The organism is Collinsella aerofaciens (assembly GCF_005844325.1).
Classification (GTDB): Bacteria; Actinomycetota; Coriobacteriia; order Coriobacteriales; family Coriobacteriaceae; genus Collinsella; species Collinsella aerofaciens_G.
The window spans coordinates 1-57,671 of record NZ_SPFY01000003.1 but is presented as its reverse complement, the minus strand read 5'-3'; the positions used below and the strand labels follow the sequence as shown (position 1 = coordinate 57,671).

The window sequence follows — 57,671 nt, the reverse complement described above, 5'->3', positions numbered from 1 at the left end:
ATCGAACCACACGTCGTAGCCGAACATGCGCATGTTAAACAGGTAGTCCAGATCCTCGCCGCGGGTGATAAACGGGTCGAAGGCCACGCGTGTAAAGGCGCGGGCGTGCAGGGCCATCAGGCCGCCGCATACGTAATTGGAGCGCGAGATGCGGGTGCCCGAGAGCGCCTTTTTCATCCAGCGATTGAACTCGATACGCTTGGTCCACCAGCGATGGCAAATGCCCGCTTTGTCCGTGGGAGCCAGCGGCGACCCGTCGCGATCGTAAAAGTATCCGCTCTTGACTAAAATCGGCAGGCCCTGACGTGTCTGTTGACCCAGTGCATAGGTCGCACGCTTCATAAAGTCGGCATCGATGACGGTCTCGTCGTCATCCAAAAACACAACCGCGTCGTGCCCCAGCACCGCCGCGCAGGCAAGACCCATGTTGCGGATGGCGCCGTAGCCGCGCAGGCTCACGCACTCGCCCGAACCTTTGGGCGCAATCTGTGCCACGCGGTCGGCAACACGCGAAGCCTGAGTATTGGTAACGATGGTGACCTTAAGTGAGGGATGCGCATTAACGATTTCGTGCACGCGATGGGATACGTCGGACGTGGCAGAAACCGGACAGACCACCAAGAGAATGATGCGCGGAATGTCGCGCACCTGTTCGAGCGAAGTCAGGCAGCGATCGAGTTCCGGGTTGGCGGCATTGAGCGACGTCGAGTGATCGTAGGTGCCGGGAGCGTTTGCTTGGGTATCATCGCCTGCCCAATATGTTGGGATCACAACCGTGGCGTTCATACCTTTGCCCTCCTTGCAACACAAAAACGGGGCGCCGCCAAACACAGGCGACGCCCCGCGACCTAGCTGTTTCCATCATACCCACTTGGGCTAAACATTGTTCGGAAGTCAGAATGATTTATGCGGCTACTTCCAAAAGAGTACTGCAGATAGGCACAATTGCAGTACTGAGCCCGGTTGCCTTACGCCGCCGCCTGAGCCATGCGGGACAGACGGACCAGCAGCACAAAGCCAACAACCAGCAGAACACCAATAGAAAGGACGCCCAACGACGGGTTGCCGGTCAGCGAGGTGACAACCGACACCAGGAAGGTGCCCATCACGCTTGCGTAGCGGCCAAAGATATCAAAGAAGCCGTAGTACTCGTTGGACTTTTCCTTGGGGATGATGCGGCCAAAATAGCTGCGGCTCAGCGCCTGCACGCCGCCTTGGAACAGGCCAACCAAAATAGCGAGCACCCAAAACTCAAAGGCGGTCTTGAGGAAAAACGCGGCAAAGAGCACGATGCCCATGTAGGCGGCGACGGCCACCATGATCATGTTGAGCGTGCCCACGCGACCGGCGAGCTTGCCGTAGATGATGGCGGACGGGAAAGCGACGAACTGCGTAACGAGCAGCGCCAGCACCAGCTGGGTCGAATCGATGCCCAAAGCCGAGCCGTAGCTGGTTGCCATGGAGATGACCGTATGGACACCATCGATGTAGAAGAAGAACGCGATCATGTAGACCAGCACGGTCTTGTTGTGGGCGATCTCGCGCATGGTGTGTCCGACCTCGGAGAACACGCCGCCCACGATGTGGCCGATGGTGTCCTCGGGACCGCGCTCGCGACCGTACTTTTGCTTATAGGTGCGAATGAGCGGCAGGGTAAAGATGAGCCACCAGGCACCGGTGATGACAAACGACAGACGCGTTGCCAGCATGGTGGGGACGCCAAGAGCGGGGCCACCCATGATAAGCGCCAGGCAGATGATGAACGGCACGGTGGAACCGATGTAGCCCCAGGCATAGCCCGAGCTGGACACGGCATCCATGCGCTCGTCGGTGGTAATGTCGGGCAGCATAGCGTCGTAGAACGTCATAGAAGAGTTAAGGCCGATGGTGCACAGCACGTACACGGTCAAAAATGCCATGGCGGACATGGGGATAGCCTGCGCCAGGCAAAGAACCAGGCCCGTGAGGAAGAAGCCCAAGAAGAACTTGATCTTGTTGCCGGCGTAATCGGCAAGCGCGCCCAGAATGGGCATGAGCATGGCAATGACCAGCGAGGCAATCGTCTGCGCGTTGCCCCAAGCGACCACCAGGTCTGCCGAGGAAGCACCGGTATTGATGGCGTTAAAGTAGATGGGCACCACCGAGGTATTGAGCAGCACGAGGGCCGAGTTGCCCACATCGTACATAACCCAGTTACGCTCGAGCTTGGTGTATTTCATGGACAGGGCCCCTTCGTATTCGCCCGATATGCAGTTAGTTCATCGTACCCCAATTGCCCAGAGGCGCCGGTAAGGATTCGGCAAAGGGGCACGCACGAGCCCTACTCCTCGCGGTCGAACTCTTCGTCGGCGCCGAGCACGCGACCGCTGTAATTGACGTGGTTGGTCACGGCTTCCATATCGCCGGTCTCGATAAAGCGGGCGACGGTGAGCTCGTAATCGAGCAGTGCGCGGTCAAAGACCTCGGGGAAGCTCTCGGTCGAGATTTCATCGGTAAAGGGGCTTTTCCATGCCAAGTGGCCCAGGTTGCCGGTACGCTCGGGCAGCTCGGTCGTCACGCGGTGCGCAAGGCCGTCGAGCAGCGAATAATCGTGCACCAAGCCCTCGAGCAGGGCAATCGCGCGCGTCTTGGCCGAACCGGCCGGCTCGATAGTGCGGTAGAGCAGCTGCATGTCGTCTACGGCGCCGCCGTACTCCCCCACCGGGATATCGATGCCGTACACGCGTCCGGCAACATAGCTCATCAGCACGCCGGCAACGCGATTGATGCGGTCGGTAGTGACGATCTCGCCCGCCGGCGGATAATCCTCGACCGTTGCCCCATCGCGCTTGAGCTGCAGCATCAGCACGTCCAGGTCGCTTTCGAGCACGGCATGAACTTGACTGCCCGAAGCCTCGAGCTCGGGATCGGACTCGACAATGCCAAACTGCTGCTCGTAGACAAAGGGATGGGCATTGCGATCGAGCACATAGTGCGACAGCAGGCCCAGCGCAAAGGCGCGACCCAGATTGGCATCGCGCGGCTGCAGGTGTGACACGCCGTCGCGCAGGCACGAGAACTGGCGCGACATGCGCGAGCGGTGCATGACCTGAGCAAGCGACATGCAGTCGGAAATGCGCGGCGTGAGCATGTGAAAGAAGAACGGGTCGGGACCTTGGTTTCCCAGGATAAAGGCGATGCGCTCCTCGTCGGACGTGATAACGCCTCGCGGAAGACGGTCGATGCTTTCCTCGCCAAACAGATGATGCGTAATGAGCGCGGGCATAATAATCCTTTCGATTTCATTCGATGCAATCCATTATGCCCACCGCACAGTCATGCCAAACCTGTAACGGCAAACGATGGCACACCGACCCTTACGCAAGCCCCAAGTGCGATTTGACCTCGGCAGCGCGACGGCGGGACACGGGCACCGTCGAGGTTACGCGATCGAGCCTGAGCTCCATCAGGCCCGTGGAGCCGATCTCGACATTATGTACGTCTTCCAAATTAACCAGATAGCTGCGATGGACGCGGATAAAGCCCTCGGAGGCCAGGCGACGCTCGAGCGAGGAAATCGACTCATTGATCAGATACGTCCCCTCGGCGCAGACGGCGTTGCAAAAATCGGCGCGCGCCTCAAAGTAGCAGACATCCGCCACGGGAATGAACACCTTTTTGCCCCCGCGATCCACCGTCAGGCGCAAAGGCTGGCGCGGAGCATGGACGACACGGCGAGCGCCCAGGGCAGTCTCGATCTTGTCGAGCGCCTTTGACAGGCGGGCATCCTCGACCGGTTTGACGATGTAATCGACCGCATCGAGGTTATAGGCATCGGCCGCATACTCGGCAAATGCCGTCACAAACACCACGACCGGCGGCGTCTTTAGGTTCTGCAGCGTCTCGGCAAGCTCAATTCCCGAGCGACCGGGCATGGTAATGTCTAAAAACAGCACGTCGGGCTTGTTCGACAGAATCGACTCCACGGCTTCGGTGACATTGCCCGCCTCGGCAATCTGACCTACACGCGTATCCTTTTCCAACAGATAGCGTAGCTCAGCCCTAATGGGAGGCTCGTCATCAACCACCAGGATGTTCCAGCCTTCGGACATATGCGCTTCCCCTCTTTTTCTCTCAATCCAACCGCGTGCTACACCGTTAGCGGCGCTGGCTCATGCGGCTCGCCGTTCAGCTCGACGATGACCTGCGTTCCCACGCCCTCCTGGGACTTCACGCGCATGCCAGAATCTTCTCCGTAAAAGAAATGGATGCGCTGAAGCACGTTGAAGAGCGCCAGGCCGCAACCTCGCTTGATGGAGCCGTCGGCGGTAATGCTCTCGGGCTCCTCTCGGCGATGCTGCTCAAACAGATGCGCGCAGACTTCTTCGCTCATACCGATGCCGTCATCTTCGACGATGATCTCCAAGCCGTCATCGGTCTCAAAAGCCCTAACACGAATAGAAAGCGGCTCGGTCTCGCGCTGCGCATGCTTGATGCAGTTTTCGAGCAGCGGCTGCAAGATAAACGGCGGTACCAGGCTGTCGCGCACCTCAAAGTCGATGTCGACCGAAACGCGCAGACGGCCGTCGCCATACCGGGCCTGCATAAGATTGATATAACGAGTGCCCTGTTCCACCTCGTGCTCGAGCGTGGTGAGCGTATCGGAATCAGAAAGCGTCTGACGATAGTAGTTGGAAAAGTCGATCAACAGCGATCGCGCCTTGTCGGGCTCGGTTCGAACGAGCGACACGATCGTGCTAATGGTATTGAATAGAAAATGAGGATCGACCTGTGATTGCAAGGCACGCAGCTCCACGCGGGCCGTAAGCTCGTCCTGGCGCTCGAGCTCAAAGCTGGCGAGCTGCGTGGAAATGAGATCGGCAAAGCCCGAGGCCAACGCCGTCTGGCGCATATCGATGCTGCTCAGGCGGGGATAGTACAGCTCGAGTGTGCCCACGCAATGCCCGCGCACGGTAAGCGGCGCGACAATGCCGGCGCGCAGACGGGGAAAATAACCGCCCGTCTCATTGGAGGTGTCACGCGAAAACACACTCTGCTCGCCCGTCTCAATCACACTGAGCGTGGTCTTGAGCACGACCGGGGTGCCGGCAGGGCACTTTGCCGAGTCCTCGCCCCAGCTTGCCAACACCTGTTTGCCATCGGTAAAGCAGATGGCAGAGGCGATGGTCTCGGACAGGATGATTTTAGAGGCGCCCAAGGCCGCTTCGGGCGTAAGGCCGCGCGACGTGTAGGCGAATATTTTTGATGCGATGGCGAGCGTACGGTCGGTTGCACTCGATGTGAGGTCGTCGGGGACCACAAAGACATACGAGAAAAAGAAGCACAGCATGACCATGCCGGCAATAACGACAACGCCCGGAACGGGATTGGGGTTATCGGTTAAATCCCAGATAAGCAGCAGGATAAGCGCCGGAACGACAACACCGAGCAGGATGGCCTGGACCACATGCTGGGCCGTACGAAAGACCTTGGTAGAGTTGTAGCTCTTGCCCAGAATCAGCCTGTTTAAATCCACCGTCATCCCCTTTTATCTATCGCACCCATAGCAATAAAGAGGGCCGCAAGCGACCCTCTCCATTGCATTATGCAATCAAATACTGTGTTTTACATCCAGTCGTCGATGAACGGTAGTTTAGGCGCTGTATTTGTTGGCCTCGCCAAAGGTGCCCGCCTCGACGATCCAGCCGTCCTTCATGATGACGTCCATGTTGTCGGTGTTGAGCACGTGGATGTCGGCGGCGACGTCACCGTTGACGACCAGCAGGTCGGCGCACTTGCCGGCCTCGATGGAACCGGTCTCGTCCTCGATGTGGCACATCTTGGCACCGTTGAGGGTGGCGCAGGTGATGGTCTCGACCGGGGTGAAGCCGATCTTGTCGACGAACTCGTACATCTCCTCGATGGAGCAGGTGCCGTACGGGGTGACGAAGGAGAAGGAGTCGGAGCCGATCGTCATGACGACGCCGCGCTTCTTGGCCTCGCGCAGGCAGTCGTAGTTGCGCTGCAGCTCCTTCTCGACCAGGGTGCCCTCGTACTTGTCGTGCAGCTCGGGGACGTAGACGGGCGGATAGGTGGCGTACCAGGTGGGCAGGAAGGCGATCGTCGGGGTGAAGAAGGTGCCCTGCTCGGCCATGAGGTCCATGGTGCGCTCATCGATATCGAAGCCGTGAATCAGCTGCTCGCAGCCAAAGCGAACGGAATCGTAGGCAGCGGCGTGGTTGTTGTAGCAGTGGCTCCACACGGGGATGCCGACCATCTTTGCCTCTTCGACTACGGCCTGGATCTCCTCGGAGCAATAGTGCTGGTCGCGACCGGAGTCCCAGCGCCAGATGCCGCCACCGGTAGCCCAGATCTTGATGGCATCGGGGTTCTCGCGCAGGCGACGACGGACGGCCTTGCGCAGATCCCAAGGACCGTCGACCTGGTCGCCCCAGGGATGGGATTCCTTGTTGAGCTCCTGGGTGCAGTGGTGGGAGTCACCGTGGCCGGCAACGCGGCAGAAGCCGAGGCCGGTGGCCAGAACGCGCGGGCCCTTAAAGACGCCCTTGTCGATGCAGTCACGGATCTGGATACCAAAGCGGCCGATCTCGCAGACAGTGGTGAGGCCGTGAGTGAGGCAGTCGTAGGCCTGCTTGACGGCGACGGCCTGCTTCTCGAGGAGCGGCTGCATGACCCAATCGGTATCATCGTCGGTCAGGTTGCCCGAGAAGTGCAGATGGGTGTCGATCAGGCCGGGAAGGACGGTCTTGCCGGCGGCGTCGATGACCTCAACGCCCTCGGGAAGGTCCTGCATAGTGCCGGCGTACTCGATCTTGCCGTTGTCGTCGACGAGAACGAGGGAGTTCTCGACCGGCTCGGCACCGGTACCGTCGATGAGCTTGCCGCCAACGATTGCATACTTAGTGGACATGGTTCCTCCTTATGGATCCATATAGTGGGCGAGGCCGTGTTGGGTTAAGGCCTCACAAAGCTACCCAAGTGGTGCCGGGTTCGGTGCGCGGGAGAGAGGGCCCCACGCACCCGATCCGCCCCGGCTAGGCGTTACTTTTTGCGGGAATTGGTGAAAGCCATGAGGGCCAGGCCAATAGCCAACCAGCCGATCACGATGCTCCACTCCACCATGTTGAGGGAGGCGGGAGAGAACGGAATCACGAGCAGGCCGATGATGATGGCGCAGGCAGCGATAGCGAGGCCGATGCCAAACTTGCCGCCGGGCACCTCGTAGGGACGAGGCAGGTCGGGCTCGGTGAAGCGCATGCGCAGGCAGGCGAGGGCGACCATACCGCAGGAGAAAATGAAGGCGAGAGCCGACACGTTGGTCAGAGGGATGAGCATGTTCTTGCCCAGGAACGGACCGATGACGGTGATAACGCCCAGAACGACGCAGGCGAGCTTGGGAGCGCCGGACTTGGGGTCGACCTCGGCGAACTTCTCGGGCAGTTGGCCCTTGCGGCCCATGGCGAGCATGATGCGGCTCGTGGCGCCGTAGAAGGAGTTCATCGGGCCCATGGGTCCAAGCGTGGCGATGACGAGCATGGCCAGGTACAGAAGCATGTTGATGCCCTTGAGGCAGGCAAGCGCGGGAACCGGGCTCTTAACAAACTCATGCCAGTCGAGGATGGTGCCGAACGAGTAGATGCAGACCATGTAGAAGCCGCCGGCGGCCAGCAGGGCCAGGGAGATGATCTTGCCGAACTTGTTCCAGTTGAGGCCCTCGGCTGCTTCCTCAGCCTGCTGAGGAATGGTGTCGAAACCGGCATAGAAGAACGGAGTCAGAACCAGGACCGACACGATGCCGGCGAACAGGCTGGCGCCCTCGGTAGCGGCCTTGCCGCCGCCAGCGCCGGTGACCCGGGAGAACACGGGCATGGCGTTGTCCGGCGAGCCGGTGAACAGCGAGACGCCCATGGCGAGCAGCATGCCGCAGAGCAGGGCCTTGGTCAGGAAGGCCTGGAGCTTGGCGGCCGAGCTGGCACCGCGGAAGTTGAGGAAGATGACGTAGGCTGCAAAGCCGAGCGCGATCAGCGTCGGGAACAGGTAAACGTCGGCGCCCAGGATGGTGTAGAGCTTGACGGCGCGCAGCCACTCAAGACCAGGCAGGCTGCCGAACATCTCGGACACGAGGGTCGAAATGGCGATGGCCTCCCACGGGCACAGGATACCGTTGCCCAGAGCCAAAAGCCATCCGGTGATGTAGCTCAGCGTACGGCCAAAGCTACGATCGACATACTCGACGATGCCGCCCGAGATGGGGATAGCAGCCGTGAGCTCACCGAAAACAGCTCCGACGGGCACGAGGAAGATTGCACCCAAGAGGAATGCGATCATAGCGGGAACGGGACCGCCGCCCACGACCATCCAGTCGCCGACCTGCAGAACCCAACCGGTACCGATAATGGCACCGAAACCGATGGTGAAGAAGTTCCAGAGCGAAAGCGTTTTCTTCATATCGCCGTTATCCTCGACTGCAACTTCTGCATTCTTGTCCGCCATTGTTCCCCTCCTTTCCTTTTTGACGCCCCTTGACGTCACCCCTTGCGCGGTCTGTTTTGCCGCGCGCTTTTATTCCATGGCTTTAAGATACGGCCTTGGCGCAGCAGCTCCGCTCGCAGCTCGACCGAAGGCAGAACTGCAAAACGAGCGGCACCGTTTTTGGGACGAACGGCGGGAGACGTCATTCGTCTTGGACGCTTTCATCTTGTCTGCTTTTGAAGACCTGTTGCCGTGACGCTTGGCGCGCGGCGCGGCAACGTTCATACCATTTGTCAGGCTTTTGGCGCACATACCCATGTGTCGTGCATCTTTTTATGTAGGATAGACAAGTTACACATGAGGCAAGGTGATTCGAATGGCATACGGATACAATGACGGCGACCAACGGCCACAAAGCGTGCGCCTTGCCGGCCGCACCACGCCAACGCCCAGAAGCACCTCCGACAACGACAACCCGCAGCGCCCCCAAGAGCAGCCCGGGGCTTCTTCGCGGCAGCAAAGCCGTACCGTGCAGCAGTCAGACCGCGTGAGTACGAGCACACGCCAACGTCAGACCGACACATCGCAGCCACGCCGCTACGATCGCCGTAAGACCGACTACTACGTCAAGCGTTCCTTTTCGCGACCTCAACGCGATCGCGGCAATTCCTCCCCTCACCCCGCGTCGCACACCACAAGCCACGCGCTTCCGGCCCGCCGCCTACGCCTTGCGCTTTGCTCCATCGCCGCCTGCCTCGTCTTTGTGTTTTTGGGATCCTGTATCTCCCACGGATCAGCCGGTCTTGAGCCCACTGCCGAGGACAAGCTGCTTAAAGCTCCCGTCGCGCCCGGTTACTCCTTTGCGTTCTCGACCCCACGCTCGCAATGGGAGGCCGGCACCATGCCCCACATCTACCAAATTGACCCCGCATGGTCGGAGCTGCCCTATGCCGGTGGCACTATTCGCGAAAACGCTTGCGGTCCTACCTGCCTCACCATGGTCTATATCTTTAAGACCGGCCATACCGATAAGACGCCGGTCGATATATGCGCGCTGGCCGAAGCCGGCAACTACGCCCCCACTGGTGCCACCGAGTGGTCGTTTATGACAGGCGGTGCGTGGCAGCTGGGGCTCAACGGAACACAGCTCTATAACGATCGCGAATCGATTACTCAAGCACTTCGCTCGGGTGCGCCCGTCATCGCCGCAGTGCGCCCCGGTACGTTTACCAACGTAGGCCACTACATCGTGCTCTACGGCATCGACGATGCCGACCAGATTGGCGTCTACGACCCCAACTCGGCCAGCCGCAGCGCCCGTCGCTGGGGCGTCGTAGAGGTCCTCAACGAAGTCGAAGCCATGTGGGCCTACTACTAGTCATTGGGGACAGACTTAAATGAGTGGTCATTGGGGACGCTCTTGTTTGACTAGTCATTTAAGAACGTCCCCAATGACTAGGTGAATAGCAAAAGCCCCGCAGTCGGAGCGGACTGCGGGGCTCATGAAGAGAGGCTAGTTTGCGGGCGCTTTGCCTGGCGCCCACGAGAGAGGCAACAGAGTAGAGACTACTCGTGGATGCGGGTACCGGAGAGGCCAGCCATGGTCTCGGCGGCCTTGTCCAGAGCGCCGATGATGCAGGTGCGGCCCTTGCGGGAACGGGCGAACTTGATGGCAGCGCGGACCTTGGGCTCCATGGAACCCTTGCCGAACTGGCCCTCGTCGGCCAGGCGCTCGGCCTCGTCGGCGGTAATGTCCTCGAGCTCCTCCTGGTTGGGCTTGCCAAAGTTGATGGCGACATGCTCAACGGCGGTCAGCAGGAACAGAACGTCGGCGTCGCAGTCCTCGGCCAGCAGCTCGCCGCCCAGGTCCTTGTCGATGACGGCGGGAACGCCCTTGTAGCAGCCCTTGTTCTCGTAGTCGCGGACGACGGGGATGCCGCCGCCACCGCAGGCGATGACGATGAACTCGTTGTCGAGCAGGTTGAGGATGGAGTCGGCCTCGACGATCTTCTTGGGATCGGGGGAAGCGACGACGCGACGCCAGCCGCGGCCGGAATCCTCGACGAAGACCTTGGAGGGGTCCTCGGCCATGAACTCCTTGGCCTGCTCCTCGGTGTAGAAGGGACCGATCGGCTTGGTCGGGTTCTTGAACGCGGGATCGTCCGGGTCGCACTCGATCTGGGTGACGACGGTTGCGGCGTGCCAACGCTTATAGCGCTTGTGCATCTCGCGGCCGATGCCCTGCTGCAGGTGATAACCAATGTAGCCCTGGGACATAGCGCCGCACTCGGGCAGCGGCATCTCGGGGGTACCGATGGCATCGTGGGCAGCGGCGAAGGCGTTCTGGATCATGCCGACCTGCGGGCCGTTGCCGTGGGTGATGATGATCTCATTGCCTTGCTCGATGAGACCGAGGAGAGCGTGGGCGGTGTTGCTCACGGCCTCGATCTGCTCGACGGGGTTGTTGCCGAGGGCGTTGCCGCCAAGGGCGACGACAATACGATCGGGCTTGCCAAGAGGCTTAGACATTGCTGGAATCCTTTCTGTAAAAGGCCTACAACCCATTAATAACCCGCGTCCGTGCGATACGCGAGTTTATTAAGGTTTATATTCTCTTTATCGCTCATTTTATTCATTTTGAAAATAGCGGAACGGTGAACGGTCGTTTTTGTCCGCTCAGCGTACAGAACTCCAGCTCAGACATATCTACGTAATTTACGTGCGACTTTATTTAAATGAAGCGAGGATTATGTCGGATTATGCAAACTACATCTCTGCTAAACACAAAACGGACAGCGCAATATCTTACTCGCGCTATACGAGATTCTATGCACTTATAAGTCGAGTATGCACCCCTGCAAAAACAAGGGGCTTTTCATCCAGCAAAAGGAATAAAGAAGCGCTCCGAAAAGGCGGCAACAGCCAAGTCCCCCATCCATCCCCAAAGTGGCGCGAGGTTTCGCGGCAAAGCCGCGAAACAGCGAAAGGGACGGAATACCCGGCCAACTACGTCCTTCATCCGCCCACACAATCTGAGGACGTAGTCGTAGCAGGATCTGAGGGCTGACCTTCGCGGACACTCCGCAGGACGAAAGAACCCCCGCCGCACATAATGCGCAGCGGGGGTTCTTTCATGTCCGAGGACGTCCGCGAAGGTCAGCCCTCAGATCCTGCGGTGGGAGACCTAGGCCTCGTTATACACCGTTTTGAGCTTCAGCAGGTGCTGATAGCGGTCCATAGCAGCCTGCTCATTCTCCTTGAAGAGCTCCTCGGCGCGCTCGGGGAAGGAACGCGTCAGCGAAGCGTAACGGGCCTCGTTCATCAGGAACTCCTGATAACCGCCCGCGGGCTCCTTGGAATCGAGCGAGAACTTCTTGCCGGCAGCAGCCTCGGGGTTGAAGCGGAAGAGGTTCCAGTAACCGCACTCGACAGCCTTCTTCATCTCGGCCTGGCAGTTCTGCATGCCACCCTTCTTGATGGAGTGCATCTCGCAGGGGCTGTAGCCGATGATGAGGGACGGGCCGTCGTAGGCCTCGGCCTCGTGAATGGCCTTGAGGGTCTGAGCCGGGTTGGCGCCCATGGCGACCTGCGCCACGTAGACGTAGCCGTAGCTCATGGCGATCTCGGCCAGGGACTTCTTCTTGGTCACCTTACCGGCAGCGGCGAACTGAGCGACCTGGCCCAGGTTCGAGGCCTTGGAGGCCTGACCGCCGGTGTTGGAGTAGACCTCGGTGTCGAAGACGAAGACGTTGACGTTGTGGCCGGAAGCCAAGACGTGGTCCAGGCCACCGAAGCCGATGTCGTAGGCCCAGCCGTCGCCGCCGAAGATCCAGAAGGACTTCTTGGTGAGGTAAGCCTTGTCAGCGAGGATCGCCTTGGAAGCGTCGCAGCCGCACTTCTCGAGCTCGGCAACGTAGGCAGCAGCAGCGGTCTTGGAGGCCTCGGCGTCGTTGACGGAGTCGATCCAAGCCTGGCCGGCGGCCTTGAGCTCATCGGACGGACCATCGGCAGCGATGATGTCCTGGGTAGCGGCGATCAGCTTCTTCTGGACGGCCTCGTAACCGACGGCCATGCCCAGACCGTGCTCGGCATTGTCCTCGAACAGGGAGTTGTTCCACGCCGGGCCGTGACCGTCCTTGTCCTTGCAGTAAGGAGCGGTGGCAGCGGGGTTGCCCCAAATGGAGGAGCAGCCGGTGGCGTTGGAGATGAACATGCGGTCGCCGGCAACCTGGGTCACCAGACGTGCATAGGCGGTCTCGGCGCAGCCGGCGCAGGAGCCGGAGAACTCCAGGTAGGGCTGCTTAAACTGGCTGCCCTTGACGTTGGCCGCGATGAGCTCCTTCTTCTCGGAGACGTTCTCGACCATGTAGTCCCAAACGGGCTGCTGGTCCATCTCCTGCTCGGTGGGAACCATCTCGAGGGCGCCCTTGGGGCAGACCTTGACGCAGTTGGTGCAACCCATGCAGTCGAGCGGGGACACGGCCATGGTGAACTTCATGCCCTTGGCCTTGGGGCCCATGGCGTCGAGCGTGCGGGTAGCCTCGGGCGCGGCGGCGGCCTCGTCCTCGGTCATCGCGAACGGACGGATGGTGGCATGCGGGCACACATAGGCGCACTGGTTGCACTGGATGCACTTGGTCTCGTCCCAGTGGGGAACGACCACGGCGACGCCGCGCTTCTCGTATGCGGAGGCGCCCAGCTCAAACTGGCCGTCAGCGCAATCGACGAAGGCGGAAACAGGCAGGCTGTCGCCATCCATGCGATCGATGGGCTCGAGCAGGTTCTTGACCTGCTGGGCGATGGCGGACTTGGTCTCCTCGGAGAGCTCGACGGGAGCGGCATCCTCGGCGGTAGCCCAGTCGGCCGGAACCTCGAACTTACGGAAGGCGGTAGCGCCGGCATCGATGGCCTTATGGTTGGCGTCGACGATGGCCTGGCCCTTCTTCATGTAGGACTTGGTAGCCGCGTCCTTCATGTACTGCAGGGCGTCCTCGGCGGGCAGGACCTTGGCCAGCGCGAAGAAGGCGGACTGGAGCACCGTGTTGGTGCGCTTGCCCATGCCGACCTTGGCGGCCAGGTCGATAGCGTCGATCAGGTAGACGTTGACGTTGTTGTTCGCGATGTAGCGCTTGGCCACGGCGGGCATGTGCTCGGCGAACTCCTCGTCGCTCCACTGGCAGTTGACCAGGAAGGTGCCGCCCGGCTTGACGTCGCGGACCATCTTGAAGCCCTTAACGATGTAGCTGGGGTTATGGCAGGCGACAAAGTCGGCCTTGGTCACGTAGTACGGCGAGCGAATCGGGGAATCACCAAAGCGCAGGTGCGAGACGGTGACGCCGCCGGTCTTCTTGGAGTCGTACTGGAAGTAGGCCTGGACGTACTTGTCGGTGTGGTCGCCGATGATCTTAATCGAGTTCTTGTTGGCGCCGACGGTACCGTCGCCACCCAGACCCCAGAACTTGCACTCGATGGTGCCGGGGGCTGCGGTGTTGGGCGCATCCTCGGCCTCGGGCAGGCTCAGGTTGGTCACGTCATCGACAATGCCGATGGTGAACTCGCGCTTGGGCTCGTCCTTCTTGAGCTCCTCGAAGACAGCGAACGCGGACGCGGGAGGCGTATCCTTGCTGCCCAGGCCATAACGGCCGCCGACGACCTTGATGCCCGTCTTGCCGGCCTCGTAGAGAGCGGAGACGACGTCCTGGTAGAGCGGCTCGCCGATGGAACCCGGCTCCTTGGTGCGGTCCATGACGGCAATCTTCTTGACGGTCTCGGGGAGAACGTCGACAAAGTGCTTGATGGAGAACGGACGGAACAGGCGAACCTTGACCAGGCCGACCTTCTCGCCGTGAGCGTTAAGGTAGTCGATGACTTCCTCGAGCACGTCGCAGAAGGAGCCCATGCACACGACGACGCGATCGGCATCGGGAGCGCCGTAGTAGTTGAACAGGCCGTAATCGGTGCCGAGCTTCTCGTTGATCTTCTTCATGTAGCCCTCGACGACGGCGGGAAGCTCGTCGTAGACCTTGTTGCAGGCCTCGCGGTTCTGGAAGAAGATGTCGCCGTTCTCGTGGCTACCGCGGGTGTGCGGGTGCTCAGGGTTGAGCGCGTGGTCGCGGAAAGCCTGGACAGCGTCCATGTCGCACATCTCGGCCAGATCCTTGTAGTCCCACATGGCGACCTTCTGGATCTCGTGGCTGGTGCGGAAGCCGTCGAAGAAGTTAAGGAACGGAGTCTTGCCCTCGATGGCGGCAAGGTGGGCCACCGGCGAGAGGTCCATGACCTCCTGGACGTTGCCCTCGGCGAGCATGGCGAAGCCGGTCTGACGGCAGGCCATGACGTCGGAGTGATCGCCAAAAATGTTCAGGGCGTGGGAAGCGACGCAACGCGCGGAGACGTGGAAGACGCCCGGGAGCTGCTCGCCCGCGATCTTGTACATGTTCGGGATCATCAGGAGCAGACCCTGAGAAGCCGTGTAGGTGGTGGTCAGAGCACCGGCGCCCAGCGAACCGTGAACGGTACCGGCTGCACCTGCCTCGGACTCCATCTCGACGACCTTGACCGGGGTGCCGAAGATATTCTTGCGACCCTGGGCCGCCCACTGGTCGACATGGTCGGCCATCGGGCTGGACGGCGTAATGGGATAGATTCCCGCTACCTCGGTGTACGCATACGAAACATATGCGGCCGCCTCGTTGCCGTCCATAGACTTAAACTTACGCGCCATATACCCCTCTCCTCTCATATAGGTATACAGGCCCCGGCGATCGCCGGGATGTTGGCGTGATGGGATTTACGCTGTTGCTTCCAATCATCTGGCAGGCAGGCTCAGCAGCAGGTACGTGGCGTGGAGAGAAGACATGCCGAGGCGAGGGCCAGCTGATGCGCCCCACAGACCCGACCGCCCGTCTTGCACATGACCGAGCGCCGCAAAGGCCGCATGCCGGATGCTCCCGGGCACGCCCCGGCGATGGGAAGCGCCCGCAACGGAAATCCGCATGCGGGTTTATTGTACCCCGCCGTCAAGTGTAATTTCGGCAAATATAGGCGGGCGGTAAAGGTTTACCTCAGGTGACTGCCGGGAGCAAAATGATCCCTTGGGGACGGAGGGACCATTTGGCAGGACTGGCTAGAGGGCACCGAAGAGAATGGCGTAGGTAGTGGATTCGCCGAGCTTGAGCTCGTCGCCGGGATTGAGTTGGGCGGAACGGCCGGGCTCGACCTGAATGCAGACGCGCGTGGCCCCGTTTACCACCACGGTTCCGTTGGTGGACGACAAGTCCTCGACGTGCCAGATATTTTGAGCATCGCACCAGATATGGGCATGGCGGGCCGAGACATCGTCGCCGACGTCGGTAATATCGCCCTCACCAGTGGCCAGCGCGCCAATCTCAACACCCTGCTCGCTCGGCTGAATCCAGCGCGGGGCGCTCACGACAAAACTGTTTTGCACGCGCAGCAAGCCCAAGGGGTGCGCCGGGGCGGGTTCGCGTTCGCCCGCGGTCATCGACATGCCAAGCGAACGCGGCGTGGATGTTCCTCCGCCACAGGTCGCGTGCGCGTAGTCGATGGCATAGTTCACCGAGGACCGCACATCCGCCGAACAACCGACAGCGACAAACAGCACCAGCACGGCCTCGGCGCGCTCGGCGGGCATGAGTTCCGCCGCCTGGGACAGGCGATCGAGCGCGTTGCGATAGAGATTCGTGTCCTGGTGGCACTCTTCGAGCGCGCGTACCATCGGTTCACCTGCAGGACCGCACGCCATATTGATCACAGCCGTGGAGTCCATGGGATTTCGCTGGCGCAGGGCCAGTTGCGACATAATACGCGCAGCCGAGGTACCGTATTCGGCAAAGTAGCGCTGCTGAAGCGTGCCGACCGGCGCGCGAACGATAAAGCGGGAAACCCAAGAGCGATCGGCGGCTCGGCTCTGCGGGCTGCGGCCGTCGGCGAGCGGACGGGACGAAAGCACCAGGCCGCACAGCTCGATATGGCTCAGATGCGCCGCGCGCTTAAAGATGTCAAACATGGCCCCGCATGGGGTGAGCTCAACTTGAGATGCCATGACCTAGGCCTCCTTGGTCGTAGAAATAGAATCGGACGATACTTCGACAGGTCCGCCAAAAGTACGGGCAGCTGCGGCTCCACCGGCAAGCGGAGTCGCCATCTGGGCTTTTGTGCGTCGCGGTGCCGAAACGGGAAGTTCAAAGGCAAAGCCCATCGCAAGCAAAAACCACGTAAGCGTATAGGTTGCAACCAGAGCGGCAACAAGGCCGCCCATCACGGCGCGTTGGGAAAATACGCTACATGCAGCCACAACCAGCACCGGAACCTCGCAGGCAGAAAGCGCAAGCACACCCTGCAGGAAGCCCGAGCGCCGATCGCGCGCAAGTGCCCCCGCGGCAACGCCGGCTATGCCTGGCAGCGCCAACGCCAGTGCGGCAATAATACCCGGTAGCGACCCAGACCACACGAGCGATCCCAAAGTCGCCGTCACGCGAGCGCCCGACGCCAGCAGCGCGGCCGAAACCACGACCACAGCCCAAACCACGCCACAGACGACCGTCGCGCCGACCATCAGCGCGCGACGCACCGCGCGGCCAGACGCATCCATGGGGCACGGCGTGAGCGGCTCGCCGCGGAGCGAACGACCGACATTTTGCGCATAGTGGTCACAAAACGCCGAGAGCGCCGCCTCGACCGCCGCCGGCTCGGGACGATCTTTTTGATGGCTGGACAGACAGGCCATCACCACGTCGAACAGCTGGGCATCGACAAACGCCAGCGCATCGCGTAGCTCTTCGGAATCCGGCTCAAGCCCTAGCTGCTGGGCCTGCTCGGCCGCGGCGAGCGCCACATCGGGCTCACGACGAAGCAGCTGAGTCAAATCACAACCGGGCGCATGGGCACCAATGGGATAGTCGGGCCGCGTGTCCATTTTGAGACGGTAGGGGCTCGCGATGTCGCGCGTCCTTTTGCGCGAACCCGAGGCGCCCGAAGTGCTCGGCGCGGCTTCGTATGGCGCGACGCCGGCAATGAGCTCGTAAACCGTGCTTGCCGCGGCATAGACGTCGATCGCCGGCGACATACGCAAAGCGCGCAGGTCGGGAATATCGTCGGTGAGCATCTCGGGCGGAGCGTAGGCCACCGTCGCGCGACGCAGCGTCGCATAACGCTCCGTAAACGACGCCTTGCCGCCGGTACCGGCCACGGCCGACGCAGGCTCAAGCGCCAGCGACGAGCCAAAGTCGATCAGGCACAGGTCAAAGGTGCCCTCGGCAAGCTGCCGGTCAAGCGGTAGACGCGCCGTGCGCACCATAATATTAGCGGGCGAGATATCGCGATGGACAAAGCCCTCGCCCACCAGGCTCATACGGCAGAGCAGATCGAACAGGTCGCGACCCAGACGCGCCGCCACAAGCGGCGACAGGCGTCCGGCATCGTCCACGGCGAGTCGCGAACGCAAGCGGGCAAGCGTCTCGCCCTCGACCCATTCCATGACAATTGCAGGCACACCGTCGACCTCGCCCCAGCCATAGAGGCGGGGAAAGCCCTTAAGGCCCGAAAGGGCGCGATGGCATTCGTATTCCTCGCGAAACGCCGCCTTGAACTTGGCGACCAGCGCCTCGTGAGCGGCATCGTCGTCAAACTCATCGCGCGTCGGCAAGATGAGCTGCTTGAGTGCCACGGCCTCGCCTTGGGCGTTGACGGCACGCGTCACGCGGCCGATACCGCCACGGCGCATGGTGGCATCGTCGGCAAACAGCATCGTAAAACGACGCAGATAGGCAGGCAGTTCGTCCTGACCGAGCGCAATGGCCGGCTCAAACCCGTCGACACGCGCCAGGCGCAGGCCGACCATGGGATCGCGACCGAGTGATTGTGGTGTGGTGGATGCAAGATCGGTCATCATAGGGCAAGCGCCGCCACGTTATTGTTGAAGTTACCGAGCGCGACGTCATCATCGCCGTAATGGCCAACCCATTGACATAGGTTGGTGTAACAGCCCCACAGATTGGCATACTGCTGATACCACTTTGACCGGGGCGAGAATGTCTGACGACCGAACTCGGCTCGAATGACAAACATCTCCCCGACCAGGCTGTCGCACGGCCTGGGATCTCCCGTAGAGTTATAGGTCGAGACCACGTCATTGGCACGAGAAACGTAACTGTCGAGCATGTTGTACTTGGTCACAAGCCAACTGTGAATGCCCTCTTCCTCAGCAGCGGAAAGGCCGCCGGAGTTTGCATCGTTGTCAGTGTTGCCGCCCGTCGAGCCGCCGTTTCCAGGCCCTCCGGTAGAGGAACCCGACCCAGAGCCGCCGCCCGAACTCGATGAATCCGAGCCGGAGCCAGAAGTATCCGAGCTACCGGGCTTTCCGGACTGCTGGGCGTCCTGCTCCTTTTGCTGCTCGACCTTATTCACCGTTGCCGCCACGCTATTGTTGGACAATCGATCGATGATCTTGGTGTTGGTGAGCACGATGGTTTTGCCATTGGCAAGCGTGACTTCGTTGTCCGGGGCCTCGGCGCCGTCCGCATCGTCGGTGCCAAACACAATATGCGCGACCACACTTGCCCAAGCATATCCAGTCGTGGTACCCAGATCACTTTTGACCTCATGCCCCACGCGCGGTTCGCGTGCGGCATGCGCCTGCATCATGGACGGCACGGTCATGCCATAGGCAGAAACGCCAGCCATGACCAGCACCAGCGAGCACGATAGCAGTGCGTACGCCCGCGGCGCCAAGCCCAGTCGGCGTCGTATGCGCACCGCGGCGCCGCGCTTTGTCTGAGTGCCACCGGGCCGCATGCGTTCTCCTCCAACAAAAACACGCCGCTCGGGAGCGGCGCATTCATTCGAATCCATATTTGAGTGTATCAGCGAACCAAAAAGGTTGCGCAACGAATGGACAAATTAAGGATGCGAGCGGAAGCATCCATGCGATAAGCGGATACGAAGCATCTTTGTTGCACAACAAACTCACAGTCGCACGGGGAAATTATGACTACCCCGTGCGTCGCGAGGAAAACATACGGCAGGAGCAGGCTCGCCACCTAAATCGCGCGGCGGGCCTCGATGGCGCGGCCAAGCGTAAGCTCGTCGGCATACTCCAAGTCGCCGCCCACGGGAAGGCCGCTTGCCAGACGCGACACCTCGACGCCCAACGGCTTGATGGTACGGGCCAGATAGCTCGCCGTGGTCTCGCCCTCAATATTGGGGTTGGTGGCGATGATGACCTCGTGGATGTCCTCGTGGCCCAAGCGTGCCAGCAGCTCTCGAATGTGCAGCTGCTCGGGGCCAATCTTGTCCATGGGACTGATCACGCCGCCCAATACGTGGTAGAGGCCGTGGTAGCTGCCCGTGCGCTCGATCGCCTGGACATCGCGCGGCTCGCCCACCACGCAAATGCGAGTGGTATCGCGCATCGGGTCCTGGCAGATGGAGCACTCGTCGGCCGTGGCGTAGTTAAAGCAGCGGCTGCAAAAGTGGACCTCCTGCTTGACCTCCAGGATGGCCTCGGCCAGGCGGCGCGCCTCCTCGGCGTCGGCCTCCAACAGGTAATAGGCGATGCGCTGGGCCGACTTGGGACCAATGCCCGGCAGACGGCCCAGCTCATCGAGCAGTTTTTGCAGACTGTGGTTGGCACTCATATATATGCGTGTCTTAGAACGGCATGCCCGGGATGTTGAGGCCGCCGGTGATGGCGCCCATCTGCTTGTTGGCGAGCTCGTTGACGCCGCGAACGGCCTCGTTGACGGCAGCCATGATCATATCCTGCAGCATATCGACGTCCTCGGGATCGAGCGCATCGGGATCGATGGTGAGGTTGACGAGCTCCATCTCGCCGTTAACGGTCACCTTGACCATGCCGCCGCCGGCAGAGGCGTCGACGGTCTGGGACTTGAGGTTCTCCTGCGCGGCGGCAAGCTGCTCCTGCATCTTGCGAGCCTGCTTCATCATCTGCTGCATGTTCATACCGGCCATGATGGCTCCTTTACGTGCGGCCGCACGCCGAGCTGCAAGGGCAGCCGGAGCACGGCGGGACTTTCAAACTCAAAAATCGTACCACGGCGCGCGGCGAGAGAGCGGGGCGGACGTGTTACCTCAGTCGATATACATGTCCTCCAATACAAACCGCACTCAAAGATTATGCAAGGTCGAATTATGCAAGGTTGCATAATATCGCACACTCAATCTAGTAGAGCCGAATCCGGCATTTCATGTGCGCCACTAAATAGCTAAATGCCGAACCGCTGCTCGAGGCGGCGCACATGGCGGCAGGGTATAATTTGATTGCCATAGATAGTAATTTGGAGGTGCCCCATGAATGCCCCCAACGCGCTCCAAAACATCCGCTCAAAACACCCCGTTGCATATGTGGTTCTCTATCTCTTTGTCGGCTGGGCATTGCTGGTTGTCATCACCCATGCCATAGCTTTTGGAGCAGAACTGCTGATAGCCAGCTCGGACCAGCCCGTCGTCAAATGGGAGACGACCGATGAGTGCACCGACGGAACCCGAACCGTCTACTACAACAGCCCGTCCCTCTATCAAGAGTTCAAGGTCAAGATAAAGGACTTCAAGATTGTCGATGCCGAGCTAGGCGTTTATTTGGCAATCGGAGCAACCATTAACGCCGAGCAAGTCGAGTACACGGACAGCCATGCGACGTATCGTATCGACCTCAGCATCCTAGGCCGACCGTCACGCACCTGTCTGCTCAAATGCGACATACGCGGCACCACACTACACATGTCCGAAATACAGATGCGCCCGGACAAGGGGTCCTCTTCTTGAGCAGTATACCCGCCTACGCAGCTACTCCACCGGCTTGAAGATGGTGGCCTGGCCAAAGACGCTGCGGATGAGGGCCTTGGCCTCGTCCTCGGTCTGCGGGATGCTCGGGGCTGCGCCCTGATGGCCGAAGGGGCTGCCAGCACCGGGATTGGATTCCCAGGGAGCGGCGGGGACGTCGTCGTTTGCAGAGGCTGCGGGTGCCACAGCAGCGGCCTTGGTCGCGGACGCCGCACCCGGCACGTCGAACGGGGGCAGATCGTCCCCGCCGGCATCGGCAGCAAAACCACCGACCATAGCATCGTCGTAGGGCACCTGCTCGGATTCCCATGGCGCAGCCTGCGCAGGCGGCTGAGCCATGGGGACGGACGCGCGCTCGGGCGCTCGGGGCGCGGGCTCGGTCGGGAGCTTGCCCGTGGCAGGAGCACCGGCAGGGTTGTCGGAGCGCAGCCAAGGGGCCTTGGCCAGGTCGGATGACTTGGGCGCAGGCGCGGCAGCGGACTTGGGCGCGGGGATCGGAGCAGCCGGTTTGGGCGCAGCGGGTTCAGGCGCCGACGGGGTCGGTGCCGCTACCGGCGCCGCTTTTGGCTGCGTCGCGCTGGCGCTCGAGGATGCAGGGGGCACCGAGGACACGGGTTGCGGGTCCGCAGATACCGCAGCCCGTGCAGATGGAGAATGCTCCTCATGTTGAGGAGCCGGCGTGCCACCCCCATCCAGGACATAGTCGACGGTACGACGACCGAAGACCGCGCAGACCGTCGGCAGGACCACCGACTGCGTATCGGCGCGACCGAGCATCTTGATGGCAAAAGTCGAACCCGCGGGGAACGAGACCGTGAGCTTGGAGCCGTCGTCGGCCGTGGCGCGGGCGTTGAGCAAAAGCCCTGCGTAGGAAGCCTGACGCGCCTTGACACGCTCGACAACCTCGGCCCATTTGCGCTGCAGCTCTCCGGCATCCTCGACCGCGGGCGTCTCGGCGGCACCGGCGGCGGCAACCTGGGCGGCGTTGTTGGACTGGGGCTTAGGTGCCGGAGCGGTGGCAGGCGCGGGGGCCGCAACGGGCTGAGGCGTCGGAGCCGGCGCAGGCTGAGGTGCAGGCGCTGCAGGCTTGGAAGCTGACACGGACGCAGAACGGGGCGCAGGCTGAGCCGTCGGAGCGGCAGCACCACGGTCCCAAGGCATACCGCCCTGGCGCGCGGACGTAGCAGCGGGGGCAGCGGATGCCGCCGGGGCGGCAGCGCGGGCGCCCGAAATGAGCGTCGGCTGTTGGGCAGCAGCGGGTACGGATGCTGCAGGCGCGGCGGCCTGAGCAGCAGCCACGCTCGCCGGCACGGCGGCGTTGGCAACCATGGCCTCCAGGCGTGCCACGCGCTCGGCCAATGCCTCAATCGTTAAATCAGCCTCGGGACGCGCCAGACGCGTGCAGGCAATCTCGAGCACCAGGCGCACGTCGCTCGCGCCCCTCATCTCCAGTGCGGCATCGTCGAGCACTGTCAGCACACGAGCCAGGCGGTCGGCAGGATGCTCGCCAAAGGCAGCGGCCTCGGCAGCAAGCGCCTCGGCCTGCTCGGAGCCGCCCTCAAACAACTCGGCACGGGCACGGGCAACGCAGGCAACATACACGTCGCGCACGTGCGCCACCAGGTCGCGCGTCAGTTCCAGCAGATCGTTACCTTCCTCGACCTGCGCGCGAATCAGCCCATAGAGCTCGGCGACATCACGATCGGCAATGGCGCGCGCAAACTCGCCCAGGATCTGGTCCGAAACCTCGCCCAAAAGCGAGCGGGCATCGTCCGCATGCACGGCTCCGTTGCCAAAAACGCTCAGCTGCTCCAGCGTGGAAAGCGCGTCGCGCATGCCGCCCTTGGCATGGCGCGCCACGATGGCGAGCGCCTCGTCGTCGTAATCGAAGCCCTCCTGCTCGCACACGTAGGACAGGCGATGCTCGATATCCTCGTTACCGATGCGGTGGAAATCGAAGCGCTGGCAGCGCGAGAGGATGGTCTCCAGAATCTTTTGCGGGTCGGTGGTGCACAGCACAAAGATCACGTGCGCCGGCGGCTCCTCGAGCGTCTTGAGCAGCGCGTTAAACGCCGCCGTCGTGAGCATGTGGACCTCGTCGATGATATAGATCTTGTACTTGCCACGCACCGGGGCAAAGTTGACGGAGTTGATGATCTCCTCGCGCACGTTGTCTACGCCGGTGCGGCTTGCGGCATCGAGCTCGTAGACGTCTGGGTGGTTGCCCTCGGCGATGAGCTCGCATTCCTCACAGGTGCCGTCGGGCATGCAGCCGCTCGCACCCTCGGCGCGCGCCGCCTCGGCATTGCGGCAGAGCAGCGCCTTGGCAAGAATACGCGCCATGGTGGTCTTGCCCGTGCCGCGCGGACCGCAAAACAGGTACGCGTGGGACAGGCGCCCCTCGGTGATGGCGTGCTCGAGCGTCGAGACGATATGCTGCTGGCCCACCACGGAGTCGAAGGTGAGCGGGCGATACTTTCGGTACAACGATTCCATGGGTGCTCCCCCGGGTATACTGAGTCTTGTTGCCGCGGCGGCCATGCGGTCGCACGGCATACTGCATCCATAATAACCCGTACGGCGAGCCCGCCGCGATAGGAGTCCAAAGAGCATGGCAGACGCAGAGAGCAACCTCGTTCCCTCCGAAGCAGCCGACCAGGTCGAGGTCGCGCTCGAGAAGCAGGCCGCAGCCGACGACGGCATCCTGTACCTCAACGAGTATCAGTACGAAAACGACCTCGTCACCGATTTCGCCCGCTTGGTTGCCTCGCCCAGGCGCCGTGGCTCCCTGTACGTCGCCGCCGCGATTGCCGCGCTCATCGGCATCGGCATGCTGGTGGCCGGCGGCAGCTGGATCAAGTTCGGCGTCGTGCTGATCGTGTTCGGCGCCTTTTTGGCCTGGTGGAGCAAAAATCTGCACCATACGCTCGCGCGCGACTTTATCGAAGCCGTCGAGGCCGACGAGTCCATGGGCGGCCGCTACCGCCGCGTCGCCGCCAACGAGGACGGCCTGATGGTCTGGGGCAAGAGCGGCAAGTCGCAGTTCTTCCCGTTTGAGAAGCTCGACCACGTGCTCGACGGCGAGCGCATCTTTGTGGCCATGTTCGCCGAGCAGGGCGTGACGATCCCCAAGGACACCTTTGTACGTGGTGATGCCGAGCAGTTTGGCTCCTTCCTCAAGGCGCGCATCAACAAAAAGCTGCGCATCGAGACCAAACGCAAGAAGATGAAGGCCGAAAAGGCCGCTGCCAAGGCCAAGCAGGAAAGCGAGCCCAAGAACGCAAAGGCCAAACAGCGCAAGCAGAAGAAGAACAAGAAGAAGCGCTAAGGCCAAGTCAGATAGGCCACCTCGCCCCGCTACCTTCACCATGCGCCCGAGCGTGCTAAACTAGCAGCATCTATGCCACCGCGAACGGCTTGACCCTGGCCCGCCGCTCGCAAACGAACTTTAAACGCACGAGGGTTGGCCATGCCGCTTTTCTCGCAACATACCGCCCGGTTCTCGCCGGACGTTCCCTTGGAGGGCACCAGCTCTCGCGAGCTGCTCAAGCGGTTCCAGCCGCTCGAGACGCTTGCAACCGGCGGTTTTGGCTCCATCGAGATTTGCCGCGACACGCACCTGCGCCGTCGCGTCGCCATTAAGCGTATCCCCCTCACAAGCGGTGCCGGCATGCCCGCCAGCGACATCATGGATGTCCTGCGCGAGGCACACACCGCCGCCATGCTTCAACATCCCAATATCGTGCAGGTTATCGACTTTACGCACGATACCGCCTATGCCTACCTGGTCATGGAGTATGTCGACGGCATGTCCCTAGCCGAGTTTTTGCATCGTGTGGACGGCCATTCGCTCACCTTTGACGAGGCCGCGGCAATTGCCGACACGCTGGGCCAGGCACTCACTTTCGCCCATAGCAACGGCGTGCTCCACCTGGACATTAAGCCCGCCAACGTGCTCATCGACCACTCGGGCAATGTAAAGCTCACCGACTTTGGCATGGCGCGGCTGTCGTCTGCCGGCGGCTTTGGCGGCTCGCGCGGCGGCACCATCGGCTACATGCCACCCGAGCAGCTCGACATCGAAACTGGCACGGTTGACGAGCGCGCCGATGTCTTTGCCCTCGCCTGTGTGATCTACGAGGGCCTGTGCGGCAGCGCTCCCTTTATGGCCGCCACGCCCGGCGACTCGCTCGGCCGTATCATCGGCGGTGCCACCTATCCCAGCGAGCTCATCCCGCACTTTCCCCCGGGAGCCGAGGCTGCGCTCATGAGCGCCCTCTCCCCCATGCCGCAAGACCGCCCCAACAGCATTGAGGCATTTTGCGACCAGCTGCTCGACGACTTGGGCAGCGTGCGCGAGGGCCGTCGCAGCCTGGAGCAGATGGTGGGCGAGCTGTCGGATGACGAGCGCGCGGCAGACGATATCGAATCGCTACCCTATGAGGACGACACCATCGAGGTCGACCCCGCACTCGGCTGGGCCGGCACGCGCTGGAGCCACGCACGCGATTACACCATGCGCGCCATCTCGGCGCTAACGTGTGGTGCCTTTAGCTTTTTGATCATGCAGACGGCTGGCGTCGCGGCGCTTCCCGGACTTATTGCCGCGGCCATCGCGATTGGGGCGGCCGCCGGCCTGGCCCCGCAGATTGGCTCGGCCATCTCGGCCGTGGGCTTTTTGGTACTTATGGCCAACGCCACCATGCAGACGCAGGGCATCCTGTCGATGCTACCCGTCGCGGTGCTCTTTGCCGCCACCATGTCCGGTTGGTGGATCGCCTGGGGACGCACCGAGGCGGCCGCGAGCGCGGCGCTCACCTGCGCGGTGGCACTTGGCTGTCTAACGGGCGACGTCCTCCTTGCCGCCGGGGTCGCCGCCGGCATCGCGGCCTTTTGGCTCGGCCCGGCAAGCGCCGCGGCCGCCACGGGGATGGGCGCGCTTTTTGGCCGCCTGGCTACGGTTGCGCTTTCCGCCGGAGGCGCGCTGGGGCTCGGCAATGTTGCCGCGGCGCTGGGAGACATGCTCTTCTGGGCTGCCGTTGTGCTTGTCGCGGCGACAGCTGCACTGACATCTCTGCTGCTCAACGCCCATGCCAAGCGTGCCGAGCAGGGCTCGAACCTGGCTGCAATCGCTGCCATCGCCGGCTGCGGAATAGGCACCGCGACGTCGCTCTGTCTTGCACACCATATGGAAATTGCCAGCCTTGCGGGCGCGGTCGTCGTCAAGGCGGCGGTTGCGGGAACCCTATCCTCTATAATCGTTGGGATATGCCTATATTTGCTCGGATACCAAAGAACCTATACGGAGAGTGATCTTTCGTGAACTTCCTGAACATCTTCGAGGACCACGTGGCCGGCATCTTCGGTGCCACCCGTGCCCCGTTCTCCTTTAAGAAGCTTGCCAAGCAGGCCGCTCGCGACATGGAGGATCAGACTCTGGTGATCAACGGCGTCAACACCGCGCCGGCACTCTATACCATCCTGATCGCCGCCGACGACGATCCCATGCTCGCCCCGTTCTACCCCGAGCTTTCGCGCGAAGTCCGCGAGTTTGTGAAGGCACAGGCCGAAAAGCGCCGCTATGTGTTTGTCGGCGAACCCCTCGTTCGCTTTATGATCGACCCGCAGCTGCGTGCCGGTAAGTTCTCGGTCTTTGCCGAGAACGTCGACGCCCCCACGCTCGGTCGTTTGTACGAGGAAGAACGCGCTTACCAGAATGGCCTGGGCCAGAACAACTCGGCCGCAAGCCGCGCCGCCAGCGCTCCCCGCGCCGGCAAGCAGCAATTCGCCGCTCCGCAGCAACAGCACCCCGCCGCCATGCCCCAGCAGCCGTCGCCCCGTGCCGCCGCTCCCGACCCGCTCGCCGTGGCCGATCCCTTTGCGCCCAGCGTCCCCGACCCCGCCGCCGCGCCCATCCCCGTGCCGCAGACCGTCTCTCGTGACGCCCTCGCCGGCATGGGCGGAGCCGCCGCGACCGGCGCCGCCGTGGGCCTTGGCGCCGCGGCCGGTATTGCCTCCAACATGGCGAGCACCCGCGCCCCGCAGCGCCCGCTCGCCCAGCTCGTCGACGTCGTGAGCGGCGAGAGCCACAGCATCACTTCCGCGCAGGTGACCATCGGTCGCGAGCGTTCGGTTTCGGACATCGCCCTGCGCGACCCCAACGTGTCGCGTCGTCACGCCCAACTCACCTTTACCGGTTCGGACTGGTCGATCGAGGACCTCAATTCCACCAACGGCACGCTCGTCAACAACCGCCGCATCACGCGCTGCCCGCTGCGCAACGGCGACCTGCTGACGTTTGGCCTGAGCACCTTTGAATTTAGGGGATAGTCGCTTATGAACATCGATATCGTCCTTTTTGCAGGCCGCATCGTCCTGGTCGCCCTGCTCTACATCTTCCTGTTCGCCGTCATGAAAACCGGCGTGGGACTCGTACGCGGCCAGCGCCGCGACTCCGCTATCTGGACGATCGATGTGGACAAGGGTCCGCGCGGCATCCGTGGCATCCATGTAGACATGCTCGGCCCCGTCATCGTGGGCCGCTCGCCGTCCTCGGACATCTGCATCAACGAACCGTTTGTCTCGGCCTCGCACGCACGCTTTTCGCTGCAGGGCCCGGCACTCATCATCGAAGACCTCAACTCGCTGAACGGCACGCTCGTTAACGGGCGTCAGCTGGTGGAGCCCGCAACGCTGCGCGAGGGTGATGAGGTCCAGATTGGCGACGTGGTCATGAAGGTGAACCGTCGATGATCGACGAGGAGAACAAGTCCGCAACCATGCCCGAGACGCCGACTGCCCCCGCAGCTGCGCCGGCTCATGCCGCTCCGGCGCGCCCTGCGACCGTGGAGCCCGAGGACACCGTGTTCTCCCTGCCTCTTTCGCATGTAACTCAAGAATATCCGGCACTCGTCGATGACGAGGACGCCGACACCGAGCAGCTCGATGCCCCCATCGGCGCGCACGCTGCCGAGCAGTCCGCGGAACCGGAGGCAACGCCCGCACCGGCTCACTTTGCCGAGCCCGTCGCCGAGGCGATTAACGAGAGCGCTGCCGTGTTTGCAGCCCCCGAGCCTGCCGCGCCGGTATTCCCCGTCGCCCCGGCAAGCGAGGCGGCACCCGCATCCGCAACGCCTGCCGAAGTCGAGCAGCCCGTTGCCGCGCCCGCCACAGCTCCCGAGCCCTCCGCTCAACCCCAGAGCACGCCCGCGCCGTCGCACTTTGCGACGCCCGAGCCGACGGCTGTCGAGCCGCAGCAGGACGGCAATCCCGCCGACCGCGTAACCGAAGATCTCAACCTTCCGGACGTCTCCGACGTCGAGTCGGGCAACGATGCTGACACCGTCTCCCCCGGCGACACCGCCGAGATCGATGTCGCGGCCGTGGAGGCAAAGCTCAAAGATCCCGGCTCGACCATGAGCTTTGAGCCGCTGACCGACGAGCGCATCGAGACCGACTCGACCTACGACGCCGGCACCACCACGCAGCTTATGTGGGGCGCCCGCTCCGACGTCGGATGCGTACGCCCGCACAATGAGGACTCCTATCTGGTGCAGTCGCCGCTCTTTTGCGTGTGCGACGGCATGGGAGGACACGCCGCCGGCGAGGTGGCATCCTCCATCGCCGTCGAGACCATCGCCAAGACGGCGCCGCAGTCCGCCGACGCCGCGCGCCTGGCCGCAGCCGTTGAGGCCGCCAACGCCGCCGTGATCGAGGCCGCCCTCAACGGCCTGGGCAAACCCGGCATGGGGTGCACGGCCACCTGTGCCTACATCGAAAACGACACGCTCGCCATCGCCCACGTGGGCGACTCGCGCGCCTACCTGCTCCACGAGGGTACGCTCATCCGCGTGACCCGCGACCACTCCTACGTGGAGGAGCTCGTGGATGCCGGCGAGATTACGGCCGACGAGGCCCGCGTCCACCCCAACCGCTCGGTCATCACCCGCGCGCTGGGCTCGGATCCCGCCATGTATGCCGACCACTTTACCCTGCACATCGAGGAAGGCGACCGCCTGATTCTGTGCTCCGACGGTCTTTCGAGCATGATTCCCGATAGCGATATCGAGAACATCGCCACGCAGTCTTCGAGCGCACAGATCTGTGTCGACAACTTGGTGGACGCGGCGCTCGCCGCCGGCGGCCACGACAACGTGACCGTGGTGGTCGTCGATCTGGTCGACGACGGCGTCATGCGCGAGGCAAAACGCGTCCGACGCCGCAATGTCACCATCGCCTCCATCTTGGCCCTTGTCTTTGTGCTGGTAGCAGGCATCTGGGCATACACGGGCGTCACCGGCTCCTATTACTTGGGAACCTACCACGGCAATGTCGCCGTCTGGCGCGGCCTACCCGGCAAGACGCTCGGGGTCGAGCTCCACTGGCTCGAGAGCGAAACCAGCATCAAGCTGTCCGACCTGCCCGAAGACACGCAAAACCGCCTGAAGGCAGGCATTCCACAAACGAGCGTCGACGATGCGCAGGACACCATTTCCAAGTACCGCCATCAGATTGACGAGGAGCAGACCCGTCAGGTGATTGACGCGCAAACGATTCGCGACAACACCGATCAGGAATCCACATCCGAGTCAGATTCCGAGAAAACCGCCGAACAGTCAGCCGAGGCCGAAGCCTCCGATAAGAATTAGAAAGGGAGTGCCGCTTATGAGTCGCCGCAACACCGAACTGCTCTTGCTCATCGCCTCGGCGTTCCCCGTCATCCTGCTCTATGCGATGTACGTGCTCACCGCGGGTGCCACGGTTTCCTTTGAGACGCTCGCCGTGCCGATCGGCCTGTTCGCCGCCTTCGCCGCGGCGCATATCGCCGTGCGCATCCTGGCGCCCGGCGCCGACCCCGCCATCCTGCCCATCGTCTTTGTGCTCTCGGGCATCGGCATCACATTCGTGACGCGCCTGGCCCCCGACCTCGCCATCTCGCAGCTCATCATCTTGTTTGTCTCGGTGGCGCTCATGGTGGGAACGCTCGCACTGGTTAAGAACCTCGACGTGGTCATGCGCTACAAGTACACCTTTGGCATTATCGGCATCATCCTGCTGATGCTGCCGATCTTTATCGGCACCACGATCTCGGGCTCCAAGCTGTGGATTCGCATCGCGGGCTTCACCATCCAGCCTGGCGAGTTCGCCAAGGTCTTCATCGTCTTGTTCCTGGCAGGCTATCTGGCCGAGAACCGCGAGCTGCTCTCCATCTCCAACCGCAAGATCCTGGGCCTCAAGATTCCGCGCTTCCGCCTGCTGCTGCCGCTGTTTGCCGTGTGGGGCGTGTGCCTGCTCATCGTCGTCTTCGAACGCGACCTGGGCTCGGCCGTCCTGTTCTACACCATCTTTTTGCTGATGCTCTATGTTGCCACGGGACGTTTTTCGTACGTCATCATCGGCCTTGCGCTGCTGGCCGTTGGAGCCGTGGGCGCCTACAAGTTCCTGTCGCACGTGCAGGTGCGCTTTCAGGTCTGGGTCGATCCGTTTAAGGACGCCCAGGGCCAGGGCTACCAGATCGTACAGTCACTTTACTCGCTGGCTGACGGTGGCCTGGTTGGCGTCGGCATCGGCAACGGCATGGCAAACAACATCCCCGTCGTCGAGTCCGACTTTATCTTCTCGGCCATCGGCGAGGAAATGGGCCTTTTGGGCGGCGGCGCCGTGCTCATCCTGTTTATGCTTTTTGCCGTGCGTGGCCTCACCACGGCCGCCCGCGCCAAGTCCGACCTTGCCGCCTTTAGCGCGACCGGCCTTACGGCGGCCATCAGCTTCCAGGCATTCTTAATCGTTGGCGGCGTAACCCGCCTGATCCCGCTGACTGGCGTCACCCTGCCCTTTATGAGCCAGGGCGGCTCCTCGCTGCTGGCGAGCTTTATCATCGTCGCGCTACTGCTGCGCGCCGGCGACGAGGCAACCGGACGCGAAGCCGAGCTCACCGGCACCGGCACCATGGCCGCCATCACCGATGACCAGGTCGCATCCGCCGTCGCCCCGACCGGTACGCGTTTTGCCAGCGCACCTTCCTACAGCCACGGCAACCACTCCGCGGGCTCTCGCATGCGTCGTCGCCTGCTCGACACGCCAGAGTCCGGCGTGCTCGGCCGCGTGGCACTTGCCAACCGTCTGACTCGTGCCGTGTTTGCTTTCACGGCGCTGTTCGCCATCCTTATCGGCAACCTCACCTATGTCCAGGTCATCAAGGCGAAGGACTATCAGGACATGCCGACCAACAACCACACCATCGCCCGCTCCAAGTACATCCAGCGTGGCTCCATCATCACGTCCGACGGCGTGACGCTAGCCGAGTCGTTGCAGCAGGAGGACGGCACCTACGCCCGTTCCTACCCCAACGGCAACATGGCCGCGCACGTGGTGGGCTACGTGAGCCAGCAATACGGCACCGCCGGCATCGAGAGCGTCATGAACGATACGCTCACCGGCTCCAAGGATTACTCCAGCTGGAACAACGCCATCGCGTCGCTCGCGGGGCAGACCCAGCCGGGCAATACCGCCAAGCTCACCATCGACTCGCGCATCCAGACGGCTGCCGAGCAGGCGCTCAAGGGCTTTAAGGGCGCTGTGGTGGTCATGGATCCGCGCACCGGTGCGGTCCTTGCGTGCGCGAGCTCGCCCACCTACGACAACACCAACATCGATGCGCTGCTCCAGTCGGGCGGCGGCGAGGACGGCTCCATGTACGACCGCGCCATGGACGCGCTCTACACCCCGGGCTCGACCTTTAAGGTCGTCACACTCTCCGCGGCGCTCGAGACCGGCACCGCCAGCCTTACCAGCACGTACCAGGCGCCCGGCTCCATGGATATTGGCAACGCGCCGGTCACCAACGATGCCAACGAGAGCTACGGCACCATCAGCCTGCAGCAGGCCTTCGCCGTGTCGTCCAACGTCGTCTTTGGCCAGGTGGCAAACGAGGTCGGCGCCAGCTCGCTCGTCCAGTTTGCCAACGCCTTTGGCTACGGTCAAAAGCTCGGCCAGGATCTGACCACCGCGGCTTCCATCATGGCCGACCCGTCGCTTATGACCGAATGGGAGACCGCTTGGGCAGGCGCCGGACAGCCCGTCGGCATGGACCACACGCCTGGCCCGCAGACCACCGTTATGCAGAATTGCGTGATCGCTGCGGCTATCGCCAACAGCGGCGTGGTCATGGACCCGTTCTTTGTGTCCCAGATACTCGCCCCGGACGGAACCGTGGTTAAGACCACGCAGTCCCGCTCGCTGGGCCAGGCTGTCAGCTCTGCCACGGCCGACCAGGTCAAGCAGGCCATGCTCGCCGTCGTCCAGTCCGGTACCGGCACCGATGCCCAGATTCCGGGCGTCAAGGTTGCCGGCAAGACCGGTTCGGCCGAGACCGGCGGCACCAACGTCAACTCTATGTTTGTTGGCTTTGCACCTTACGATTCACCCACGGTTGCCATCTCGGTGGCCCTGGAGGATTACGACAAACACGACGTCGAGGCGGCCAAGATCGCCGGCATCGTCCTGACCGCGGCGCTCGCCGCACAGGGAGCGTGATGCCCGTGATCAAAGCGGATACTTGGGACGCGCCGCGGCCGATGAGCTAGCGACAACGCGCCACACGGCCCCAGCGGCCATACATTTGGTACTACACACATCGTTGAGCGAATAGTTATGTTAGGAGCAGGAATGGAACAGAGGGTCCTCGGGGGAAGATACCTCCTCAAGGATAAGGTGGGAACGGGCGGTATGGCGACCGTCTTCCGTGCACAGGATCAGGTCCTCGACCGCACGGTTGCCGTCAAGATCATGCTGCCGCAGTATGCCGGCGACGCCACCTTCGCCGCCCGCTTTAAGCAGGAGGCCCAGGCAGCGGCCGGCCTGTCCTCCCCCTATATCGTGGGCGTCTACGACTGGGGCAAGGATGGCGACACCTATTACATCGTCATGGAGTACCTGCGCGGTACCGACCTTAAGAGCGGCATCAAGAGCCACGGCGCCCTCGATCCCAAGAAGGTCGCGCAGATCGGCTCGCAGATCAGCTCCGCGCTTTCGGTCGCACACAAGCACGAGATTATCCACCGCGACATTAAGCCGCAAAACATCATGGTGCTGCCCGACGGCAATATCAAGGTCATGGATTTTGGCATCGCACGCGCCAAGAACAGCCACCTCACGCAGGATAACAACGTGCTGGGCACCGCCCACTATGTAAGCCCCGAACAGACCCGCGGCCAGGACCTCGGCCCCACCTCGGATATCTACTCGCTGGGTGTCGTCATGTACGAGTGCGCCACCGGCCGCGTACCCTTTGACGGCGACGACGCCATCTCGGTCGCACTCAAGCAGGTCAACGAGTTGCCTATTCCGCCGAGCCAGATCAACTCCGGTGTCGACGCCGACCTTGAGCGCATCATCCTCAAGTGCATGGAGAAGGACCCGGCAAACCGCTTCCAGACCGCCGACGAGCTGCGTCAGGTGCTCAACAGCTACCTGTCGGGCCGTGCCGTCAACGTCTCGGAGCCCACGCGCATCATCGGCGCCCCCGGTGAGCTGGGCGCTACCAAGACCCGTGAGCTGTCTGACTCCACGCGCGCTATGGTTCGCCCCGTATCGGGCGTAAGCGGACAGACCAACCCCCGCAGCGCCGTCTCGGGTTCCACCGGTTCCTACGAGGTCGATCAGCCCAAGTCCAACAAGAACAAGATTATCGCCGCCGTAGTCGCCGCAATCGCCGTGGTTGGCGTTGTGGTGGCCTTCGCCACCGGGCTCTTTGGGGGCGAGCAGGTTACGGTGCCCGATGTGCTTAACAAGGACCAGCAGACCGCTATCGAGCTGATCAAGGAGGCCGGCCTTGAGGTCGGAACTGTCGACCAGAGCTATAACGACGATGTCGACGAGGGCAAGGTTGCCGAGCAGACCCCCAACGGCAACACTAAGAAGCCCAAGGGCTCCAAGGTGAACCTGGTGATCTCCAAGGGCCCCAAGCCCTCCGAGAAAGTTGAGGTTCCGCAGCTCGTCGGCCTGACCAAGGACCAGGCCGAGGCCGCGCTGGCAAGCGTGGGCCTGAAGGGCAACGCAACCGAGGAGGCCAACGAGGCCGACGAAGGCCAGGTCTTTGAGCAGGGCACTGATGCCGGCAAGGAAGTCGAGAAGGGCACGACCATCTCGTACAAGGTCTCGAGCGGCCCGGATACCACGTCCGTCCCCGATCTGACCGACATGACCGAGGCCCAGGCGCGCAACGCCCTCGATATGGCAGGCTTTGGCGTCGACGTTAGCTACCAGGAGAACGACTCGGTTACCGAGGGCACCGTGATCAGCTGGAACCCCAGCGGCAAGCAGAAGCCCGGCGCCACGATTACCGTCGTCATTGCCAAGAAGTCCGGCAAGGCCACTGTCCCGGGCAACCTGTACGGTAAGAGCATTTCCGCCGCTGTTACCGCGCTCAACAACGCCGGTTTCTATAACATTGGCTTCTGTGACCAGAACGGCAATCCCGTGAGCGGTAACGAGGATGCCACCGTTACGGGCGTCTCCCCCACCGGCAAGCAGTCCACCGACAGCACGATCACGCTAACGGTCGCACTTTCTGGCTCGGGTTCGGGCTCTGGCTCGGGCACGGGTGACGATTCCGGTACGACCAACTAGTCGCCACCCCACCGCCCATCACGGCTCTCGCCGCAAACATATTCGCTCACAGGCGCCCGCTTGCTCCCCCAGCAAGCGGGCGCTTTCTTTATCTGAAGCAGCGAATACTACGGCATGCCTTAAACCAGAAGAGCCCGGCACCGTAACGGTACCGGGCTCGATATTCCTCTGGTGCCCCCGGGCGGATTCGAAAACTCCCCCCGCGGGGAAATTGGTGACGCGGGTGTCGACGGTCCGAATCCGCCGGCGGTCCCCACAAACCAGAAACGGCGCCGCCCTCGCGACGCCGTCATAATCTTCTGGTGCCCCCGGGCGGATTCGAAAACTCCCCCCCCCGCGGGGAAATTGGTGACGCGGGTGTCGACGGTCCGAATCCGCCGGCGGTCCCCACAAACCAGAAACGGCGCCGCCCTCGCGACGCCGTCATAATCTTCTGGTGCCCCCGGGCGGATTCGAAAACTCCCCCCCCCGCGGGGAAATTGGTGACGCGGGTGTCGACGGTCCGAATCCGCCGGCGGTCCCCACAAACCAGAAACGGCGCCGCTCTCGCGACGCCGTCATAATCTTCTGGTGCCCCCGGGCGGATTCGAACCGTCGACACCCGCTTTAGGAGGTCTTGTATTTCTATCTGAGCTGGTGTTTTATAATTTTATACAATTTTATATAGCCGCATGTAAAACGGCATGTTTCAAGAATCGCGAGATAAAGGCTTCAAAAATTTTCTACCCTAATTCTACCCAGATACTCTTGCCTGGGTAGAATTTTGGGATTAGGCTAGGGGCAAGCCCTTAAAGGCTTGCCCCTAGCCTAATCCCAAGGAATCCCACCATGAGCACCAGACCAAGAGTTGTCGGAAACGGCAGCGTATATCAAGTTAAAGAAGGGGTGTTCCAATACCGCTTCAACCTCGGCAAGGACCCCAAGACCGGCAAATACGCCTACTCATCCAAGAGAACGCTGCACTGCGAAGGTGTGAGTAGACGCACACAACAGGCAATGCTCCGCAAAGCCCTGGAAGAATACAAGGAGGAGTTGAACTCCGGTATCGTCCGTGACAGCGGAAACCTCACCGTCGTAAAGTACGCCGAGGACTTCCACAGCCTAAGGATAAAGAGCTTCAAGTCACCGCTCGCCTACGCCCGTGAGGGCAACTACATTAGCCATATTCAAGAGATGTTCGGCCATATCCGACTTGCCGACCTCCACCCTGACGATATACGGCGCATCTACGCAGACGCCCGCAAAAGAGGAATGTCCGAAGCCGAGTTACACGGGACACATGTCAAGCTGCGACAGATTCTCCAAGACGCCGTAGACAACGAGCTCATCCTTCGTAACCCATGCACGCCGATCAAGCTTCCCAAACCAACTTACAGGGAAAGAGCTCCGCTTACGGCAGACGAGGCTTCACGATTTCTGTCTTGCCTCATGGATGAACCACTGTCGGCCAAGGCAACAGGCACCATGCTCCTGCTCCAATGTGGTCTCCGACGCGGCGAGATGCTCGGCTTGACTTGGGGCGACATCGACCTTGGGCGGCGCACGTTGAGCGTGTCGAATCAGTTCACCAATGACAAGACTCTCCGAGCACCAAAATCGAAGATGAGCCGACGCACCATAGCAATCAACGACTCCCTGGCCCGCTATCTCGGCAAATGGAAGCTGGAACAGCGGGCGCAACTCAACCGATACACTCTCGATCAGGACGACAAGACGCCTATCGTCAACGGCATAAAGGTCGTCACGACCGAGGATGGCATATACGCCACAGTCGTCAACGTAGACGGCCACAACTTCGACCGATGGTTCCGCGACTTCTGCGTCGATAACGGCTTTGGGAGCTACAGCAATATCACCAGAAGATTCCAGCGAAACGGCAAAGAGCACGTGAGGGGCACGGGATACAGTGGGCTCGTCCCCCACGCCCTGCGGCACACGCAGGCGACGCTCCTTATCGGAGAAGGCGCAGACGTGAAGACCGTCCAGGCAAGACTTGGCCACGCGTCTCCGAGCACGACGCTTTCCATCTACTCCCACGCCATCGAGGCAAACGACCGTAAGGCAGCAGATGCCTTCGGCGAGCTCATTTCCCAAAAGAGCAGTTCATAAAGGAAGGGCCGAGATATACCCGGCCCTTCTCTTGCTTTGAACATAGATGGGCTAATGACGATAGACCATCGCCCCATATGGAGCCTTATCCTCCCAGGAAAACGATGAGGCGTCACGAATGGGGAAGACGCCGATTATAGGTGCCTTCGCCCATTCGTCGGTATTCAGAATCGCACCGTCCTTGTCATAGATCGGCTCGACCTGAGAACTCTGGACATCACGAATCCCCGGCCATTTATCAGCTATCGCATCAAGCACCTCATCCGTAGGACAGGCTTCCTTTGAGGAAAGATAAACATAGTGCGGAATTGCGTCGCTTGCGTTCCGCACTTCAAGGACGAAAGCATAGTCGCATGACGCAGCATTCGACTCATTGACCACCGGCCAATCGTCGGGGACAACGAGATACGAGCCACCTCGCAGGTCCACGCGTTTCATTGACGGCCCCTTATCAACAAGGCTGTCTTGCGGAACAAATCGCAACATGTGATTACGAAGAGCCTTGTAATAAGAGAGCTTGTCGTTTAAGTCGTCGGCAGCGAGCGACAGGGACTCAGCATCGCCATATCCACTAAGCTCATCCTGAATAGACTTGACCCGTTGCGCACAAAAAGCGCTCAGTTCCGTAGCTGCGCCCTTGTTGACGCGGAGACAGAGGCTCGCGAGAAGGTCGACCACTTCCCCCGGAGTCTTAAACTCTTGCGGATGTTGTTCCTTGAACATGCTGATGTTGTCATCGGTCTGTTCAAGGATGGTCGTCCCAAACTTTCGTTTTTTCGGTTTCCTGGAGCGTTCCATTTCATCCTCCAATCGGTTTTCATTGCAAGTATAACCCTGTTTTTCGAGGTAAAAGTGCTTATCCGAAAATCTTCGGAAATTTTTCTGAATCTTCAGCGCCTCGATTGCCAGAAGCAGTATCATCGAATTGCACAGATAAGCGAATGCCGGAATGGAGGTGCCCAAAGAAGGCCATAGAAACAAAAAGCCGCCCACCCCTCCCCTCTAGTCGCCAAACTGAGGTGGGGAGGAGTGAGCAGACCAAAGGAGATTCTACCATGGTAGATTCCGCTATTCCCAAAGCGGGTATCGCACCCGCTCCTCCTCGCGTCGTTCTGGGACGCGAGCGTCTGCTCGGCGTCACCGAGATTCGTGAGCTGACCGGGCTTGGGGAGGTTGCCGCCGCATCGCTCATGAAAGAGAGCGGTCGCTGCCTCAAGCTTCATAGCCGCCTCTTCGTCATCGAGTCCAGCTTTTTTGAGTACCTTCACGAGTTGGAGGTGTCGGATCCGTGCAGCCTGTAGCCAATAGCTCATTCAACGTCGAAGCCGATCAGCTCAAGACCTATATCGAGGAAATGAACGGGCGTAAGCCCATGGCTCATATACGCAGCCTCCCCTCTCTCGACAAGCTCATCGGAGGCGTCGTACCCGGAATCCTGACCATAGTCGGAGCGGCACCCGCTGCCGGCAAAACGACGCTCCTCAAGGTTATCTCTGACGACCTTGCCTCCCAAGGCGTGCCCACCGTCTTCTACTCCGCGGAACTCCCCGCGTATCGCATTGCTCAGAAGGGCATCACGCGCCTCGGCAACGGAGACTTCAGCCTTTCCGAAGCGACCGGGGCTATCCCCGAGAAGAAAGAGGCATTTGAGCGCGCTTGCGCCACCTACGCCGAGAGCGTAGCACCCAACTCATGCATCATGGACGGTCAGACGTCCATGGAAGACCTCTGCCGTTGCATCGGTGACTGCATCCACGTTCGCGGCCAGCATCCCGCTCTCTTCGTAGATTATCTACAGCTCATCGCCGCAACGTCCTTCGACGTCCGCGCTGAAGAGCGCGTTGTCATCACCGCTTGTGTGCAGGCGCTCGGAAACATCGCCCGGACGTATGACGTCCCCGTCTTCCTGATCAGCAGCGTCGCACGAGACAAGTACAACGACGCGAACACCGAGCTCAACGTCTTCGCGGGCTCGCAGGGTATCGACTATGGCTCCGACAACGCCCTCTTCCTGCAGGTCGATGGCAAGGACAAGAAGGAGCGGAAATACAACTCAGAGCTTGACGTTCGTCCCCTGCTTGTTCGGGTCCTTAAGGCGCGTTATGGCACGCTTGGGAGCACCAAGCTCATCTTCGACGCACCTCATGCCACCTTCTACGATCAGGAGGGTTAAGCCATGCGCGGCAACGCAAAAACCGCGCACATCAACGTCCGTATGACTGAGGAGGAGCGTGCCGCCATCATGGCGCGCTCCTCCGCTTTCGGCATGACTCCATCGGCGCTTATGCGCGAGTCCGCACTTCGCATCGGGGAGAAGCCCGCCAGGGTCGCCGACGAGGCGACGCTGCGGCAGATTCTTTATCAACTGAAAAAGGAGGGCGGGAACCTAAACCAGGCTTGTCACGCCCTCAACGCATACGGATCAGACGCGCAGACATCCCAGCAACTTGCAGACGCCGTCCGCCTGGTATCGAACACGGCGTCGCAGCTTTCAGCCCTCCTATCGAAAGCCAGGGAGTAACCATGAAAACGAAACTGCTCACAGCACTCGTATCATCCATTTTCCTAGCAGTCCTCGCATGCCCCGTGCTCGCTGCCCCCATCGACGCGTTCGTCGCCGGGTACGGGCTCGACACATCGGCAATCCCCGCAACGTTCGACGCGGGGATCGTCCTCGGCTGGTGGCTCTCGGGCGGGTTCGCCGCCTATCCCCTCGGGGTCTTGTTCGTCTTCCTCCTTGCACTCTGCACCTGCGCCCTCATCGCCTACTCAAGTGCTCTCAACGCGCGGGCCGAGGACGGCGGCGTGCTCGGCGACGCCCACGTCAAGACAGGTCGCGAGGTCGTGAAGGGGTCCGTGACCTGGGACGGCTCGACGATTCCATCGTCGCGCGGGTTCGTCTACGGTTTCACCAAATATCGCGGTAAGCCCTGTTATCTCTACGAGCCGAAGAAGATGATTTTCGTATCAGGGGCCACTGGGTCAGGTAAGTCACGCTTCCTCTACCTCCCCTCAATCGACCTGCTCAGCTACGGCGACGGCTCAAACGGCTCCGAACCCGCGACCCTCGTCGTCTCAGACGTGAAGAACGAGCTCGTAGAGCTCACGGGCGACGAGCTGGCCCGTCGCGGCTACCGCGTCCTCCTACTCGACACGCAGCATCCCTATCGCGGCCAGAGGTTCAACCCGCTCAGGCAGGTGCTCGACCTCCACGCCGAGGGCCGGAACCAGGAGGCCGAGCAGGCGGCGGACGCCATCGCTGAGCTCGTGGTACAGGACGACGAGAAAGGCAAGGGCTCGCACTGGACCGCGTCCGCGCGGGGGCTCCTGTCCGCCCTCGTCCTGCTGGTCTCCATGTCCGACGAGTGCCCCGAGGAGTCCAAGCATCTGGCGACCGTCTGCGAGGTGTTGGACCGTGGCACCGAGGCCGAGGGCGACGACCCGGCCGAACCGTTGAAGTCCGTCTTCCGCGCCCTGCCGAGCGGGCACCCCGCGAAGAACAGGGCCTCGCAGTTCGTCTCCTCGGGCGGCAACGAGCTCAGGAGCATCCTCTCGACGCTCAAGGTGGCGCTCCGCCCGTTCTCGTCAGCCCCGGTCGCGTGGATGACGTCCGGGTCCGACATCGACCCGCGTTCGATCCTTGAGAACAAGAGCGCCGTGTTCCTCCACGTGCTCGACGAGGGCTCGCCCTACAACTGCATAGCGGCGATATTCCTCTCGCAGCTCTGGGCGTCCGTCCAGGCCGCCGCCGACTCCAACGGCGGCAGGCTCCCCCGCCCCGTGCAGATACTCGGCGACGAGTGGGGCAACCTTCCCCGCGTCGAGTGCCTGCCCGCCCTCCTTTCGCTTGGAAGGTCGTTCCAGATTTACTGGACGGGGGCAACGCAAGATATATCCCAGCTTAATAAATACGGTGAGCGAGACGGGCGCAGGAAAATTCTCGCGAACTGCGGCGTCAAAGTCGCCATGAAGCTCGCTGAGGAGGAGGACCGCCGGTACTTCACCGAGCTCGTCGGCAAGACCACGCGCCACACGCAAGGCACGAGCAACGGCAGGGCCGCGTCGGGCACATCCTCCTCGACGTCCTACAGCGAGAGCGCCGACGACGTGATACATCCCTGGGAGTGGCGCGACATGGCACCCGACCGGGACGGGGTCATCGTCGTGAAGCATGCGGACAACGGGATGCCCGCGTGCCGCGCAGGGGTCTTCCGCTCCCCCGTCACCGACTGCACCAACACGCCCACAAAGGAGCACTTCGGCCTGGGGACGCCCGAGCACGAGGCAGGGAATCGCCGCGCCTACCAGGCGGGGCTCGACGCCTCGGCGACCGAGAAGATGGCCGAGGCGATCCCCGTCTGGTGCCCCGAGTGGCCCGAGCCCGAGAAGAGGGCCGGGGACGCAGGTGGCAGCAAATTCAGCGGGCTCTCGCTCGACTAGGAGGCGACCATGACGGCAATAAAGCAGACGAGCGTCTGCAGCGAAAGGCACCTCTCCCGTCTCAGGGACTACCTTTCATGGGACCGCGACAAGGCGCTTGCCCACGGCACGCAGAACATCATCGACGAAGGCCGCTGGTTTCAGGAGATGGCAGACACGAGAGCAGCCATGGGTCACGACATGCCCGGCAAGGCCGGTGCCAAGTGTACCTACATGCAGCACCAGATACTCGGGTTCCTCCCAGACGAGTGCGACCTCAACGGCGGGAAGATGACGCCGGAGCTGTGCATGCGCTATGCGAGGGAGTACGTGGCCGAGCGCTACCCCAACCAGGAAGTCGTGATGGTGCTGCACCGCGAGCGCTGCCGCGCGGACGCCACCGACCGCTACGCCGTGCACCTCGGCATCAACCGCAGTGATCTGGAAACCGGCCGAAGGCTCGACGAGGGTCCCGCACGCAAGGCCGCAACCGCGAGGGTGAAGACCGTCCGCGCCTTGGACGAGAAGTATGGGCTCAGGCAGCTTGAACGCGGCAAGGCCAACTCGCGCGTTCACGCGAGACAACCGGGCAGGGAGGAACGCGAGATGGCCCGCAAGGGGCAGGCCGAGCGCTCCGAGAACGCCCGCGTCCGCGTGGCGGTTGCCCGCCGCGTCGAGGAGGTCGGGCGAATGAGGGACTGCCCCGACCGCATGGCCGAGCTCGACCGGCGGCTCAGGCGAGACGGCATCGAGCTCGCGAGGTCGAAGGGCGGGAGCCTCCAGTACCGATTCTTCTCGAAGACCCTCGGGGCCGTGCGGAAGGTCAACGGCGGCAGGCTCGGCTTCGCGGTCGACCGCTCGACCGGCCTCGTCGTCCGCTTCACGCTGCGCGGGATAGCGACGGCGATGAGGGCGTTCTGGGAACTTGAGCGCAAGGCGCACGAGAACCAGAACGGGCGCGGGGACTAAGCACTTGGGCCGGGACGCAACAGGCGTCCCGGCCCCTTCTTTTGCCCTTCGGTGAGAGCGACCTCGGAGCGGTTCGCCGTCCCGCCGCAGGCGGGCAAGATGATTCCGTGCAACGGAATCCATATCTTGCCTGCACGGAGCGAGCCGGTTGCCCAAGGCAACGCGAGCCCGGGCAGGTGAGCGCCGGTTGAACCGACGCCGAGGAGACGCGACCCTGGGAAGCGTCGCACGACGGCGCTCGGCGACCCGGCGCGAGAGGCCCAGCCCGGCGACCACGGCGGAGCGATGGCGACTTCTGGAAGCCATCGAGCGCAGCCGTTCGGCGGGCTGGGCCGGCGTGAGCGGAGGCGGACGAAACGCGACCCTGGGGAGCGTTGCCAGGGAGCCGCAGCGAGAGCGACGCCGTGCGTCGCGGGGGTCCCGCCCATAAGCGGGACCCATCGGCCGCAAGGCCGATTGCTGCATCACAAGCCGCTTGACAGGACCCTAGGAGAGCTTAGCCATAGCGACGTTTCTGTCCCTGCACTCGTACAGTTCGTCGCTCAGTTCTTGGTTTCTGTCGATGAAGGAGTGGAGCAGTTCACGGTCAATCTGGTACTGATAGTTTGGTTGCTCTTCGTCCTTGGCCTTAGTCTTCGTTCGAAGCTCCTGTCGCCCATCATGCGTTACCGGAAAGCTGTGGATAATTCTGTTCCTCTCGTTTCCGAGCTCGCAAAGCAGTTCCAGGACTCTTTTGTCCTTTTCATTCACAAGCCACTTCCTTCCTTCATCCTTGAGCTGCCCCGTCATCATGTCGGCAAGCTCGTACCAGTCGGGAGCCCCAGCGTGCAGAAGGTTCTCAACGAAGAAGGAGACATTCGAGTTGAATACATAAACCGCCCCCCCGAGAAGGGTCAGATAGTCCTCCTCTGGAAGGGCAAAACGCGTGGGGTGAATCATTTACTTTCACCGACTTTCTCGGCGTAGAGGTTGAAGAGATGGGCGACGATCTTCTCCTCGTCCCCGCCGAAGTCGACGCCATAGGCAGCCTCAACAGCAGCGTCAAGCGCCTTATGCGCGGCCATCAGCTCGGGGAAGAACGTCTCATTCTTGGGATCATACATGTCCGCAAGCGTCGCACCCTCCTGGACGTCTCGGGCATCGAGCACGGCTTGGGCGCAGCGTTCGACCTCGTTCCTTTGCTCTTCACTGGGCTCGGGCCAGACGAAGTTGTTGTAATCAATATTGGCCGAGTACTGGTAATCGTTCTTCAACCTTCCAGTTACGACCCTAACCCATGCATTATGGAACTGGGATTGCAGGATGCCGTAGTGATAGAGAGAGGCATTAGGAATCAATCTCACCTTGTTACTACAAAATATCTCTGGCCCAACAAAGCCCATTGGAACACGTTTTCTTCTGCTTGAAGAGACCTCAGGGATGATGATGGAACTTCCCTCAGGCATGTTCTCAACATGAAACCTTGTCGGCTTATCTGCAATTTTCCGAGTTCCAGCGCTTTTACTTGCAAGCCTGTATTCACGAACCTGCTCTATTCTCTTTCTGCACTCAGGAAGCTGCTTTAAATCTGAGAAAGTTGCCTCCCCAAGCCATAGACACCAGCGGTGATAGCCATGAATGAACTCTTTTGAGCCAAGCCATGGGTGAAAGAAGGCTTCGGCTTTGGGCTCTTTCTTCAGGAAATCGTCTTTCTCCTCATCAGTAAATAGGTAGAAGCCTCCATCAATAGGTTTATTTCCGATACCCATTTCCGGAACATCACAAATAGGCTTGTTGCGGCTATAGATAAATACATCAGGGGCGTCTTTCAGATACGCGTTGATTCGAGCCATGGGAACCTGTTCTTCGTCGCTGTCCGGGGTCGCGTGGTAGAAGAGCGTCTTGTTCCCCGCTTCGCGGGAGAACCCGACGATGACGCAAAAGACATGCGCCTTATCTGCCGCCTCGTTGTCCCACCTGAACGTGTTGTGCGCAAAGTCGATGTGGATACCCAGGTCGTGCAGGGGTTTCCAGAGGTTGGCGACCTGCTCACCCTGGCAGATGGAGTTCGTCGAGACCAGGGCGCAGCGCGTGCGCTTCCCCTGCGTGAACCTCGCGGCCTTCATGTACCAGGCCCCGCAGTAGTCGATGTTGCCCGCGTTTTTCGCTCCGTCGAAGACCTCAAGCAGTTCAGATTTCTGCTCCTTGGACTGGTTACGAGCCCCGAGGAAGGGAGGATTGCCCACGAGATAGGTGAGGTCGTCGGGGAACACCTCGGACCAATCGATCTTGAGAGCGTTGCCCTCATGGAGGTTGCTGAGGCTCCTGAGCGGCAGGAAGTCGAAGTCATAGTCGACGTATATCTCCTGCGTCTTACGAAGCATCTGCTCCTCGGTGATCCACAGGGCGGTCTTGGCGACCGAAACGGCGAAGTCGTTTATCTCGATGCCGTACAGCTGGCCCAGGGAGACGCGGACGGGACTGTCTTGCGCAACGACGAGGGACGTCTGTCCCGCGTTGCCGGTCTCCTCGCTGAGCTCGTCCTCGATGATTCGATTCTCGATGGTGCGCAGCTGCCGGTATGCCTCGGTGAGGAAGTTGCCCGAGCCGCACGCCGGGTCGCCGATGGTAATGGAGGCAACCTTGTCGTGCAGCCTCGCCAGGGCCTGTTTGCGCTTCGCCGCCGTCCTCTCACCCTCGGCCTCGTGCAGCTCGTCCCACAACTCGTCGAGGAACAGCGGCTTCAGGCAGCGCTCGATGTTCTCAACGCTCGTGTAGTGCATACCCCCGGCATGGCGCGTCTCGGGATTCAGAGTCCCCTCGAACACGCCGCCGAAGATGACGCCCGAGATCTCGCGCCAGTCGAAGTCCTGGGAGGCGTCGGTGATGGCCTCAAGGATTTCCGGGGTCATCTGCGGGACGATGATGGAGGAGTCGGCGAACAGCCCACCGTTCACGTAGGGGAAGGCCGCAAGGTCCTCGTCCATGTACTCGTCCCGCTGATCCAAGGGAGTATCGATGGTCTCGAACAGATCGACCAATTTGCGACGGAGCTTCGCGGGGTCTCCCTCGCAGTACCTGCCGAACGCCTGATGCGATTGCAGGAGATCGGCGTCCTCGGCGTAAAGTAAGAAGATGATTCGGGTGATGAGAACGTTGAGCGAGCGCTGCTCCTCCTGGGCCCGCTCGTCCTTCTCCTCGATGTGATGGTACTGCTTGGCGAGAGCATCATAGAGCCTGGAGACGTAAGCCCCAGCCTCGATTGAAAGCTGCTGTTCCTTGTGCAGGCGGCTCGTCTCGTTGGATGTCAGGAATGAGAGCAGGTACAGACTGTCCGGGAGCTCTTCGAGGGAGAACTCCTGCACGGTGTCCTCGGGCCTCTCGTTGTCGAGGTCGTAAAGGCGGAAGGTCCCGAAGTTGCACGTCATCACCCAGCGCGGGCGCTCGGAGTACGGCAGGTGCCGCGCGTACCACATGGCCTGCTGGAGCGGCGTCTCCATGCCCCCGTTCCTAGGCTCGGGCTTGTCGAGGTCGATGCCCCACGACTTCTGCTCGCAGAGGAAGTTGTGGTCGGAGACGAACACGTCGATGCGTCGGCCTCTCACCTTGCGCTCAAAGTCGACGAAGCTGTCTATGGTGTTGGACGGGATACCCAGGACATTGATGAGCAAGTCGACCCAAAACTTCTGCGTGTCCTGCTGCTCATTGTTGGAGCCCGCGGGGATGGCGCTGAGGCGCTTCTTCCACCGCTTTACGAACTCCTTTGCCTCTTTCTTGCTGGCAGGCATACCGGACCTCCTGCGTCGTTGTCTCTTGCGGACCATTTTAAGGGGTAAGGGCAACCTTGCGGATAGAGGGGCGAGTTTTCAACGGTCCCCGGTGTCGGAGGGTCCCCAGTAAAACCCGGAGACGCCGGGGACTGTTGGAAACTCGCCCGCTCACGACAACATCGACCTAGGTTTTCAACGCTTTCCATAGCCGGAGGGCTTCTATAAGCCCGTAAGCTGTGGAAAAGGTTGGAAACCGAATATTGGGCTTAGACCTCCACAAAAAATCTTTCTACCCAATTTCTACCCAAATGCCGCTAATAAGACCCTTATACAAGAAGACAGGCCAGACGTTTTATACCGTCTGACCTGCAATTTCTTCTGGTGCCCCCGGGCGGATTCGAACCGTCGACACCCGCTTTAGGAGAGCGGTGCTCTATCCCCTGAGCTACGGAGGCATGTTGTACTAGTGTAGCAGATTTACGCCGTTGTAATACAGCGTATAGCCACTCTTCGAAGTTGCGATGGAACAGCCCTCCGGAAAGTGTGTCCCACTATCCAGGCAAATTCTGGGTCAAACTTTCCCAATGGGACCTCGCTGGAAACTGTGTCCCAGAATTTCGGCTCGAAACGGGACACAGTTTCCCAAACGACCCCGTTCCGGAAACTACATCCCGGAATCGGCGCTCGAACTGGGATGCACTTTCCCGATCGAGCCCCATGGGAAACTGCGTCCCACTTGGGGGGCGCTCTTTAATGACTAGTTGCCTTTGTGGAAGAGGTTTTTGATAACGGAGGGGATGCTCTTGGCGCCCTTGGCCGTCACATCGATAAAGTCGGGCGAACGCACAAGCTTATCCTCGTCGACGTACTTGCGGACCGCGCGCAACGTCTCTTTGTCGTCGCGCGTCGAAAACGTAAAGTGACCGTTGTCCTTGGTGAAGATGGCAAAACGCGTGATCTTCTTGGTGCCGCGTAAAACCTCGGCGGCAATATAGTCGACCTCGTCCCACGGGATTTGAATATAATCCTCGGGATTGCGCTCGTTGTAATACTCGAACGCCTTATTGCCCACCATCACGTTACCGTGGCTGGTAAGCCCCATCAGGCAGGTTGCCGGCGTTGCCAGATCGACCGTGCTGTTCTGAGATTGCGCCATGCGCGCCTCGCCCTCCAAATAAAACAATCGGACCGCATCCAGTGTACCCACCGGGTGCGGTCCGTTTCAATGGCTCAAAAGCCCTTGCCTAGCAATTCTCGGTCTTAAGCCGAAGCGTGCTTACATGAAGCCGCAGAAGCGACCGATGATGCCGACGGCGAAGAGAGCCAGGATGATGACGATCGGGCTGACCTTCTTCTTGAGGAGCTTGCAGACCAGCAGGGTCAGGCACACGGCGGCAAGGCCGGGGATGAGCTGATCGAGGTTACCCTGGAGCGTGGTGACCTTCATCTGATCAAGGGCGGTAGCACCGACGGAGTTGTACATCGTCAGCGCTTCCTTGATACCCTCGGAACCGGAAGGCAGGCTAGCCCAGTCGATAAAGGCGCCAGCAGACTGCTTGACCGTGGAGACGATCGGGGTGAAGGAAATGGACACCCAGCGCTCGACCAGGGCGCCGATGATGAACATACCCAGGATGGAAGCGCCCTCGGTGACCTTGCCCATCAGACCGCCGGAGAGGTCCTTGGCGATAGAGGAGCCGACCTTGTAGCCAAACTCCTGTGTGTACCACAGGAAAGCGTAACGGATGATGTTCCACGCGAAGAAGAACAGCAACGGACCGACGATGCTGCCGGACATGGCCAGGGAAGCGCCCAGAGCGCCCAGAATCGGGCGAAGGGTGAACCAGAAGACGGGGTCACCGACGCCGGCGAGCGGGCCCATCATACCGACCTTGACGCCCTGGATGGCGACATCATCGATCGGAGCACCGTTGGCGCGCTCCTCCTCGAGGGCGAGGGTAACGCCAATGACGGGGGCGGAAACATAGGGGTGGGTGTTATAGAACTCCAGGTGGCGCTTAAGCGCGGCAATCTGGTCATCCTTGCTGGTGTAGAGCTTCTTGATCGCAGGGATCATTGCGAAGCACCAGCCGCCGTTCTGCATACGCTCGTAGTTCCACGAGCCCTGAAGGAACTGATGACGGAAGCAAACCTTCTTACGGTCAGCCTTGGTGAGCTGAATCTTGTTCTCTGCCATATGTATCACTCCCCTCCTACTCGTAATCGTTCAGAATGTCGCCGAGCGGGTCGCCGGAGCCACCGCCCGTGCCGCCACCCTGCTTGGCCAGATCCTTAAGGCCAAGGTAGATGAGGGCAAGGGAGATGCCGATGAGGCCAAGGGCGATCAGCGTGAGCTGAGGGATGGCAGCAAGGACAAAGCCGAGGATGAAGAACGGCCAGGTCTCCTTGGTGGCCATCATGTTGATGACCATGGCGTAACCGACGGAAGCGACCATGCCGCCGCCGACGGCCATGCCGCCGGACAGCCAGTCGGGCATAGCGTTAAGCGCGTTGGTAACAGCCTCGGCCGGGATAACGCACAGAAGTACTGCCGGGATGGCGATACGAAGGCCCTGCATGAGGATGGCAGCGTACTGCCAGCGCTCGATGCCGGAGAAGTCGCCCTTCTCGGCGCAACCGTCCATGGCGTGAGCGATAGCGGTAGCAATGGTACGGCAGATCATGGTCAGGAACAGACCAGCGACCGACAGCGGGACGGCGACGGCGATGGCCGCGGTAACGGCCTTGGCCGAATCAGTGGCGCCGCCGTTGAGGGCGAGCACCATGATGATCGAAGAAGCGACCGAGGCCAGAGCGGCGTCAGGCGCGACGGCGGCGCCGACGTTAGCCCAGCCAAGGGCCATCATCTGGAGCGAACCGCCCAGGAGGATGCCCTCCTGAAGGTGACCGGTTACGAGACCGATAAGCGTGCATGCCACGAGCGGCTGATGGAACTGGAACTCATCCAGAATGCCTTCCATACCGGCAAGCAACGCGACAATCGCAACAAGCAGAATAGTGATTGCAGACATGTATCGGACCCTCCTTTACTATGCTTGAGCGGCCAGTTCGGCCTTAGCTTTCTTCAACATGGCGTCGAGATCCTCGGAGGCATCCGAAGGAACCTTGCGGACCTCGAACTTGACGCCCTTGGCCTTGAGGGCCTCGAGGGTCTTAACGTCGTCATCGCCCATAGCGACGGCGTTGGTGACGACGACCTTGCCCTTGGAGTGAGCCATGGAACCGATGTTGACTTCCTTGATGTCGACGCCGGCCTCGATGGCCTTGAGCAGATCCTGCGGGTTCTCGAAGAGCAGCATGGCCTTGGTGTCACCAAAACGCGTGTCCTTGACGACCTCGGCCATCTTCTTGATAGGCACGACGTTGGCATGGACTCCCGGAGGGGCAGCCTGCTCGATCATGGTCTTGCGGAGCTCGTCGTGAGCAACGCCGTCGGAAACCACGATGATGCGGTTGGGGTTGATCTGCTTGGTCCACGTGGTGGCCACCTGGCCATGCAGCAGACGGGTGTCGATACGGACGTGGGCAATCTTGATGTGCCCGTCGCCGATGACCGTTCCCGGAGGGATGGCGCCTGCAGGAGCAGCGGCGGCCGCAGCCGGCTTCTTCTCCTCGGGCTCCAGAGACTCGGGCTTGACGCGCACGCCAGCCTTAGCCTCAGTCACGAGATGTTTTGCGATCGCATGTGCAGTGTTCTTTGCATCAAAGCGCTGCGAATATGCCTCGATGAGCATAGGCAGGTTGACACCGGTGACGATAGCCCAGGAATCATGGCCCTCGATGAGCCCGCTAATCTGGTTGAACGGCGTGCCGCCCCACAGATCAACGAGGAAGAGCACCTGCTCCTGGTCCTCGAAGGAAGCGATTGCTTCCTCGACCTTAGCACGGAAGTCGTCGGGGCCCATGCTCGGCTCGAGCGAGACCACGGCCACAGACGGCTGATCGCCAAAGACCATCGAGCCCGTCTGCTTGATTCCAGCTGCCAAGTCCCCGTGGCTAGCAAGAACAATACTTACCATCACATAACCTCCTTTTTGTCTACGTAATTCCTACACGACATGAAAGGAGTATACCTGTTTGGTTTGTGGAATTATAGCTAAATTCGTAAAAGGTTGCATTATTTGTTTAAACGTCTATTTTTGTTACAAGTTGATTACATTACTGCTTTTCGACTCATTACCCGCCAAAGCGTCGCCCATCAAGCCATGTACTTTACAGATACAAACAGGCTGTTCATTAATAACGATTTTAAGCAAGTGCGAATGTGCTTGTACTGCTGCTATTTTGTTTAAACAGACATGACTTGACTATTTGTATGACTTATGCACTTCGAAACTACTCAAAAAAAATTGCGGTGGAATAGTTCTTGTTTAAGAGCCAGAAGGCTGGTTTTAGGAACTATTTCACCGCAACTTATAGAGGATCCTAGGCGATGTGGAGAGGGTTGGCGGCGTCGACAGCATCGGGGACGTCGGAGAGGCCGTCAGGAGCAGCATCTGCCGGGTCCTCGTCGGGGGTCTCGATCTGCTTGATCATGACCTCTTGGCCCTGGAGCAGATAGGTATCGCCGCTACCGCAATGGGGACAGGTCTTACCATGCTCGACCGTCGCATAGTCGTGGCCGCACGCCTCGCAATGCGTCACGGCGTTGACTGGCTCCACGATAAGCTCCGCGCCCTCGGTGATAGGCTTTTTATCTGCCGCCCAGCGCCAAGCGTCGAGTAGTAGATCGGGAACGACGCCCGAGACCTCGCCCAGCAGTAACGTCACGCTCGAAACGTGACGCACGCCATTGGCGCGCGCCACGTTCTCAACATCGCGAATGATGTGATAGACGATTCCCAATTCATGCAAGGTAGAAACCTTTCAACAACGGTTGATGCGATGTCGGCCAGACGTCAGTGAGCGACGCTCTGCGCCGCTCCCTTACTCGTTACGTCCTGTTATTTCTTCCCGAATTTGATCTTAATCGCACGCTTTAGAGCATACTTGCCCAGGCTTGGGAGCTTTTGCTCGTATTTGACCATCGTGGAGCACTCGGGGCGGTCGCGATACAGATGGATAGCGTCAAACGCGCACTTGGTGGTGCACAGGCCGCAGCCGATGCACTTGTTGGGGTCGACGATCGAGGCGCCGCAGCCCAGGCAGCGGGCGGTCTCGGCGCGCACCTGCTCCTCGGTAAAGGTCTCAACATACTCGCTAAACGGTGCAGCCTTCTCGCGTTCGCGGTCCACATGCGCAACCTCGCGGCTCGCGTTGTCGTAGCTCTCGATCACGACATCGTCGCGGTCGAGCGCGGTGTAGCGGCGCTGGTTGCGGCCGATGGTGAGCGTGGAGCCCGGCTGCACAAAGCGATGGATGGACACCGCGGCCTCGTGACCGGCGGCGATAGCGTCGATGGCAAAGCTGGGGCCGGTGTAGACGTCGCCGCCCACAAAGATGTCGGGTTCGGCGGTCTGGTAAGTCTGGGGATCGGCAAGGGCACCCTGGCCGCGGCCGAGCTCCACCTTGGAGCCAGCCAGCAGGTCGCCCCACACAATGGACTGGCCAATCGACATGACGACACGGTCGGCATCGACACGGCGCAGATCGTTCTCGTCGTACTCGGGCGCAAAACGGCCCTCGTCGTCAAAGACACGCGTGCAGCGCTTGAAGGTGATACCGCATACACGACCGGCCTCGTCCAGGTGAATCTCCTTGGGGCCCCAGCCGCAGCTGATGTGAGCGCCGTCCTCAACGGCCTCGCGACGTTCCTCCTCGCTGGCGGGCATCTGGGCCTCGCTCTCCAGGCAGAACATCTCAACGTGCTCGGAACCCAGACGGCAGGCGTTGCGCGCGACATCGATAGCCACGTTGCCGCCGCCCACCACAATGGTGCGGCCGGGCAACGCGTCGATCTTGCCACTGTTGACCTCGCGCAAAAAGTCGACGGCCACGGTCACGTCCACGGCATCCTCGCCCGGAATACCGGCAAGGCGGCCGCCCTGGCAGCCAATAGCAACGTAGAAGGCCTTAAAGCCCTGCTCGCGCAGCTCGTCGAGCGTCACGTCGCGACCGACCTCCACGCCATAGCGGAACTCGGCACCCATCAGGCGAATGATCTCGACCTCGGCCTCGATAACATCCTTCTGCAGCTTAAAGCTGGGAATGCCATAGGTGAGCATGCCACCCGGGCGCTCGTTCTTCTCGAACACGACGGGCTTGTAGCCCTTCTCGGCCAGATAGAAGGCGCAGGACAGGCCGGCCGGACCGGCACCGATGATGGCGATCTTCTGATCAAAGCCGCCAGCGCGCGTCGGCGTAACCACGGGCGGGACGTAGCGGGTCGCGGCATCCAGATCGCGCTGGGCGATGAACTTCTTGACCTCGTCGATAGCCACGGCGGCATCCACACGGCCGCGGGTGCGGGCATCCTCACAGCGGCGGTTGCACACACGGCCGCAGATAGCGGGCAGCGGGTTCTCGCGCTTAATGAGTGCTAGGGCCTCGTCATAGCGACCCTGAGCCGCGAGCTTCAAATAGCCCTGAACGGCAACGTGCGCGGGGCAGGCCGTCTTGCAGGGAGCGGTGCCGGACTCATGCGTCTCGATACGGTTGTCGTTGCGGTAGTTGGGCGACCACTTGGTGTGATCCCATTTGGTGGCGTCGGGCAGCTCCTGGCGCGGATACTCGGGCACCTGTCCGCCGGCCTTTTTGCTGCAGAGCTTCTGGCCGAGCTTGGCGGCGCCGGCCGGGCACACCTCAACGCAGCGACCGCAGGCAACGCACTTGTCCTTCTCGACCTTGGCGACATAGGCCGAGCGCGACAGGTTGGGCGTGTTGAACAGCTGCGAGGTGCGCAGGGCGTAGCACACGTTGACGTTGCAGTTGCAGATGGCGAAGATCTTGTTCTCGCCGTCGATGTTGGTGATCTGGTGCACAAAGCCGTTGTCCTCGGCCTGGCGCAGGATGTCGTAGACCTCGTCGCGGGTCACGTAATGGCCACGATCGGTCTCGACCACGTAGTCGGCCATATCGCCCACGGCGATGCACCAATCGGCCGGGTCGTCGGCGCAGCCCTCACCCATCACGCGACGGCTCGCGCGGCAGCTGCAGGTGCTAGCGGCATACTTACCCTCGTATTTGTCGAGCCAGTGCTCAATATGCTCAATAGGCACCGACGTGCTCGCGGCGTCAATGGCCTTCTCGACCGGAATGACGTGCATGCCGATACCGGCGCCTCCGGGCGGCACCATCGGTGTGGCCTTGGACAGCGGGCCCTTGGATGCCTGTTCAAAGAACTTGGCGTAGACCGGGTGCTCCTCGAGCTGGCTCACGCGCATGTTGAGGAACTCGGCGGAACCCGGCACCAGCATGGGCAGCACCCATTGCTTGGCGCGCTCGGGATTTTCCCAGTTGTACTCGAGCAGGCCCGTGTAGCTCATATCGTCGAGCATCTTCTCGATCTGGGCCTCGGGCATGCCGGTGAGCTTGACCATCTCGGGCAGCGTGTAGGGACGACGCATCTTCATCTTGCAGAGTACCTCGGCCTGCTCGTCAGTTGCGGCCTCGGCAAACGACCAGTACTCGTAGCCCAGCAGCTCGTCGCGATGCAGCAGGCGGTTAGTGCAGTGCTCGCACAGTTTGACGATGGCCTCGCGCGGATGCTCCGGCAGCGGCGGCACAAACTCCGCACCGATATCGGGCTCGGTGTAGCTAATCCCCGGTCCGTTGAGAATCATAGTCGTCCCTTCTCTTGCCGCAGCCTGGCAGGCACGCAGCGCCCCTCTTTTTACGGGCTCGACATGCCCCCACGCCGTTCACCCGTTATTGTTGACATTGTGTCAAAAACAGTATTGACGAACCGTCAACAATATTCAAGACTGTTAGGCGAACGGTCAGGCTCAAACGGATGAAAGGCGGCAAGCACATGAGCAGTAACGCAGCGAACACCTCTGTGGCCGACGCCGTCCCCGCGCCCGACAGCACGGCAAAGCGCTTGACGGGCGACGAACGCCGTCGCGAGATCCTCGATGCCGTGCGCACCGTAAGCTCCGAGCTGGGCGTGTCCCACCTATCGGTATCGGCCGTGACCAAGCGAGCCGGCTGCACGCGCTCGCTGTTCTACCACTACTTCGCCGACATGGACGCCGCCGTCACCGCCGTCATGGACGAGGCAATCGACGGTTTTATCTCCGAGCTCGAGCAGTGGAATGCCAACCGCACCGTCGGCGATATCGAGGGCGCACTCGACACCGTCGCCCCGCTCTTTAAGCGCCTGGTCGCCAGCGGCCACGAGCTGCCGAGTACGCTCACCTCCAGCAGCGGTGCGCTCTACGGCGGCTTTCTGCACAACGTGGTCCAACGCGTGGCGCAGTATATCTGCGACACCACCGTGGTGGATTTTGTCGCCCATCATGAGCTACGCATCGACCATGTCTACGAGACGTTCTACACCCTCATCATGGGGTTGTTGATGTATATCCGCACGCACCCCGATGTGCCCGACGAGACGGTCAAGGAAATCATCGCCTCGACACTCCACATCGAGGGCTATACCGCCAAGTATCCGGAGCGCAAGCCCCAGAACTGACGACATTTGGCCAAACTGCCCGCGATCAGAAGAGGGGCCGCGGGCGTGTGAAAGGAGAGCAGCATGCTGTTCGATGTTTGGGGTAGCGATACCCTTATCCACTGGGCCGGCTGGGCCATGGTCTTTATCGGCCTGATCGTGCTCAACGAGGTCGGCCGCCGCACCAAGCTGGGCGCAGCAATCATCTTTGGCGTGGCTCCGCTGGCCATGACCATCTACTGCGTCGCCATCGCCATCGGCGTCTCACAGGGTGCCGAGTGGGCGCTCACCAACCCCACCCATGTGTACCAGAACAGCTGGTTCCACTACGCCAAGGTATACGCGGCGCTCGCCGGTTGCTGGGGCTTCATTGCCATTAAGTACCAGTGGGGCAAGATCGGCAAGGCGCATTGGTTCCGCGCATGGCCGTTTGTGATCGTCGCCATCAACATCATGATCGCCGTCGTGTCCGACTTCGAGAGCGCCTATCACTTCTTTGTCCTGGGCCAGTCCACTTGGGTCACCTCCGAGGGTGCCACGCAGCTTGCCGGCTGGAACAACGTGTTCAACGGCATCGCCGGCATCATCAACATCTTCTGCATGACCGGTTGGTGGAGCGTCTACGCCTCCGAGGATCAGACCGATATGCTGTGGCCCGACATGACCTGGGTCTACATCATCGCCTACGATATCTGGAACTTCTGCTACACCTACAACTGCCTGCCCACCCACTCCTGGTTCTGCGGCTTTGCGCTGCTGCTGGCGCCCACCATCGCCGCCTTTATCTGGAACAAGGGCGGCTGGATCCAGAACCGCGCCTTCACGCTGGCCATTTGGTGCATGTTTGCCCAGGTGTTCCCGTACTTCCAGGAGGAGTCCATCTTTGTGACCCACTCCACGCTCGACCCCGGCGCCGCTACCGCGGTCTCGATCGCCGCACTGGTCGCCAACGTCGCCGCGATCATCTACATCGCCTACCGCGCCAAGAAGCTCGGTCGCAATCCCTACAAGCAGGATGTCTTTGAGGGCACCAGCGATTGGGAGAAGGCCACCGCTCGTCGCGCCAAGGTCGATTACGCTCACGCCGAGTAACATGTTGGTCGCTGTTGGCGCCTGGGCATAGGCCCGCCCGCCAGGTTTTTCATCCAATGCCTCGCAGAGCCCCCGGAAAGCGTTTCGCTCGCTTTTCGGGGGCTTTTGTCGTTGCGTCTCTATTCATCTATTCAAAAACATGCGCATATATAAAATCGGATTTCAAATCATGAGGCGGCTCTATGGGGTCCCGTTTTTGGGTACAGTGTTGTCCCGATATTGAGCTTGGGGGATGTATGAATGATGAGACGATGGGCCAAGAGGATGCGGCCCAAGATGCAGAAGCGTGTGCCGAGGCCCTGGAGAGCCTAGACCGGATTTCGCTTGACGATGTTGCGTTTGACGATTCGAGCGTTGATGTGCAGGATGAGCCGGAAGCCGAGGCGCAGTCCGATGATCAGGATGCAGACGACGTTGAGCCTGCCGAAGATGAGGCAGATCACGAAGACACCGAATGCGAGGCCGACGACCAGCCCGAATCCGACACGAGCGAGGAAACCATCTTGCTCGACAGCTTGCCGGCCGAAGATTCGCTGACCCGCGAGCTTCCCGGCCTGGGCTCCGCTCCTGCCGTGGACGAGACCATCGCCATGGGCGATATTCCCCTGCCGTCCGTTCCCTCGGCACGCGAGGCCGAGGTCCGCCATCGCAAGATGTCGCCCAAGCGCCGCAATCTGATGGTCGCCGGTGTCGTGGCCGTCGCGCTCGTCGCCGGCGGTGCAGGCTATGCTGCCTGGAACGGATATCAGCAAGAGCAGGCTGCCGCTGTCGCCGCCAATGCCCACACGATGATGTCGGTGCAGATTGGCGCGCATGCCGCGGGCCTCGACTGTTCCACTGGCTCCAAGATTCCCGTACAGGTGAGCGGTCAGGATTCTGACGGCTCCTCCGTGAGCGAAACGCTCTATGTTGACGAGCACGGCCGCGGCATCAAACTGCTGCCCGGCGATTACACGCTCTCCATCGCTGCCTCCCCCATCGCGGCCGACGGCACCATCTATACCGTCCCGACCACCAAGACGCAGGTCACCGTTAAGAGCGATGGACAGGATTTAAGTGCCCAGGCCACCTTTAAGCTCAAGGTGCCTTCGGCCGACACAGTGACTGACGACCAGATCGATGCCGCCGCCAAGTATGCCGAAGAGGGCGGTGCGAGCTCCGCCGCGGCTGCCAAAGTGCTCCAGCAGGCAGCAATCGCGCGGCGCGACGCCGCCGTCAATGCCGTGAGCGCGCAAAAGGCACAGGCATCCCGTGATGCTGACGCTCGCCACAAGGCAACTGACCTCTACCAGCTCGATATTCCCGTCGAGTGGTACGGCAAGGTCGAGACTTGGCAGAATGGCAGCACGCTATGCATCTATCTGGGCGACGACGCCAATACGCCGCTCGTGACGCTCGTCGCCGTGCGCGATGGCGAGACCTTTACGCCCGATGACGGCGATACGGTTTTGGGCACGGTCAGCCTAGGCAACGGTTATACCGTCTATGCCAGCGGCCCCGTCTATCCGCACGTGGTGCCCCAGACTATCAACGGGCGCACCCAGAATCCCGTGTCAACCTACCCCATGGACACGGCCATTGAGCTTGTCGAGCTGACGACCGGCAACCGCTATACGTATAGCCAGATCAAGAACGACCTGGTTGGCAAAGACGGCAACGCAGACGCCGCCACCAAACTCGAGACCGACTACCTCGCCCAGATTCTGATGCCGAGTATCAAAGCCCAGGACTAGCCGGCCCGAAGACAGCCGCCTAACGCAGTTGCGGTGAAATAGGGATTGTTTGGGGGTGCGGACGATTTCTTGGACCGCGCCTAGGCGTATCCAAGCTTCCTGCGG

The 57,671-nt window shown here is 61.3% G+C and carries 42 protein-coding genes and 1 tRNA gene (1 of these 43 running past the window's edge); 18 read left to right on the top strand and 25 right to left on the bottom strand.

Annotated elements, in window-relative coordinates:
• The 7 genes from FGQ61_RS01745 to FGQ61_RS01715 form a co-directional block, all read right to left on the bottom strand.
• Positions 1–786: the 5' portion of a glycosyltransferase gene (locus FGQ61_RS01745; RefSeq protein ID WP_138374377.1), read on the bottom strand. The gene continues 402 nt to the left of window position 1, outside the view; only the first 786 of its 1,188 coding nucleotides appear in the window; it begins with the start codon at positions 784–786; the stop codon falls past the left edge of the window.
• A gap of 182 nt (positions 787–968) precedes the next feature.
• Entirely contained in the window at positions 969–2,219 is a 1,251-nt protein-coding gene (locus tag FGQ61_RS01740; protein ID WP_138374376.1) for an MFS transporter, read from the bottom strand.
• A gap of 101 nt (positions 2,220–2,320) precedes the next feature.
• Positions 2,321–3,265 carry a zinc dependent phospholipase C family protein gene (locus tag FGQ61_RS01735; RefSeq protein WP_138374375.1) on the bottom strand — a complete coding sequence of 315 codons (945 nt, stop codon included), beginning with the start codon at positions 3,263–3,265 and terminating at the stop codon, positions 2,321–2,323.
• 91 nt (positions 3,266–3,356) lie between these two features.
• Positions 3,357–4,091 carry a LytR/AlgR family response regulator transcription factor gene (locus FGQ61_RS01730; RefSeq protein ID WP_138374374.1) on the bottom strand — a complete coding sequence of 245 codons (735 nt, stop codon included), beginning with the start codon at positions 4,089–4,091 and terminating at the stop codon, positions 3,357–3,359.
• Between the two features lie 38 nt (positions 4,092–4,129).
• Positions 4,130–5,515, bottom strand: coding sequence for a histidine kinase (locus FGQ61_RS01725; RefSeq protein WP_249360912.1), 1,386 nt, complete (start codon positions 5,513–5,515; stop codon positions 4,130–4,132).
• Positions 5,516–5,632: 117 nt separating this feature from the next.
• Positions 5,633–6,910: a metal-dependent hydrolase family protein gene (locus FGQ61_RS01720; protein ID WP_055310078.1), complete on the bottom strand. Its 1,278-nt coding sequence runs from the start codon at positions 6,908–6,910 to the stop codon at positions 5,633–5,635.
• 131 nt (positions 6,911–7,041) lie between these two features.
• Positions 7,042–8,493 carry an APC family permease gene (locus tag FGQ61_RS01715; protein ID WP_138374372.1) on the bottom strand — a complete coding sequence of 484 codons (1,452 nt, stop codon included), beginning with the start codon at positions 8,491–8,493 and terminating at the stop codon, positions 7,042–7,044.
• Positions 8,494–8,848: 355 nt separating this feature from the next.
• Here FGQ61_RS01715 and FGQ61_RS09615 point away from each other — a divergent pair, with 355 nt between their 5' ends.
• Positions 8,849–9,850 carry a C39 family peptidase gene (locus FGQ61_RS09615; RefSeq protein ID WP_212745426.1) on the top strand — a complete coding sequence of 334 codons (1,002 nt, stop codon included), beginning with the start codon at positions 8,849–8,851 and terminating at the stop codon, positions 9,848–9,850.
• A gap of 188 nt (positions 9,851–10,038) precedes the next feature.
• Here FGQ61_RS09615 and arcC read toward each other — a convergent pair whose 3' ends face one another.
• From arcC to FGQ61_RS01675, 7 genes are all read right to left on the bottom strand, one after another.
• Positions 10,039–11,001 (bottom strand): carbamate kinase, encoded by a 963-nt coding sequence (gene arcC, locus FGQ61_RS01705; protein ID WP_055310076.1) that lies wholly within the window; start codon positions 10,999–11,001, stop codon positions 10,039–10,041.
• Between the two features lie 655 nt (positions 11,002–11,656).
• On the bottom strand, positions 11,657–15,196 hold the full coding sequence (nifJ, locus tag FGQ61_RS01700; RefSeq protein ID WP_138374371.1) for a pyruvate:ferredoxin (flavodoxin) oxidoreductase: 3,540 nt from the start codon (positions 15,194–15,196) through the stop codon (positions 11,657–11,659).
• 402 nt (positions 15,197–15,598) lie between these two features.
• On the bottom strand, positions 15,599–16,537 hold the full coding sequence (locus FGQ61_RS01695; RefSeq protein WP_138374370.1) for an FHA domain-containing protein: 939 nt from the start codon (positions 16,535–16,537) through the stop codon (positions 15,599–15,601).
• A 3-nt stretch (positions 16,538–16,540) separates the two neighbouring features.
• On the bottom strand, positions 16,541–18,385 hold the full coding sequence (locus FGQ61_RS01690; protein WP_138374369.1) for a serine/threonine protein kinase: 1,845 nt from the start codon (positions 18,383–18,385) through the stop codon (positions 16,541–16,543).
• Entirely contained in the window at positions 18,382–19,287 is a 906-nt protein-coding gene (locus tag FGQ61_RS01685) for a hypothetical protein (RefSeq protein ID WP_138374368.1), read from the bottom strand. Before FGQ61_RS01685 ends, FGQ61_RS01690 begins: the two co-directional genes overlap by 4 nt.
• Positions 19,288–19,532: 245 nt before the next feature.
• Positions 19,533–20,129 carry a recombination mediator RecR gene (gene recR / locus FGQ61_RS01680; RefSeq protein ID WP_006235173.1) on the bottom strand — a complete coding sequence of 199 codons (597 nt, stop codon included), beginning with the start codon at positions 20,127–20,129 and terminating at the stop codon, positions 19,533–19,535.
• A gap of 13 nt (positions 20,130–20,142) precedes the next feature.
• A complete protein-coding gene (locus FGQ61_RS01675) occupies positions 20,143–20,463 on the bottom strand; it encodes a YbaB/EbfC family nucleoid-associated protein (RefSeq protein ID WP_006235174.1) in 321 nt (106 codons plus the stop codon).
• Between the two features lie 339 nt (positions 20,464–20,802).
• On the opposite strand from FGQ61_RS01675, the gene FGQ61_RS01670 reads away from it, so the two are divergent.
• Complete coding sequence (locus FGQ61_RS01670; protein WP_006235175.1) at positions 20,803–21,276, top strand: hypothetical protein; 474 nt, start codon at positions 20,803–20,805, stop codon at positions 21,274–21,276.
• Positions 21,277–21,297: 21 nt separating this feature from the next.
• Here the strand turns inward: FGQ61_RS01670 and dnaX are convergent, their stop codons facing one another.
• The gene (dnaX, locus tag FGQ61_RS01665; protein WP_138374367.1) at positions 21,298–23,790 is read right to left on the bottom strand and encodes a DNA polymerase III subunit gamma/tau; all 2,493 of its coding nucleotides are present in this window, start codon (positions 23,788–23,790) and stop codon (positions 21,298–21,300) included.
• A 115-nt stretch (positions 23,791–23,905) separates the two neighbouring features.
• On the opposite strand from dnaX, the gene FGQ61_RS01660 reads away from it, so the two are divergent.
• The 8 genes from FGQ61_RS01660 (at position 23,906) to FGQ61_RS01625 (ending at position 37,032) form a co-directional block, all read left to right on the top strand.
• A complete protein-coding gene (locus FGQ61_RS01660; RefSeq protein ID WP_138374366.1) occupies positions 23,906–24,622 on the top strand; it encodes a hypothetical protein in 717 nt (238 codons plus the stop codon).
• Between the two features lie 141 nt (positions 24,623–24,763).
• Positions 24,764–26,617 carry a serine/threonine-protein kinase gene (locus FGQ61_RS01655; RefSeq protein WP_138374365.1) on the top strand — a complete coding sequence of 618 codons (1,854 nt, stop codon included), beginning with the start codon at positions 24,764–24,766 and terminating at the stop codon, positions 26,615–26,617.
• Positions 26,614–27,624 carry an FhaA domain-containing protein gene (locus FGQ61_RS01650; protein ID WP_138374364.1) on the top strand — a complete coding sequence of 337 codons (1,011 nt, stop codon included), beginning with the start codon at positions 26,614–26,616 and terminating at the stop codon, positions 27,622–27,624. Before FGQ61_RS01655 ends, FGQ61_RS01650 begins: the two co-directional genes overlap by 4 nt.
• Before the next feature lie 6 nt (positions 27,625–27,630).
• Positions 27,631–28,047, top strand: a complete 417-nt coding sequence (locus tag FGQ61_RS01645) for an FHA domain-containing protein (protein ID WP_006235180.1) — start codon at positions 27,631–27,633, stop codon at positions 28,045–28,047.
• Positions 28,044–29,942: a Stp1/IreP family PP2C-type Ser/Thr phosphatase gene (locus tag FGQ61_RS01640; protein ID WP_138374363.1), complete on the top strand. Its 1,899-nt coding sequence runs from the start codon at positions 28,044–28,046 to the stop codon at positions 29,940–29,942. The genes FGQ61_RS01645 and FGQ61_RS01640 overlap by 4 nt, the downstream gene beginning before the upstream one ends.
• 16 nt (positions 29,943–29,958) lie before the next feature.
• The gene (locus tag FGQ61_RS01635) at positions 29,959–32,829 is read left to right on the top strand and encodes an FtsW/RodA/SpoVE family cell cycle protein (RefSeq protein ID WP_138374362.1); all 2,871 of its coding nucleotides are present in this window, start codon (positions 29,959–29,961) and stop codon (positions 32,827–32,829) included.
• Positions 32,830–32,961: 132 nt separating this feature from the next.
• Positions 32,962–34,923 carry a Stk1 family PASTA domain-containing Ser/Thr kinase gene (gene pknB / locus FGQ61_RS01630; protein WP_138374361.1) on the top strand — a complete coding sequence of 654 codons (1,962 nt, stop codon included), beginning with the start codon at positions 32,962–32,964 and terminating at the stop codon, positions 34,921–34,923.
• A gap of 828 nt (positions 34,924–35,751) precedes the next feature.
• Positions 35,752–37,032, top strand: a complete 1,281-nt coding sequence (locus FGQ61_RS01625; protein WP_138374360.1) for a tyrosine-type recombinase/integrase — start codon at positions 35,752–35,754, stop codon at positions 37,030–37,032.
• A 51-nt stretch (positions 37,033–37,083) separates the two neighbouring features.
• On the opposite strand, the gene FGQ61_RS01620 is transcribed toward FGQ61_RS01625, so the two are convergent.
• Entirely contained in the window at positions 37,084–38,025 is a 942-nt protein-coding gene (locus FGQ61_RS01620; RefSeq protein ID WP_138374359.1) for a hypothetical protein, read from the bottom strand.
• Between the two features lie 62 nt (positions 38,026–38,087).
• Between FGQ61_RS01620 and FGQ61_RS01615 the strand changes: the two genes are divergently transcribed.
• Genes FGQ61_RS01615 through FGQ61_RS01595 form a run of 5 tightly spaced genes read left to right on the top strand, consistent with a single transcriptional unit; the run spans position 38,088 to position 42,420 of the window.
• Positions 38,088–38,333, top strand: a complete 246-nt coding sequence (locus FGQ61_RS01615; protein ID WP_138374358.1) for a hypothetical protein — start codon at positions 38,088–38,090, stop codon at positions 38,331–38,333.
• Complete coding sequence (locus FGQ61_RS01610) at positions 38,321–39,205, top strand: DnaB-like helicase C-terminal domain-containing protein (RefSeq protein WP_138374357.1); 885 nt, start codon at positions 38,321–38,323, stop codon at positions 39,203–39,205. The genes FGQ61_RS01615 and FGQ61_RS01610 overlap by 13 nt, the downstream gene beginning before the upstream one ends.
• Positions 39,206–39,208: 3 nt before the next feature.
• Positions 39,209–39,553: a plasmid mobilization protein gene (locus tag FGQ61_RS01605; RefSeq protein WP_138374356.1), complete on the top strand. Its 345-nt coding sequence runs from the start codon at positions 39,209–39,211 to the stop codon at positions 39,551–39,553.
• Positions 39,554–39,555: 2 nt separating this feature from the next.
• Positions 39,556–41,472 carry a type IV secretory system conjugative DNA transfer family protein gene (locus FGQ61_RS01600; RefSeq protein WP_138374355.1) on the top strand — a complete coding sequence of 639 codons (1,917 nt, stop codon included), beginning with the start codon at positions 39,556–39,558 and terminating at the stop codon, positions 41,470–41,472.
• Positions 41,473–41,481: 9 nt separating this feature from the next.
• A complete protein-coding gene (locus FGQ61_RS01595; RefSeq protein WP_138374354.1) occupies positions 41,482–42,420 on the top strand; it encodes a relaxase/mobilization nuclease domain-containing protein in 939 nt (312 codons plus the stop codon).
• Between the two features lie 486 nt (positions 42,421–42,906).
• Here the strand turns inward: FGQ61_RS01595 and FGQ61_RS01590 are convergent, their stop codons facing one another.
• From FGQ61_RS01590 to FGQ61_RS01550, 9 genes are all read right to left on the bottom strand, one after another.
• The gene (locus tag FGQ61_RS01590) at positions 42,907–43,359 is read right to left on the bottom strand and encodes a selenium binding protein (RefSeq protein ID WP_138374353.1); all 453 of its coding nucleotides are present in this window, start codon (positions 43,357–43,359) and stop codon (positions 42,907–42,909) included.
• Entirely contained in the window at positions 43,356–46,187 is a 2,832-nt protein-coding gene (locus tag FGQ61_RS01585; protein ID WP_138374352.1) for a DNA methyltransferase, read from the bottom strand. Before FGQ61_RS01585 ends, FGQ61_RS01590 begins: the two co-directional genes overlap by 4 nt.
• A 361-nt stretch (positions 46,188–46,548) precedes the next feature.
• Positions 46,549–46,624: transfer RNA gene (locus FGQ61_RS01580), tRNA-Arg, on the bottom strand.
• Between the two features lie 302 nt (positions 46,625–46,926).
• The gene (locus FGQ61_RS01575) at positions 46,927–47,325 is read right to left on the bottom strand and encodes a DUF956 family protein (RefSeq protein WP_006235193.1); all 399 of its coding nucleotides are present in this window, start codon (positions 47,323–47,325) and stop codon (positions 46,927–46,929) included.
• Positions 47,326–47,445: 120 nt separating this feature from the next.
• Positions 47,446–48,366: a PTS system mannose/fructose/sorbose family transporter subunit IID gene (locus tag FGQ61_RS01570; RefSeq protein ID WP_035136639.1), complete on the bottom strand. Its 921-nt coding sequence runs from the start codon at positions 48,364–48,366 to the stop codon at positions 47,446–47,448.
• A gap of 16 nt (positions 48,367–48,382) precedes the next feature.
• Positions 48,383–49,201 (bottom strand): PTS mannose/fructose/sorbose transporter subunit IIC, encoded by an 819-nt coding sequence (locus FGQ61_RS01565; RefSeq protein WP_035136637.1) that lies wholly within the window; start codon positions 49,199–49,201, stop codon positions 48,383–48,385.
• Positions 49,202–49,219: 18 nt separating this feature from the next.
• A complete protein-coding gene (locus FGQ61_RS01560; RefSeq protein WP_055250789.1) occupies positions 49,220–50,209 on the bottom strand; it encodes a PTS sugar transporter subunit IIB in 990 nt (329 codons plus the stop codon).
• A 406-nt stretch (positions 50,210–50,615) separates the two neighbouring features.
• Complete coding sequence (locus tag FGQ61_RS01555) at positions 50,616–51,044, bottom strand: hydrogenase maturation nickel metallochaperone HypA/HybF (protein ID WP_138374351.1); 429 nt, start codon at positions 51,042–51,044, stop codon at positions 50,616–50,618.
• A gap of 89 nt (positions 51,045–51,133) precedes the next feature.
• Complete coding sequence (locus FGQ61_RS01550) at positions 51,134–53,911, bottom strand: FAD-dependent oxidoreductase (RefSeq protein ID WP_171021475.1); 2,778 nt, start codon at positions 53,909–53,911, stop codon at positions 51,134–51,136.
• A 188-nt stretch (positions 53,912–54,099) separates the two neighbouring features.
• On the opposite strand from FGQ61_RS01550, the gene FGQ61_RS01545 reads away from it, so the two are divergent.
• The 3 genes from FGQ61_RS01545 to FGQ61_RS01535 all read left to right on the top strand — a co-directional run bounded on the left by FGQ61_RS01545 (position 54,100) and on the right by FGQ61_RS01535 (position 57,566).
• Entirely contained in the window at positions 54,100–54,762 is a 663-nt protein-coding gene (locus FGQ61_RS01545) for a TetR/AcrR family transcriptional regulator (protein WP_138374350.1), read from the top strand.
• A gap of 63 nt (positions 54,763–54,825) precedes the next feature.
• Positions 54,826–55,833, top strand: coding sequence for a DUF5692 family protein (locus FGQ61_RS01540; protein ID WP_138374349.1), 1,008 nt, complete (start codon positions 54,826–54,828; stop codon positions 55,831–55,833).
• A gap of 236 nt (positions 55,834–56,069) precedes the next feature.
• The gene (locus tag FGQ61_RS01535; protein WP_138374348.1) at positions 56,070–57,566 is read left to right on the top strand and encodes a hypothetical protein; all 1,497 of its coding nucleotides are present in this window, start codon (positions 56,070–56,072) and stop codon (positions 57,564–57,566) included.
• Positions 57,567–57,671 lie beyond the last annotated feature (105 nt).

Bases quoted from the DNA above. Each gene is read 5' to 3' on its own strand.
- FGQ61_RS01740 (WP_138374376.1), bottom strand. From the start codon at position 2,219: ATGAAATACACCAAGCTCGAGCGTAACTGGGTTATGTACGATGTGGGC.
- FGQ61_RS01735 (WP_138374375.1), bottom strand. From the start codon at position 3,265: ATGCCCGCGCTCATTACGCATCATCTGTTTGGCGAGGAAAGCATCGAC.
- FGQ61_RS01730 (WP_138374374.1), bottom strand. From the start codon at position 4,091: ATGTCCGAAGGCTGGAACATCCTGGTGGTTGATGACGAGCCTCCCATT.
- FGQ61_RS01720 (WP_055310078.1), bottom strand. From the start codon at position 6,910: ATGTCCACTAAGTATGCAATCGTTGGCGGCAAGCTCATCGACGGTACC.
- FGQ61_RS01715 (WP_138374372.1), bottom strand. From the start codon at position 8,493: ATGGCGGACAAGAATGCAGAAGTTGCAGTCGAGGATAACGGCGATATG.
- FGQ61_RS09615 (WP_212745426.1), top strand. From the start codon at position 8,849: ATGGCATACGGATACAATGACGGCGACCAACGGCCACAAAGCGTGCGC.
- arcC (WP_055310076.1), bottom strand. From the start codon at position 11,001: ATGTCTAAGCCTCTTGGCAAGCCCGATCGTATTGTCGTCGCCCTTGGC.
- nifJ (WP_138374371.1), bottom strand. From the start codon at position 15,196: ATGGCGCGTAAGTTTAAGTCTATGGACGGCAACGAGGCGGCCGCATAT.
- FGQ61_RS01695 (WP_138374370.1), bottom strand. From the start codon at position 16,537: ATGGCATCTCAAGTTGAGCTCACCCCATGCGGGGCCATGTTTGACATC.
- FGQ61_RS01690 (WP_138374369.1), bottom strand. From the start codon at position 18,385: ATGATGACCGATCTTGCATCCACCACACCACAATCACTCGGTCGCGAT.
- FGQ61_RS01685 (WP_138374368.1), bottom strand. From the start codon at position 19,287: ATGCGGCCCGGTGGCACTCAGACAAAGCGCGGCGCCGCGGTGCGCATA.
- recR (WP_006235173.1), bottom strand. From the start codon at position 20,129: ATGAGTGCCAACCACAGTCTGCAAAAACTGCTCGATGAGCTGGGCCGT.
- FGQ61_RS01675 (WP_006235174.1), bottom strand. From the start codon at position 20,463: ATGGCCGGTATGAACATGCAGCAGATGATGAAGCAGGCTCGCAAGATG.
- FGQ61_RS01670 (WP_006235175.1), top strand. From the start codon at position 20,803: ATGAATGCCCCCAACGCGCTCCAAAACATCCGCTCAAAACACCCCGTT.
- dnaX (WP_138374367.1), bottom strand. From the start codon at position 23,790: ATGGAATCGTTGTACCGAAAGTATCGCCCGCTCACCTTCGACTCCGTG.
- FGQ61_RS01660 (WP_138374366.1), top strand. From the start codon at position 23,906: ATGGCAGACGCAGAGAGCAACCTCGTTCCCTCCGAAGCAGCCGACCAG.
- FGQ61_RS01655 (WP_138374365.1), top strand. From the start codon at position 24,764: ATGCCGCTTTTCTCGCAACATACCGCCCGGTTCTCGCCGGACGTTCCC.
- FGQ61_RS01645 (WP_006235180.1), top strand. From the start codon at position 27,631: ATGAACATCGATATCGTCCTTTTTGCAGGCCGCATCGTCCTGGTCGCC.
- FGQ61_RS01640 (WP_138374363.1), top strand. From the start codon at position 28,044: ATGATCGACGAGGAGAACAAGTCCGCAACCATGCCCGAGACGCCGACT.
- FGQ61_RS01635 (WP_138374362.1), top strand. From the start codon at position 29,959: ATGAGTCGCCGCAACACCGAACTGCTCTTGCTCATCGCCTCGGCGTTC.
- pknB (WP_138374361.1), top strand. From the start codon at position 32,962: ATGGAACAGAGGGTCCTCGGGGGAAGATACCTCCTCAAGGATAAGGTG.
- FGQ61_RS01625 (WP_138374360.1), top strand. From the start codon at position 35,752: ATGAGCACCAGACCAAGAGTTGTCGGAAACGGCAGCGTATATCAAGTT.
- FGQ61_RS01615 (WP_138374358.1), top strand. From the start codon at position 38,088: ATGGTAGATTCCGCTATTCCCAAAGCGGGTATCGCACCCGCTCCTCCT.
- FGQ61_RS01605 (WP_138374356.1), top strand. From the start codon at position 39,209: ATGCGCGGCAACGCAAAAACCGCGCACATCAACGTCCGTATGACTGAG.
- FGQ61_RS01600 (WP_138374355.1), top strand. From the start codon at position 39,556: ATGAAAACGAAACTGCTCACAGCACTCGTATCATCCATTTTCCTAGCA.
- FGQ61_RS01595 (WP_138374354.1), top strand. From the start codon at position 41,482: ATGACGGCAATAAAGCAGACGAGCGTCTGCAGCGAAAGGCACCTCTCC.
- FGQ61_RS01590 (WP_138374353.1), bottom strand. From the start codon at position 43,359: ATGATTCACCCCACGCGTTTTGCCCTTCCAGAGGAGGACTATCTGACC.
- FGQ61_RS01585 (WP_138374352.1), bottom strand. From the start codon at position 46,187: ATGCCTGCCAGCAAGAAAGAGGCAAAGGAGTTCGTAAAGCGGTGGAAG.
- FGQ61_RS01575 (WP_006235193.1), bottom strand. From the start codon at position 47,325: ATGGCGCAATCTCAGAACAGCACGGTCGATCTGGCAACGCCGGCAACC.
- FGQ61_RS01570 (WP_035136639.1), bottom strand. From the start codon at position 48,366: ATGGCAGAGAACAAGATTCAGCTCACCAAGGCTGACCGTAAGAAGGTT.
- FGQ61_RS01565 (WP_035136637.1), bottom strand. From the start codon at position 49,201: ATGTCTGCAATCACTATTCTGCTTGTTGCGATTGTCGCGTTGCTTGCC.
- FGQ61_RS01560 (WP_055250789.1), bottom strand. From the start codon at position 50,209: ATGGTAAGTATTGTTCTTGCTAGCCACGGGGACTTGGCAGCTGGAATC.
- FGQ61_RS01550 (WP_171021475.1), bottom strand. From the start codon at position 53,911: ATGATTCTCAACGGACCGGGGATTAGCTACACCGAGCCCGATATCGGT.
- FGQ61_RS01545 (WP_138374350.1), top strand. From the start codon at position 54,100: ATGAGCAGTAACGCAGCGAACACCTCTGTGGCCGACGCCGTCCCCGCG.
- FGQ61_RS01540 (WP_138374349.1), top strand. From the start codon at position 54,826: ATGCTGTTCGATGTTTGGGGTAGCGATACCCTTATCCACTGGGCCGGC.
- FGQ61_RS01535 (WP_138374348.1), top strand. From the start codon at position 56,070: ATGAATGATGAGACGATGGGCCAAGAGGATGCGGCCCAAGATGCAGAA.